The organism is Sphingopyxis sp. H053 (assembly GCF_001468225.1).
GTDB lineage: Bacteria > Pseudomonadota > Alphaproteobacteria > Sphingomonadales > Sphingomonadaceae > Sphingopyxis.
This window is the reverse complement of the sequence record NZ_LNRU01000002.1, coordinates 508,683-563,704: the sequence shown is the minus strand read 5'-3', so window position 1 is coordinate 563,704 and position 55,022 is coordinate 508,683. Positions and strand designations below refer to the sequence as shown.

Here is a 55,022-nt window from a genome sequence, read left to right as displayed (position 1 = left end):
CGAACTTCGTCCGCGATGTCGGGCCGTTCGAGCGCGACCGCCAGATTGGCTTGGATATATCCGGCTTTCGATCCGCAGTCGTAGCGCGCACCGTCGAAGGTGACGGCGTGGAAGGGCTGGTTGCCGATCATCGTCGCCATCGCGTCGGTGAGCTGGATTTCGCCGCCGGCGCCCTTTTCCTGTCCTTCGAGCACGCGCATCACTTCGGGTTGCAGGATATAGCGGCCCGAAATGATCAGATTCGACGGCGCGTCGGCGACCGGCGGTTTTTCGACCAGGCCCTTCACTTCGGTCAGCGCCCCGTCGCGCGCGCCGGGCGCGATAACGCCATAGGCGGACACCTGTTCGTGCGGCACCTCGAGCACCGAGATCAGATTGCCGCCGACCTTTTGATACGCATCGACCATCTGCTTCATGCAGCCGGGCGATCCGTGCATGAATTCGTCGGGGAGGAAGATCGCGAAGGGTTCGTCGCCGACGATATCGCGCGCGCACCAGATCGCATGGCCCAAGCCCAGCGGTTCCTGTTGCCGGACATAGGCGCAGGCGCCGGGGCCGAGCCGCGTCGGTTCGAGCACCGACAGATCCTTGCCGCGCTCGGACATCGTCTTTTCGAGTTCGAACGCGACGTCGAAATGATCCTCGATCGCGCTTTTGCCGCGGCCGGTGACGAAGATCATCTGCTCGATCCCCGCCTCGCGCGCTTCGTCGACCGCATATTGGATCAGCGGCCGGTCGACGACGGGCAGCATCTCCTTGGGGATCGCCTTGGTCGCTGGGAGGAAGCGGGTGCCGAGGCCGGCGACGGGGAAGACGGCTTTGCGGATCGGTTTCATGAGCGAGGGCTTAGCCGCGAACTTTGGTCAAGAAAAGAGTCCGGGACAGCGCCGACGGCCGCGTCACTGCGGCGTGACGATCACGACCACGCGCCGGTTGTCCTGCCGCCCCTCCGCTGTCGTGTTGCTCGACAACGGCAGGGTCTCGCCGCGGCCGACGATCTGGTCCGCGGTGAACCGCATGCCGCCCGCCTGCATCGGCGCCGCGACGGCCTCTGCGCGCGCCTGCGACAACGTCAGATTATAGGCCGGGGCGCCGGTCGAATCGGTATGACCTTCGACCCGCGCGGTCGCGATGCCCACCGAAACGAGCTTGGCGGCAATATCGCTGATCCGCTGTTGCTGGTCGGGCGACACGCTGCTTTCGTTCGACGCGAAAAGCAGCCGTTCGGGCATGCTCAGCATCCACCCGGGACCGTCCTCCACAAAGCCTTGGGACTGGAGAACGGCGATTTGTCCGGGGGTGAAGCCGGTGGTCGGCGGCACGCTTTGGCACGCCGCGAGCAAGGCCGCGAAGCCCATGAGGAAAAGGGTTCGGATCGATCGGGGGAAATCAAGTGTCACGGCATCACTCCGCTGGTCATCATCGGGAACGGTTGGTCAGTTTGTCGGCATACATGGCGGCGTCGGCCGCGGTGAGCAGCGCGGTGGCGTTGGTGCCATCGTCGGGGAAGACCGCGACGCCGACGCTGACCGCCGCGCGATAGGTTTCGCCGCCCGGCAGCGCGATGGGCTGCGACACGCAGGCGCGGATCCGGTTCGCCAGATCGCCGGGGGCGGCGTCGGTGTCGAGCGGGTCGACGATGACGATAAATTCGTCCCCGCCGATCCTTGCCGCGAAATCGCCCTTGCGAAGCGTTTCCTTGATGCATGCCGACAGCGCGACGAGCACGGTGTCGCCCGCGGCATGGCCGAAATTGTCATTCGCCGCCTTGAAGTTGTCGGCGTCGATGAAAAGCAGCGCGAAGCGGTCGCCACGCCCCTCTGCGGACCGGATATGCTCCGCCAGTTGCTCGTCGAACGCGGCGCGGTTCGGCATCGCGGTCAACGTGTCGTGCGACGCACGGTGCGCGAGCATCGCGCGCTCGGTTTCCATATGCCCCTGCCAGCCCTGCAGTTCGTCGAGCAGCGCATTGATATCGCCGCCCAGCCGGTCGAGCTCGGCAATGCCGAGCGGCTTCACTCGCTTGTCGAACCGCCGGTGCAGGCGCACGTCGTGCGCGACGGTCGCAATTTCGTTCAATGGCTTGACCAGCTCATATTCGAAACGCCGCGCGAGGAAGATGGTGCCGAACGCCGTGATGAGCAGACAGCCGAAGCCGGCAAGCAGGCCGAGGCGGACATAATCAACCAATGTCGAACTGTCGCCCCACACCTCGATCGTGCCGATCGCCGACCCGTTGCGCTGGACGGTGACGGCAAAGGGCCGGGGGAAGAAGATGCGGGTGAGGATGGGCGCCGGGTCGGCACTGGGCGAGGCCCATTCGGTGATGGGCCGGCCGACGTCGTTGAGCACGCGGAGCCGGGCGATGCCGGGAATGCGGGTCAAGGGCTCCAGCCCCTCGCGCACTGCCTGCGGATCGTTGAACACCAGCGCGGGTTCGACGCCATAGGCGCCGAGCTGCGCCGCGAGTTCCATATTGCGATCGGCATAGCCGCGCAGCGCGGTCACCCCGGCGAGCAGGATGGTCAGGCCCGAAAGCGCGACCGCGAACAGCGTGATCCCGAAATGAAAGCGCGACAGCAGCTTTTGCAGCGTCGTGCGCGCACCGATCCGTTCGACCGAGGGCGTGGGGGTCTGGCCGGTCATGCCGCCCCCCCCTTGCCGCCGCCAATGCGCAGGACACGCGGGTCGATGCGCAGCGGGCCGCGCCCGATCGCGTCGATATTGACCGAAAAGCTGATGCTCGCCGCCTTGTTGCTGAGGCAGAACATCGCGCCATAGATGCATGCTGCGTCATCGTCGGTGATGGTCAGGACCGGACGGCCGCGCACCCAGGCGATGAGCTGCCGGCGATCGGCGACGGGCATCCGGCCGAGGAACAAGATGTCGCACTCGGGGGTGACGGTGGCGGTGGTCGTCCGGCGGACCGTGACCGAGCCGGGGCCCGGGACATCGGGCGCCATGCGATCGGCCAGCCGCGGCGCGCCGACGACGCACATCGTCCGGGCGGTTGCCGCCGACCCATCGGGCCAGCGCGCATAGCTGACGATGCCGCCCACCATCCGGTTGACGGCGCGCGTCATCCCGCCCGACCCGTCTTCGACAGCGGTCTGGCTTGCGGCTTGAACCGACATCTGCGGCGTCGTCACCAACGCGCCGATCAGAAACAGTGATGCCAGCACCTGGCCGCGCCCCCAACTGCGTTTCAGGGGCATCCTGCCCCAGCGAAGGCGCGTCCGCTAGTCAAAACAATTGGAAAGTCAATGAAAAGTGACGTCATGCGACCATATAGAAACAGCGGCCGCATCGATTCATCCTCGTCTATTCGGCGCGCAAACGGTCACTGAATCCCTTGCGCAATTTAGCCAGCTTCGGCGGGATCACCGCCATGCAATAGGGATTGCGCTGGCCTTCGCCGTCCCAATAGGCCTGATGATAATCTTCGGCCGGATACCATTTCGACGCGCTCTCGATCGTCGTGACGATGGGTGCGGGCCAATCGGCAGCGGCGCGCGCGATCCCGGCGCGCGCGGCATCGGCCTGCGCCGCATCGAGCGGGAAGAGGGCGCTGCGATACTGGGTGCCGATGTCGTTACCCTGGCGGTTGAGCGTCGTCGGATCGTGCGTCGCAAAATGGACGTCGAGCAAATCGTCGTAAGAAATGACGGCGGGATCGAAAGTGATGCGGATCGCCTCGGCATGGCCGGTGTCGCCGCCGCAGACCTGCTTATAGGTCGGATTCTCGGCGCTGCCGCCGATATAGCCGCTCTCGACACCCTCGACGCCGCTCAGCGACTGGAACACGGCTTCGGTACACCAGAAGCAGCCTCCGGCGAAAATGGCGGTCTCTTGGGTCATGGGCGTCGATCCTTTTCGGGGGGAAGTGATTGTTCCCGAAATAGGATGTGTGCCGGGCTATTCCAAGGGCGGCGGAGCGTCGACCAGCGGCGGGTGCAGCGGCTGGCCCGCTTTGCGCAGCGAAGCGATCGCCGCCGCTTCGGCTTCGAGCGACGCGACGCGGTCGCGCCAGTTCGGGTGGGTGCTGGCCTGGAACATCGGCCGTCCCTTTCGCTGGCCGAAGCGCGACCAGAAGCGCGCCGCCGCGGCGGGATCATAGCCCGCGCCGGCGAGCAGCCACACCGACAGCCGGTCGGCCTCGACCTCGGTCTGCTTGAACAGGCGCGCATTGCGGCCGAATTGCTTGCCGAGCCCGCGATCGACCCCCGCCGCGTCGAGCCGCGCGCGGTGACGCAATATATTGTGCGCCAGCTCGTGCGCGATCGCGGCCGCGAGTTCCGCGTCATCGGCGGCGAAATCGGCAAGGCCCTGGTTGACGAGGACCATTCGTCCGTCGGCGACGGCGGCGGGCCTTTCATTGGCTTCGACCCGAAAATCGCTGACGCAGCCGGCGACCGGGGTGAGGCTGACGATGCGCCCGGCGCCGACATGCAATGCGATCGCGGTATCGACCGGCAGCGCCGCCATGCTGCCTTCGATCGCCGTGATGCGCGCGAAGGGATGGTCCCCGGCTCCATCGGGGACGGGCGCGTCCGCTATCGCTGTGACGGGTGTGCCGACCTTCATCCCCGCCGATGCGGCGGGCGAGTGCGGGGCCAGCGCCGCGATGAACGGGTGAAGCTGGTCGGCGACACCATAAGCCGCGAGCGCTTCGGTGCGCCGGTCTGCCGCATAAAGGCGCGGGTCGCCCCATATCCACCCGAACTGCGGCTGGCGTACCGGGCACCAGGCGGCGTTGGCGGTCGTCAACCGAAAGCCGATGGTAGCGACGCGCGCCTCGATCGACGCTAATGCGGCATAGGGCGATTGTGCGGCGGGCGGCGCAGCGAGGACGGGCGCTGCCATAGACGCCAGCAGAGCTGCAAGGATCATCGGGGCGCGGGGCGGCATCGCCGTCCCCTATCAAGTCGCAGCTGTCGGGGCCATGAATTTCCCGCGGGACGCCGGGTTCCGGGCCTCTTGCCTATCGCCCGGCAAGCGCCGATAGGGCGGGCCATGACGCACGCCTCTGTCTTGCCGGCGCCTGCCGCCCGCCAACCCCGCCCCGCGGCGCTCGCGCGCTGGCTGTGGGCGGTCGCATTACTCGTGATCATCGTGGTCGGGGTCGGCGGTATCACCCGCCTCACCGAATCGGGGCTTTCGATCACCGAATGGCGCCCCGTTTCGGGCGTGCTGCCGCCGCTCAGCGAGGCCGGATGGATCGCGGAATTCGAGAAGTATAAGCAGATCCCCGAATATAGGGAGATCAACCTCGGCATGACGCTGGCGGGGTTCAAGGCGATCTTTTTCTGGGAGTGGCTGCACCGCATCCTCGGGCGGCTCGTCGGCATGGCGCTGGTCGTGCCATTGATCTGGTACGCCTGGCGCCGCGCGATCCCCAGCGGTTACGGCTGGCGCTTGCTCGCACTTGCCGCGCTCGTGGGATTGCAGGGCGCGATCGGCTGGTGGATGGTCGCCTCGGGCCTCGAATATCGCGTCGACGTCAGCCATTTCCGCCTGGCCACCCATTTGCTGACTGCGCTGTTCCTGCTCGCAGGGCTGGTGTGGACGGCGCGCGATCTGGGCAGCCTGGCGCACGATCCCGCGGCGCGGCCGGCGCGCCTGACCGGACCCGCGATCGGCATCATCGCGATCCTGTTCGTCCAGCTGCTGCTCGGCGCGTGGGTCGCGGGGCTCAACGCGGGCTATGTCGCGAGCAGCTGGCCGCTGATGAACGATCATTTCGTGCCCGAGGGTATCGACTGGGCGGGCGGCGCCTGGCTGGCGCTGACCAACGATCCTTTCCTGATCCATTTCCTCCATCGCTGGTGGTCGTGGGTGGCGGCGCTCGCGTTGCTCCTCCTCGCGCGCACGCTGTCGCGGCGCGGCGCGCGTATCGAGGCGCGGCTGATCCTCGCGGTCGTCGCGGCGCAGATGCTGCTCGGCATCTGGACCGTCGTCTCGGGCGTTTCGATGTGGGTCGCCGTGTGGCATCAGGTGACCGGTGCGATCCTCGTCGCCATCGCCGCGGCGGGGCTTCACCGACTGGGCCGCTGCTCGGCATGATCCCGGCCGGCAGCCTCGGCGCGCTATTGCTGCTGGCGGCCCAGCCCCTTCCGTCCTCTGAGCCGGGCGACGTTCCGGCTGCGACGGCCGTGCATTTCCAGTTCGCTCCCCCGGTGGGCCGACCGATGACCTACCGCGTGACGACGCGCCGGATCGGCCGCGAAGGATCGCTGATCAACTTCTCGCTCGTCTATGCGCTGCAATGGCAGCGCGTCGGGCGGGGTTACCGGCTCGAGGCGGTGCTGCAACGGATCGATTCGGATGCACGACCCGAAGTGACCCGCGCGCTGTCGTTGATGCTCGATCCGCTGGTCGGCGAACCGATCGCCTATCTTGTCGCGCCCGACGGCAGCCGTATCGACATGGTGGATCCGGACGGATTGTGGGAGCGGGTGACCGCGCGGATCGAGGCAGTGGGCGCCAAGGCGGGGCGGCCTGAAGCCAGGCAATTGGCGCAGTTGATTGCGGCGCTCCCCGCTGCCGAACGCGACAAGCTGGCGACCGCCGATATCCGGGCGCTGGTTGCGCCTGCCAATGGCGCTATTCCGCTCTCGGCACAGGCGGACGGCGCGAGCATATCGATCACGCACGGCGGCGCGTTGCAGACGATCGCCAAGGTCGAGCGCGATTCTGCGCCCGTTGCCGGTGCCGCCAAGCCGCTGGAAATCGACAATCTGTGGACCGTCGACACCGCGACGGGGCTGGTGATGCGCGAGCAGCGGCAGAGCTGGATCGTCGATGCCGAGGGCGACGGACGGACCCTCGTCGAAGAGCGGGTTCGCGCGCTGGAGATCGTTCCGCAAAGCTAAAGGTATCATAATACCTGTCAGCAAAGCCGCGATCTGCTTGACTTTCCGCTCGGTTGGCGCCATTGGCCCGCTCCGAAGCGCCGCTGCGTCCCTTCAAGGATCAGGCGGCGCGGTTTGTTTTCGGGCGGCGGCATGGCTGCTCGTCCTAGTCCATATCTGTCAAGGAGGTCGCCATGATGAAGGCGCTGACCAAGACGACTGTATCGGCGAACGCCGCGACGGTCGAAAAGAAATGGGTGCTGATCGACGCCGAGGGTCTCGTTGTGGGCCGCGTTGCTTCGATTATCGCCAACATCCTGCGCGGCAAGCACAAGCCGTCGTTCACCCCCCACGTCGATTGCGGTGACAATGTCATCGTCATCAACGCGGAGAAGGTGGCGTTCACCGGCAAGAAGCTGCAGGACAAGCGTTACTACAAGCACACCGGCTACGCCGGCGGCATCAAGGAAACGAGCCCCGCGAAGATCCTCGAAGGCCGTTTTCCCGAGCGCGTGCTCGAAAAGGCCGTCGAACGCATGATCCCGCGTGGCCCGCTCGGCCGCCAGCAGATGCGCAACCTGCGCATCTTCGCCGGCGCTGAACATCCGCATGAAGGGCAGAGCCCCGAAGTGATCGACGTCGCGTCGATGAATCGCAAGAACAAGGTGGGTGCATAATGGCTGACGAACAGACCATGACCGATCTCAAGGATCTCGCCGGCGCCGTCGAAGGCACCGTTGCCGCTCCGGTCTCGACCACGCCGCTGCGCGAAAAGATCGTCGACAAGCAGGGCCGCGCCTATGCGACCGGCCGCCGCAAGGACGCCGTTGCCCGCGTGTGGGTCAAGCCCGGCACGGGCAAGATCACCGTCAACGGCCGCGACCAGGAAGTTTATTTCGCACGTCCGACGCTGCGTCTCGTCATCAACCAGCCCTTCGGCCTGACCGAGCGCGTTGGCCAGTATGACGTGATCGCAACCGTCAAGGGCGGTGGCCTCTCGGGCCAGGCGGGCGCCGTGCTGCACGGCATCGCGCAGGCGCTGACCCGCTTCGAACCCGCGCTGCGCGGCGTTGTGAAGTCGGCCGGCTTCCTGACCCGCGACAGCCGCGCCGTCGAGCGTAAGAAGTACGGCAAGGCCAAGGCCCGCCGCAGCTTCCAGTTCTCGAAGCGCTAATCAGTTTCTTTCGTCGACGGACGGAGAAAGGAAGGGCGGTCCGGCAACGGGCCGCCCTTTTCCTTTGGGCCAAAACCGGTCAGCTGTCGGCTTTGGGTGGTGAGCTGCCATTACAGCAGCGAGTTGGTCACCCCTCCCGCAAGCGGGAGGGGAGAAGAAGGTCCGCTAGCGGTCGGTTTCTGCCCCCCCTATAGAGAACTAAAGCAGATCGAGGCTCCCCAGCGCCAGCGCCTGCCGTGCGGGCCGTTCGGCCATCACCGCGAACATCTCGTCGCCGCGCGCGGTGCGTTCGACACTCATCGAGGCGAAGACCGCCATGAAATAGCCGCTCAAGGCCCCGACGCGGTAGTCGGTCCACAGCGCTGCGGCATCGGGCTTGACGCCCGCGGCGGTCAATGCCGCGATCCAATGGTCGAATGCCGGCCGGTCGGCCGCCGCGCGCTCGACCGGGTCGGCGATGCTGGTGCCGACCAGATAGGCGAGGTCGGCGGCGCCGCTGCCGCGCCCCAGCGTCTGCCAGTCGACGATCCAGCAGGCTTCGCCGTCGGGCGCGAAGAGGATATTGTCGACGCGCAGGTCGCCATGGACGATCGTCCGGACCGAAGGCTCGCGCGCCAGATAGGCGTCGAGTTTCGTAACGAGCCCGGCGCCGAGATCGAGCACCTCGGGCGCGAGCCTTTCCGCATAACGTTCGCGAAAGCCGGCATAGAGCTGGGGGAACAGCGTGCGGATCAGCCCCGCATTGTCGCGTGCAAGCGAGGGCATCTGCGCGAGCCGGGCGTCGTTCCACAAATAGGCGTGAAGTTTTGCCGCGGCTTCGATGCAGGGGATCAGCCCGGAGAGGGCGAGACCGGCAAGCTGGTCGCCCGCCTGCGCCGGCGCGAGGTCGGACAGGATCAGGACGAAGTCGACATCATCGTCGGCAATATCGCAATAATGGCATATCGGCGCGGGAACCCCGCTGGCGGCGGCAAGCTCGCGATACCAGCTGATTTCCTTGACATAGGTGCCGGTGAGCTTGGCGATATTGCGGCTCGCCTCGTCATGGCTGGGGCATTTGGCGATCACCGTTGCGGGGGCGTCGACGCCCGCGTCCCAGTCGAGCGTCAGGCGATAGCTGTCGCACATCTGCCCGGTGCCGACCTTGGCCGCGACGAAGCCCTTCAGCTTTTCCGGATGCCCGAGCACCGCGCTGAGCCACGTCGGCTGCATCGCCTCGGGCGAGGTCGGAAAACTCACGGCGCGGGGTCCATCAGACGGGTGAGGCCGGTCGGGGCGTGCGGGCCGACGAACAATTGTTCGAGCACGCCGACCCCGCTCTCGCTGCGGTCGCCGTCGGCGAGGTCGGCGCGGATGAGCGCCTGCACATGCATCGCGAGCGGATTGCCCCACATCCGTTCGGCCTCGGACAGGCTGTCGTGCGACACCTCGAGGTCGCCATGGTCGAAACCATGGCCCCAGACGGGGTGCGTGTAGCCGAGCCCGCTCATCGCGAACACCGGCCCGCTCGGGGTCAGCGTCAGGCGCGTCTTGCCATCGAAATCTGCGGTCAGCTTGCTCAGGCGCCGCGTGCCCGGCTGCCATTCGGCGACGAATGCGGGGTCGGCATAATGACGCTCGCCGCCGTTCGCGCCGACGAGCACCGCGCGGCGGTTCCATGGGCTCCCCTCGCCGTCGTCGTTACTGTGAAAGAAGAGCGAGCGATCCTCGAAATTGCACGGCGTCCAGAGCCAGAAGAATTGGTGGAAATTGCCCTGCGGCGGCGGTTGCGGCTCGGCCGCGCCGACGGGGCGGATACCCCAGCTGCGGTCTCGCGTTCCGGCCCAGTCGGCCCCGACATCGACGCGCGCACCATCGACCGAGAGCCATCCCGACCAATGGCCGTTTTGCGTCATGCGCGTATAGTCCATGAACAGGCGCGTGCCGTTGCGGCGGGTGAAGCGCGGTTCCTCGATCGGGAAATGCCGCGCGGTGAAACGCAGTTCGGCTGCGAGCGGGCCATCGTTCGCGGCGATGCGCAGCGTCAGCGTTTCGAGCGGTGCGTCGATGGCGATTGCGATCGGCCCCACCGACAGGTCGAGCCGCTCGCCGCCTGAGCGTCGGCTTGCGCGCAGATTATGCTGCACGCCACCCGCCAACACGCAAAAGGCCGCATCGACGATGCCCAACTGCGGATAGAAACCCATCGCCGCGGCGAAGAAGACCGAACCGTCGGGCGAATAGCCGTTGAAGAAATAGCGATCATAGAAATTGCGGTCGGTGCCCGCGAAGGCAATCGGCTCGGCGCTCTGGTGCAGCGGGAAATCGTCGCCCTTTGTCAGCATCGTCTCTCATCCCATTTTGCGTTTTTTCTTGCAACGTAACGGGATACGGCGGCGCGTCAATGCACCGGCGGATCGACCGGGGGCACGGCGTCGATCGGTGCTACGGGTTCGCCGGGTGCGCGCGGCGGCAATGCGTCGGGCGGCACGTCGTCGATCTGCATGTCGAAGGTCGGAACCGCCTCGACGTTGCGAACGCGGACCGCGATCTCGCCGTCCTTGATCCGCAGCTCGTTGAAGCTCGGCGGGGTCGAGCGGATGCGCTGCGACAGCGTTCCCGCGCCGATCATGCGGATCGGCCCGGATGCGGTTTGCGCGGCGAGATCGAAGGCGTCGTGGACATGGCCGGTGAGCACCGCCGCGACGCCGCGCTGCGCCAGTTCGCGCAGCGCCCGCTCGCCGCCGCGAGTCAGCGCGCGCCCCTTCGTGCCCGCTTCGACCAACGGGTGGTGCGCGGTGACAAGCACCGTCGAGCCGCGCGGCAGCGCATCGATTGCAGCGAGCGTCTTCTCCAGCGCCCGCGCCGTCACCCAGCCCTTCGACCAGTCGAGCCGCCATTGCGCGCGCGCGGTGGTCTTGAGCGGCACGACCGCGACGCCCGCCAGGTCGAGTTCGCGCTCGACGAGCCGTTCGATCCCGCGGATGCGGCGATAGGGGTCGAAGAAGCGTTCGAAGGGGTTGAAATAGGGCAGGTCATGATTGCCGACCTCGACCGTCGCCGGCACGTCGAGCGCGCCGATCCAGTCGCATGCGGCAGCGAATTCATGGCTGCGCGCGCGCATCGTGAGATCGCCGGTGATCAGCACCGCATCGGGCTGCTCGCGGCGCACGCAATCGGTAAACCAGGCGAGCGCGGCGCGGTCCTCCAGCCCGAAATGCAGGTCGCTGATGTGGAACAGCCGCGTCATGGGGCGGCGGGCGCCGTGGCGAGAAACGCGAGCGGGCTGGCCTCGAGGCGATAGGTTGCCCCCGACGGCAATTCGGCGGGTTCGCCATCGAGGAGCAGGCCGATCGATCCTTCGCTTTCGATGACCACCGCGCGGCGTTCGGACAGGTCGACGCTCGGCCCTTCGCGAAAATCGCCGCCGAGCCAGGCGATCCCGTGGCTCAGGATCGACCCCGCGCTGTCGGTGATCAACCCTTCGGCGAGGATGCGGTCGGACTTTGGCGTCAGGTTGATCGCCTGGAAAGACTCGTCCGATCCAAGAATGCGGACGCCGTCGCCGTAAAGCGTCGCATCGATTGCATCGGGGATGGTTTCGGCGAGGCCGCTGAGGCTCAGCGAGCGGAATTGCTCGCGAACCTCGGCCCATACCGTCGTCGGCCCGGCGATGACGCCGATATAAGCGCGCCCCGCGTCGCAGAGGATCGTCGGCGGATGGATGCTCCGTGCCTTGCCCGCGAGCGCGTCGTGCAAGATGTCCTCGGGGCTGCGATCGCCGTGCAGCGTCTTGTGGAACAGGTTGAGCGTCCCGCCGGGAAGCGGGAGCATCGCGCCGCGCCATGTTTCGAGCCGGCCCGCGGCGGCGTTGAGCGTGCCGTCGCCGCTGAGGACCAGCAGCAGGTCGATGCCGTCGCCCTCCAGCGCGGGTGCAGACGGCAGGTCGTCGTCGGGCAGGGTGACAGTCCGGACGAGCGGCGAGCCCGCCGCATGGCATATCTCGGTCAAACGGCCGACGAGTGCTTCGTCGGAGCTGCCGCTGCGCAGGTTGCAGATAAGGGCGGGGCGGTTAAAGCTGCTGGTCATCGCCCTGTCCTACGCGCGAACGCGGAAAAGGTGGCGACCAATCATTTCTCGTCACCCCGGACTTGATCCGGGGTCCATCCCCGCCGGCGTTGGCCTTTGGATCCCGGATCAAGTCCGGGATGACGAAGATGATGGACATCCCGACGAGCAGGGGAGTCACCTTGTCCCGATCCTCGCCGCCCTGTAGGGCGCGAAAGATGGCGGGGCCGGTTTCCAAAGGACGACGGTTGATCAAATTCCTATTCGTGCTGCTGCTGCTCGTGCTGTTGTTCGGCGGCGGCGCCAAGATGATCGTCGCGGGCGGCGCGAAGTCGCTCAACATGGCCGACCGGTTGCTCGGGCAGGGTGATGGCGCGCGGTTGCTGCTCGCCGACCAGCCCTATGGCCGCGCTCCGCGCCAGTCGCTCGACATCTGGGTTCCCGAAAATGCCAAGGCGGACGACCGTCTGCCCGTCGTCGTCTTCTTTTATGGCGGCGGCTGGGAAAGCGGTGAGCGGGGCAGCTATGGTTTCGCCGGGCGCGCGCTCGCGCGGCAGGGCTTTGTCGTGGTGATCCCCGACTATCGGCTCGTGCCCAAAGCCTATTGGCCCGACTTTATCGAGGACAGTGCGGCGGCGGTCGCATGGACGCACGAGCATATCGCAAAGCTTGGCGGCGATCCCGACCGGATCGCGCTGATGGGCCATTCGGCGGGCGCCTATAACGCCGCGATGCTCGCGCTCGACCCGCAATGGCTGCATGCGGTGAAGAGCGATCCGTCGATCATCCGCGGCGTCGCGGGGCTTGCCGGCCCCTATGACTTCTTGCCCATCGAAAAAGGGGGGCGCGGGGACAAGGCGATGGGCAAGGTCAAGCCGATCGAGAAAACCCAGCCGATCCATTTCGCGCGCGGCGACGCGCCGCCCTTGTGGCTCGCGACCGGCGACGAGGATGACACGGTGCGGCCGCGCAACAGCCAGAACCTCGCCGCCGCGATCGAGAAGGCGGGCGGCCCGGTGACGCTCCGCGTCTACCCCGGCATGGGGCATAGCGGCATCGTGATGGCGCTCGCCGCGCCGTTCCAGAACAAGGGGCCGGTGCTGGAGGAAGCGACCGATTTCCTGCGCGGCGTGACCGGCCGCCGCATTGCGCCCGCGTCGGAAGCGACGCAGTGAACGCCCCGATCCCGGCGATTGTCCTCGCGGGCAGCCGGCCCGGTCCCGATCCGCTGTTGACCGGCAGCGGGGTGTCGACCAAGGCGCTGCTGCCGATCGCGGGGCAGGCGATGCTCGTCCATGTGGTGAAGGCGCTGCGCGCTTCGCCTGAAGTCGGCGCAATCACGATCCTCGCACAGAAGAGTGCCGAGCTGGCGGCCGAGCCGGGGCTCGCTGGGCTTGCCGACCTGCATTTTGCCGATTCGGGGCAGGGCATCAGCAGTTCGCTCGCCGCGGCGCTGCCGCCGGGCGACGATCCGCTGCTCGTCACCACTGCCGACAATGTACTGCTGACCCCGACTATGATCGCTGAATTCCTGCGCGGCGCCGAGGACAGCGACGTCGCGGTCGCGATGGTCGAGCGCGACACGCTGCTCGCGCGCTATCCGCAGTCGAAGCGTACCTGGCTGAAGTTCCGCGGCGGCTGGTGGTCGGGGGCGAACATGTTCCGCCTGCGCGGGCGTCGCGTGCTGCCCTTGCTCGATTTCTGGGGCCGCATCGAACGCGACCGCAAGAAGGGGCTCAAGATCATCGCGGCGTTTGGCCCGTGGCTGCTGATCGGCGCGCTGCTTCGCCTCTTCACGATCCAGCAGGGCGTTGCGCGCGCGGGCCTCCGTTTCGGCCTCAACGCGAAGGTCGTGCCGATGTCCGAGCCCGAGGCGTGCATCGATGCCGACAAGCCCGCCGACATCGAACTGATCGAAGCGATATTTGCCGCGCGGCGCGAAGCGGCTATAGGCCAGCCCCTATGACCATCGACAAAGCCATCATCCTGTCGGCGGGGCAAGGCTCGCGCCTGCTGCCGCTGACCCGCGACATCCCCAAATGCCTGATCGAGTTCAACGGCCGCAGCCTCATCAGCTGGCAGGTCGCGGCGCTCGTCGCGAACGGCATCAAGGACATCGTCGTCGTCACGGGCTTTCGCACTGAACGCGTCGAGGATCATGCGCTCCAGCTCTATCGCGACACCGGCGCGCGCATCCGGACGCTGTTCAATCCCTTCTTTCAGGTCGCCGACAACCTTGGCACCTGCTGGATCGCGCGCGAGGAAATGGACCGCGATTTCATCATCCTCAATGGCGACACCATCATTTCGGACGAGATTGTCGCAAAGCTGATTGCGGGCGCGAACGAGCCGATCAACGTCACCGTCGACGTCAAGGCTGACTATGACGACGACGATATGAAGGTGAACCGCGACGCCGAAGGCCGCCTGCATCACATCGGCAAGCGGCTGCTGCCCCCCGACACCAATGCGGAGTCGATCGGCATGCTGGCGTTCGTCGGCGACGGCCCGTCGATCTTCCGCAACCAGGTCGACCAGATGATGCGCACCCCCGACGGGGTCGAGCGCTGGTATCTGCGCGCGATCGACATCATCGCCAAGGGCAACCGCGTCGGCACCGTGTCGATCGAAGGGCTCGAATGGCAGGAAGTCGACTTCCCGCAGGACGTCGAAGCCGCCGATGCGCTTACCGCGAAATGGGCCGAAGAAGGCCGCTACGCGAAATAGGGTTTGAGCCAGCCGGCGAGCGCGGCGACCTCTGCGTCGCCCAGCTTCACCGCTTGCCCAAGGTCGGGCTGCGCCGGCCAGCCCGCGTCGGCAATTGTCAGCCCCGCGCCCGAGCGTTCGCCCTCATAACGCGGCAGCACGTGGAAATGGACGTGCGGGTCGACCATCATCAGCATCAGATAGTTGATCTTCGCATAGCCGACCGCTTGCCCCAGCGCGGCCTCGATCGCGGCGGTCGCGGTCTTGAGTTCGGCATGCGCTTCGGCCGGCAAATCGCCGAACGCTGTCGCATCCGACTTTGCCGCGAGTATCAGCGCGCCGAGCGTCGGCTGCGCGGGGCGCAGCAACACGACCCAATGATCATATTCGGCAATCAGCGTCGCGGGATGGCCGAATTTGGCGATCGTGTCGTTCATGGCTGTGCTTCTTCCATCCAGCTGACGATCGGCCGGCCCGAACGCTTGACGGCATAGGCTTGCACCAGCCGCACCGCATGGACGACCAGCGATATGACGGTCCACCAGGCGAGCACGATCAGCCCGATGTCGGGGCGCCCCGCGAGCGTCGCGAAAAAGAGGATCGCGAAGTTCGGATTGCGGCGCGCGGTGATCAGGCGGAAATCGCTGTCGAACTTTTGCCAGACATGGATGTCCATGCCGAAGTCCTTGATGAACATCCCTTCGATCACGCGCTGGAGCACATAGCCCGCGACGACCGCGACCATGACCAGCAGGAAAGTCTGGTTCGACAGTGCAAGGCCCCATGTCCCAAGCCCGACGCCCCAGAAATACCACCAGAAGGGCGGGTGGATCAGGTCGACGCCATGGTCGGCGACATTGCCCCATTTTGACGATGTGATCGTGCAGCGTGCAAGCTTGCCGTCGACGGTGTCGAGCACCATGAAGATGAAACCCGCGAGCATGCCTTGCCAGTAGTGGCCGTAGGCGAACAAATAGGTCGCATAGACGCAGAGCGCGGCGCCGATCGCGGTGACCATGTTCGGGGTCATGCCGATGCTCGCGGCGCCGCGCGTCAGCCACAATGCGAGCTCGGGCCACAGATATTTGGTCAGCGCGTCGGTGACGCCCTTGTACGCGCCGAAATAGCTTTTGCGCTCGATCTCGCGGCGCGTGCCGGGGGTCAACTCCCTGACGAACGGCTGCTCGAGCTTGCGAAGCTGGCGATTATAGAGCTTGCGCCCGTCCGACAGGTCGATGACCGTGGCCGCCGTCGGGTCGCTGCCCACGGGAATCTGCCCGATCACGGGAGCGCCACCCCAGGCGAAAACCGTACCCGGTTGTTCGATCACCCAACGCAGCAGCATTGGGTCGAAGACATAGGCGAGGTTGAAGACCAGCTCGTGGCCCGGCGCCAGCGGCTTGCCGTCCTTTTCCGCCATCCGGCGGCAGCGCTCGGCGTTGGTCATGCCCCAGATCGGGGTGCTGTTTTCGCCGAGCAGGCGGATCGGCGCGCTCATCGCGGCGTCCTTGCGAAATCGAGGATGATGTCGGCCTGCCGTATCGAGGCGGGGGTCGGAAACTGGTCGATGGAATCGTGCATGGCGGCTTCCTGAGCATCAACAAAGGTTGGTTGCAAGTCCGCAGCCCGGTCCAGCGCGGCGGGGAGTTCGGCGATATCTTCGATGACCTGACCCAGATGCCAGTGCGCGAACGCCGGATCGTCGCGCCACGCCAACCGGTCGAGGTTGAGGAAAATGCACGGACGTGGGCGGAGGAGGAACTCGTAAACCTGGCTCGACACGTCGCCCAGATAGACGTCGGAGCTCATCGTATAGCTCATGTCGATCGAATGGTGGCTGCCCATATCGACCCGGATATGCGGCGCGGTGGTCGTGATCGGGGACACGCGCTGCGCCAGTTTCGTATGCGGCGCGATGATGACGTTCCACCCCTCGAGCGCCTCGAGCGCGGCGAGCACTTCGGGGCCGTGCGCCGGCCACGAGGACAGCTTCGCGTCGAAATGTGGATTGTAGAACAGGGTCGGCCGGTCATTATCGAAATAGCGTTGCCGCTCCGCGCATATTTCGAACTTGGCATAGCCGCCCACGACGACATTGCCGGGTTCGGACAGCTTGTGTTCGATCATGCGCCGCCGGTCCTTTTCGCCCGCGACGAGGGTCAGGTCGATCAGCGCATGCCGCCCCCGATAACCGCCCGCGCGGTCGCCCGCGCCATGCTTGATTACGACGATGCGTGATGAAAAGCCGGGAATGCGTTTTAGCCACGCGCTCGAAATCTCGGTCGTGACTAGCAGGGGAAAGCGCCGGATCGCTGGATAGTTGAGCAGCAAGGTCGCGAGCCGCGAGGGCTGGCGGAACAGCGTATCGGGACCAAAGGGCGGGCGGCGCAGTAGCACTGGTTCGAACAGGCCATCGGGATCGTAGCTGAGTATGAGATCGAGAATCTGGCGTGACGGCGACAAGATCGAAACCCTTACATCGTCGCGCTTCGCGAGTTCGAGCGCCGCCGGCAGCCAATGATAAAGCTGTTGTGCTTCGGCAAGGGCAAGGAAGGCGATAGGGGTCGGCAAGCTGTGCTCCGGTTGCGAGGAACTGGCGAAGGGGGCCGGGCGCATTCAACCGGGCCCGATCTCGAAATCCAGCGTCTGCCAGCCCTGCTGTGCGGCAAGACGGACCAGCTTGCGGCTGCGTCCGATCAGCCAGGATTCATGCGCCAGCGCAAAGGTCGGTGCGTCGCTCGGGTGGTCGGAATAAGCGCGGATATGCACCGCGCCGTCGGCTGCGTTCGCGTCAAGCCACTCGGTCACCCGGCGCGCTTTTTCGGCGCCATAGCAATTTCCGCCGTCGAGCAGCGGGAGCCAGCTGCCATCGGCGGCGCGCCGGTGTCGGGTCGCGACGATCGCGTCGAAACCCAGGGCTTCGGCGATCGCGCCGGCGTAGAATTCGGGCGCCGCTGTCGCCATCAGCAGGCGGTATCCCTCGGCGCGGTCGCGCGCGATGCACGCCTGCGCGCCGGGCGGCACGTCGCGCGATACGCGCCACGCCGCGAAATCGGCGGCGAGCTTATCGGCGCGGGCGGGGGCGATGCTGGCGCCGAGCATCAGGCGAATCGCGGCGGGCTTGAACCGGTCGCGGCCATAGAGGCGCAGCGCATAGCCGATCATCAGCGCTGCGAGCGCCGGAAGCAACAGCACACGCCACCGCGCCTCGCGCCACGCCGCCCACAGCAGGAACAGCGTGAAGGTCGGTCTGCGCAGCACGGTGCGGTCGAGGTCGTAGATCGCGACGCGGATGGGCAGCTCCTCGCTCATCGCTCGGTGGGTCCGATCAGGCGTAATTTACGCGCCGTCTTGCCGAGCGAGGCGCGGTCGGCGAGCGGCAGGGCGAAGCGCAGCGCAAGCCAGATAGCGGCGACGGCGATGAGCGCGAGCAGCGGCAGCGAGATCGGGTCGGGCAAAAGGTCGGCGAGCACCGCCGCCACGCCTGCCACCACTGTGATCGCGATCCCGCGCAACGCTACCGGCAGAAATTGGGCGTCGAAGGGATGAAGCTTTTCGACGATCGCGAGCTGGAGCGTCGGGATGGCGGCCATCGAGACAAGGCCGATCGCGGTCGCGAGCGTTACGCCGGTCAGCGGATCGAGGTGCCCCACGATCAGCCATCCGGCACCCACCGCGAGGGCAACCCCGAAGATGCTGGCGGTAAGCTGTTGGCGGAAAGCGGCGACGACTTGAAGCACCGGCGCCGAAATACCGAGCACCGCTTCGGCGGCGCGCGCGAACAGCAGGATGACAAGTGCGGCTTGTGCCGCCTGCGCCTGATGGCCGAACAGCCCGAGCAGTGACGCGCTGCCCGCGGCGAGCACCGCGGCGAGCGGCAGCGCAATCGCCGAGATCAGCCGCGTCGCATAGGCATAGATGTCGGCGACCTGCCGCCGGTCCTCGCGCTCGGCGCTCGCGGCGAGCGGCGCCATTACGTACGTAAACGCGATGCGCACAAGCTGGACGACGCTCGACAATTTTCGCGCGATCGTGAACAGGCCCGCCGCCGCCGCGCCCGCTGCGCCGGGGAGCAGCATGTTGAGGATGAGTGCGGGCGCATCGCCGAACAGCCGGGCGATGATGTTCGACGGCAGGATCGAAAGCCCCGCCCAGAAAGTGTTGCGCGTCGTTTCGGTAACCCACGGCCCACGCCAAAGGTCGGCGAAGCTATAGTGTCGCGCGAGCAGCCGCACGCTGAGCGCCGCGGTGATCGCGAGCGAACAGAGGTGCGCGATGAACAACCCTTTTAGGCCAAATCCGACCGCGAAAAACAGCCCCGCAAAGACCAGCCGCAGCATCTGTTCCCAGACGATCCGCAGCCGGATTTCGGCCCCGAACACCATCCGCGCGCGCAGCGCCGACGTCGCGATCTCGACAAAGGCCCACAGCGGCAGCGCCCAGACGAAGATGCGGATCGCGGGCGTAACGAGTTCGCGGTCCTTCGCGGCAACATTGAGCAACGGACCGAGATCGGCGGCAAAGACCGAAATGATGGCTGCGACGATGATGCACGGCCCGACGCCGAAAATCATCGCGGTGCGCAGCGCCGCCGCCGCCTCGGCATTGCCCGCCGATTGCGGGACGGTGCGCTGCATCGCGCTGGTCATGCCGAGGTCGAAGATATTTTCGAGCAGGTTCACCGCGGCCCAGAGCACGGCATAGAGACCATAGCCGGCGAGGCCGAACATCAGGACGTAAAGCGGCTGCGCGACGATCTCGACCACTGCGCCGAGGCGCGCCAGCACGGTCGTGCCAAGCCCGCGCGCGACGCTGCGGCTGGTTACGGCGGGTTTGGCGACGTCTTCGCTCATCCTTGCCGCACCTAGCGGCTCGTCCGCCGTGCCGCCAGCGGCTTTCGTGCGCGCATCCCGCTTCACCCCCTTGTCGACTCTTTCAATCGGGTCTAGGCAGCGCGCAATTGCATAGGGAACCCCGCGATATGGCCCAATTTGTCCTGCCCAAGAACAGCCGCCCGCAAAAGACGGGCAAGGTCCACAAGGCCGAAGGCGCCGCGGCGGTGAAGAAATTCAAAGTCTATCGCTACGACCCCGATAGCGGCCAGAACCCGCGTTTCGACACGTTCGAGATCGACACCGAAAAATGCGGTCCGATGGTGCTCGACGCGCTCATCAAGATGAAGAGCGAGCAGGATTCGTCGCTGACCTTCCGCCGTTCGTGCCGTGAGGGCATTTGCGGCAGCTGTTCGATGAACATGAACGGCAAGAACGGCCTCGCCTGCACGACCGCGATCGAGGATCTGAAGGGCGACATCACGATCACCCCGCTGCCGGCGATGGACGTGATCAAGGATCTCGTTCCCGACTTCACCCATTTTTATGCGCAATATGCGTCGATCGAGCCGTGGCTCAAGACCAAGACGACGACGCCGAGCGGCAAGGAACGGCTGCAGTCGCCCGCCGAACGCGAAAAGCTCGACGGGCTTTACGAGTGCATCCTGTGCGCCTGCTGCTCGACGAGCTGCCCGAGCTATTGGTGGAACAGCGACAAGTTCCTTGGCCCCGCGATCTTGCTCCAGGCGTATCGCTGGCTCGCCGACAGCCGTGACGAGATGACCGGCGAACGGCTCGACGAGCTCGAAGATCCGTTCCGCCTTTATCGCTGCCACACGATCATGAACTGCGCCAATGCCTGCCCCAAGGGGCTGAGCCCCGCGCGTGCGATCGCCGAGATCAAGAAGCTCGAGGCCGAGCGGCAGGTGTGAACGACGGGATCGAGGAACCGAAGCGCGGCGACCATTTCAGCGCCGAGGAACTGGACGGCGGCTGGCTGAGCTGGGACCTCAAGGACCCGACGCGCTTCAACAGCTTCATCGAACCGCTGACGGTGCGCGTCGAACCGCCGACGTCCGATGGCCGTCCGTGCGCACGGGTGCGCATGATCCCCGAACGCAAGCACAGCAACCTTGGCGATAACGTCCATGGCGCGGTGACGCTCGCGCTCGTCGACATTGCGCTGTTCGCGGCGTCGCACCAGTTCGGTTCGCTCAACGCGGGCCATTCGGTGACGCTCGACCTGTCGACGCAATTTGTCGGCGCGGGGCGGGTGGGCGAACCGCTCGACGCCGTGGTCGAGCTGGTCCGCGAAACCGGCCGGCTGATCTTCCTGCGCGGCCTTGTCGTGCAGGGCGAGGGCGACAGCCATATCGTACTGACCTTCGCCGGGACGATCCGCAAGGCGAGCGCCAAGTGACCACCGTTCTTGCGGCCTATGACGCGCTTGTCGCGGCGGGGGAGCTGCGCCCCGACCCCGAACAGCGCGCCGCCGCCGAGCGGCTGAACCGATTGCAAGCCGAGCTCGAAGCCGTTCCCAAGCGCGGCAGCCTGCTCTGGCGCCTCGCGGGCCGCAAGCCCGAGGCGCTGCGGGGTGTCTATCTGTGGGGCGCGGTCGGGCGCGGCAAGTCGATGTTGATGGATCTTTTCTACGACCATCTCGCCATCCAGCGGAAGCGGCGCGTGCATTTTCATGCCTTCATGCTCGACGTCCATGCGCGGATGCGCGAGGTGCGCAAGAGCGAGAGCGGCGATCCGATCCCGCTCGTCGCCGATGCACTCGCCGAAAATACGCGCTGCCTCGCGTTCGACGAGATGGTCGTGAACAACAGTGCCGACGCGATGATCCTCTCGCGCCTGTTCACCGCGCTGATCGACCGCGGAGTGACGATGGTCGCGACATCGAACCGGCCGCCGAAGGACCTCTACAAGGACGGACTCAACCGCGAGCATTTCCTGCCCTTCATCGCGCTCGTCGAGGAACGGCTCGACGTGATGAGCCTCAACGGCCCGACCGATTATCGCCGCGACCGGCTGGGCGACGGTGCGCGCTGGTTCGTTCCCGCCGACGATGCCGCGAGTGCGGCGCTGTCGGCGGCTTTCTTCCGCCTCACCGACTATCCGCCCGAGGACCGCGCGCATGTCCCGACGCTCGAGCTCGATGTCGGCGGCGGGCGGATGCTGCACGTGCCGAAGGCGCTGAAGGGCGTCGCGGTCTTTTCGTTCAAGCGCTTGTGCGGCGAGGCGCGCGGGGCCGCCGATTACCTCGCGGTCGCGCGGCATTTCCACAGCGTCATCATCGTCGGCATCCCGCGCATGGGGCCGGAGAACCGCAACGAGGCGGCGCGCTTCGTGACGCTGATCGACGCGCTCTACGAATATAAGGTCAAGCTGCTGGCGAGCGCGGCGGCGATGCCCGATCAGCTTTACATCGCAGGCGACGGCGCGTTCGAATTCGAGCGCACGGCGAGCCGCCTCGCCGAAATGCAGTCGGATGACTATCTCGCGCTAGGCCACGGGTCTGCCGAAGGCGCGATCGCCTAGGCGATCGCGAGGACCAGGCCGCTGGCAATCTTTCCCCATCGTGACGAATTGACCGTCACGGAAATGAGGTCGCGCACATAACGCACCTCATGCGCCAGATGGCCGTACGCCTGCTCGATCGTGCGGCGCAGCGTCCGCAGCGGCTTGGGCGCGGCGACTGCGATCCGCGCCGGGCGCTCGGGCGGTCCGGGCAGCGTCGCGAAGCCGCCGCTGGTCACGCGGGTGTCGTCCGCGACCGCGCGGCATAGCGCCTCCATCCGCGAAATCGCCAAGCCGTTCGGGACTTCGCGGTCGCGGCTCAGCAGTTCGAAGCTGTGGCTGAACGCCGAAAACTGGATCGCGCCGCTCGCCGCGCTGTGATCGAGCGCGTCGCGCATTTCCTCGTCGGACATCGCGCAAAGCTGCGCGGGGCGGAAACGGCTGGCGCGGTCCATCAGCCCGCTGACCGGCACTTCGCACACGCCATGATGGATGCGCATGCCGAGATTGCCGGGGTCGAGCGAGATGTCGCAGCCATGACCCTGGTACGCGCCGTTGAAACTGCTGTCGAAGCGGAAGCCCAGGGCAGCGAGCGCGCGCAGCGTGTCGTCGTTGGCGCCGAAATTTCCGGCACGGAACGCGGTCGGTTTCGGCGCGCCTGCCCCGACGAGGATGTCGCGCGCGAGCGCGATCAGCTTCTTCTGCGCCGAGAGCGGAAAATCGCCGATGTTGCGTCCGGTCAGGCGGCCGACCGGGTTGAAGCGCGCGAAGGCCAGCCATTCGGTGTGGATATGGACCTGCACCTCGTGCCCGCGTGCGACCACCGGCTGGACGATCGCGTCGACCACTTCGGGGCCGTAAACGAGCGCGGGCATCGGATCGATGAAGAACACGCCGGTCAGCCCGTGGCGCTCGAGCATGTCCATCTGGAAGTGGATGCCGAAATCGCCATCGCGGCAGCGGCCGAGGATCGAGCTTTCGAAATTGGCGCGCGCATCGGCGCCGCGCTGGTAAAGGCCGGCCGACAATTCGGTGTCGAAGCTGATGATTGCCCGGGTCATTGTTCCCGCGCGTAGCATGGCAGCGATAAGGGAGGGTTAACCGATTCCTACGCGATCGCCGCGACGACGGGGCGTGCGGCCGCTTCGCGCTTGTCACATCCCGCGCCTATTCCCATCTGGAGAGCGTCGCGCAAGGCGACTTATAGTTATTGCGAACTATTAGCAAAGAAAGCCTGTTTTTCGTCCTTTTCGCGGTTGTTTCGTTAAGGGAATCGGCGTAGGGGCGTCGCCAGTCTTGGGACCGGAGCGGAGCTTTAGCCCGTGCTCCCGCCGGTCTGTGAACCAATTGCCGGGCTTGCCAGGAAGGGAGTGCCGCGCGCCATGGGACGCAAGAAGATCGCTTTGATCGGAGCCGGGAATATCGGCGGAACGTTGGCGCTGCTCGCCGCGCAAAAGGAACTCGGCGACGTCGTCCTGTTCGACGTCGTCGAAGGCGTGCCGCAGGGCAAGGCACTCGACCTGTCGCAGGTCGGCCCGATTGCGGGCTTTGACGCGAAGATCACCGGCACGAACGACTATGCCGACATCGCCGGCGCCGACGTCATCATCGTCACCGCCGGTGTCGCCCGCAAACCGGGCATGAGCCGCGACGATCTGCTCGGCATCAATCTGAAAGTGATGAAGGCCGTCGGCGAAGGCATCAAGGCCAACGCGCCCGACGCGTTCGTCATCTGCATCACCAACCCGCTCGACGCGATGGTCTGGGCGCTGCGTGAATTCTCAGGGCTCCCGCACAACAAGGTCGTCGGCATGGCCGGCGTGCTCGACTCGGCGCGCTTCAGCCACTTCATCGCCGACGAATTCGACGTGTCGGTGAAGGATGTGAACACCTTCGTGCTCGGCGGTCATGGCGACACGATGGTTCCCGTCGTGCGTTATTCGACCATCAACGGCATCCCCGTTCCCGATCTCGTCAAGATGGGCCTGTCGAGCCAGGACAAGATCGACGCGATCGTCAAGCGCACCCGCGGCGGCGGCGGCGAAATCGTTGCGCTGCTCGGCACCGGTTCGGCTTTCTATGCCCCCGCAGCCTCGGGCATCGCGATGGCCGAAGCCTATCTGGGCGACCAGAAGCGCATCCTGCCCTGTGCCGCTTATGTCGACGGCCAATATGGCCTCGACGGCCTGTACGTCGGCGTGCCGGTGCTGATCGGCGCGGGCGGCGTCGAGAAGATCGTCGAGATCGAACTCGACGACGCCGACAAGGCGGGCCTGCAGGTCTCGGTCGACGCGGTCAAGGAACTGCTCGACGCGTGCAAGGCGCTGGATCCCAGCCTCGCTTAATATCCGTGCCCCTGCGAAGGCAGGGGCCCATCACCTGCGCTCGAAAGATCGGGCGGTGGGTGGCCGATACAATTGGAGATGGGCCCCTGCCTTCGCAGGGGCACGAGAAACGGAACGAAATTCATGAGCATTCTCATCGACAAGAATACCAAGGTCATCACGCAAGGGATGACCGGTGCTACCGGCACCTTCCACACCGAACAGGCGCTCGCCTATGGCACGCAGATGGTCGGCGGCGTGACGCCGGGCAAGGGCGGCACGACGCACATCGGCCTGCCGAACTTCAACACCGTTGAAGAAGCCAAGGCCGCAACCGGCGCGACCGCGAGCTGCATCTACGTGCCGCCGCCGTTCGCCGCCGACTCGATCCTCGAGGCGATCGATGCCGAGATGGAGCTGATCGTCTGCATCACTGAAGGCATTCCGGTGCTCGACATGGTGAAGGTGAAGCGCGCGCTGTCGGGCTCGAAGTCGCGCCTGATCGGCCCGAACTGCCCCGGCGTGCTGACCCCCGGCGAGTGCAAGATCGGCATCATGCCCGGCAGCATCTTTTCGAAGGGCAGCGTCGGCGTCGTCTCGCGCTCGGGCACCCTGACCTATGAAGCGGTGTTCCAGACCACCAACGTCGGGCTGGGTCAGACGACCGCGGTCGGCATCGGCGGCGATCCCGTCAACGGCACCAACTTCATCGACGTGCTCGAACTCTTCCTCGCTGACGAAGCGACCAAGTCGATCATCATGATCGGCGAAATCGGCGGCGACGCCGAGGAACAGGCTGCCCAGTTCCTGATCGACGAAGCCAAGCGCGGCCGCAAAAAGCCGATGGCCGGCTTCATCGCGGGCCGCACCGCGCCTCCGGGCCGCCGCATGGGCCATGCCGGTGCAATCGTGTCGGGCGGCAAGGGCGACGCCGAAAGCAAAATCGCGGCGATGGAAGCCGCGGGCATCAAGGTGTCGGCGAGCCCGTCGGAACTCGGCTCGACCCTCGCCGAAGTGCTGAAAGAACGCGTGTAATTCAGATCGCGCCGCTCTTTCATCGTGCCCCTGCGAAGGCAGGGGCCCATCTCCTGCCCGGGCGATGAATGAAGAGCGGCGCAGTCTATATCATGGCGAACCGCAAGAACGGCGCCATCTATACCGGATCGACATCGAAACTGGTGCAGCGGGTTTATCAGCACCGCACGATGTTGATCGAGGGTTTTACGAAGACCCATGGCTGTGTGCTTCTGGTGTGGTTTGAAGCGCATGAGGATTTGCAGGAAGCGCGAAGACGCGAACTGCAGATCAAGCGATGGAAACGAAGTTGGAAGGTGCGGATGATCGAGGAAACAAATCCCGATTGGCGGGATTTGTGGTTCGAGATTCGGGGCTGATGAAAATCTGCTCCGTCGGCACCATGTTTAGGCCCCAGGAGATGGGCCCCTGCCTTCGCAGGGGCACTGCGAGTTTAAGACTATGAACCTCGAACGACAAAGCTTCGACATCGACGAGCCGCAGGCCGGCCCGAGCTGGGCGCCGAAGAACTGGCCCCAGATCGACAGCGACGACCTGACCGCCGCGCTTGACCCGCAGCAGATGCAGGTCGCGGTGAAGGCCGCCGCCGCCAAGGCGGGCGCCGCACTGTCGAATGCCGAAGTCGAGCGCGCCGCCGACGATTCGATCCGTGCGATGATGCTGATCCGCACCTATCGCGTGCGCGGCCACCTTGCCGCCAATCTCGATCCGCTCGGCCTCAGCCAGCGCGAGTTGCCCGCCGATTTGACGCCCGAATATCACGGCTTCGTCGGCGCCGACCTCGACCGCCCGGTTTACATCGGCGGAACGCTCGGCCTTGAAAAGGCGACGATTCGAGAGATCGTCGCGATCCTGCGCGCCAATTATTGCGGCAATGTCGGCCTCGAATATATGCACATCGCCGACATCGAGGAGCGCCAGTTCCTGCAGGAACGGATGGAAGGCGCCGACAAGATCATCGAATTTTCGGTCGAGGGCAAACGCGCCATCCTGAGCAAGGTGATCCAGGCCGAGGAGTGGGAGAAATTCCTCGCGCGCAAATATGTCGGCACCAAGCGCTTCGGCCTCGACGGCGGCGAGAGCATGATCCCCGCGATGGAAGCCATCATCAAATATGGCGCCCAATATGGCGTGCGCGAGATCGTCTATGGCATGGCGCACCGCGGGCGGCTCAACATGCTCGCGAACGTCATGGCGAAGCCGTATCAGGTGATCTTCCACGAATTCGCCGGCGGATCGGCGAACCCCGACGACATCGGCGGTTCGGGCGACGTCAAATATCACCTCGGGACCTCGACCGACCGCGAGTTCGGCGGCGCGTCGGTGCATATGTCGCTCGTCCCCAACCCCTCGCACCTCGAAGCCGCCGACCCGGTGGTGCTCGGCAAGGTGCGCGCGCAGCAGGTCGTGCGCGACGACCTTGCCAAACATGAGCAGGTGCTGCCCGTGCTGATCCACGGCGACGCGGCGTTCGCGGGGCAGGGGATCGTCTGGGAATGCCTCGGCTTCTCGGGCATCCGCGGCTACAACACCGGCGGCTGTATCCACTTCATCGTCAACAACCAGATCGGCTTCACGACCAGCCCGCAATTCGCGCGTTCGTCGCCCTATCCGTCGGACGTCGCGAAGGGCGTGATGGCGCCGATCCTGCACGTCAACGGCGACGATCCCGAGGCGGTGACCTTTGCGTGCAAGCTCGCGATCGATTTCCGCCAGCAGTTCAAGCGCGACGTCGTGATCGACATGTGGTGCTATCGCCGCTTCGGCCACAACGAGGGCGACGAGCCGTCGTTCACGCAGCCGCTGATGTACGCCGTCATTCGCCAGCATCCGCCCGTGTCGCAGCTTTGCGCCGCGAAACTGGAGGCCGAAGGCGTGGTCGATGCGGGTTGGGCCGATGCCCGGCGCGCCGAATTCGTCGCGCGGCTCGAAGAGGATTTCGAAGCGGCGAAGAGCTACAAGCCCAACAAGGCCGACTGGTTCGCGGGCCGCTGGTCGGGGCTGCACGCCCCCGCCGATCCCGAAAACGCGCGCCGCAACATCGCGACGGGCGTGTCGGACAAATTGTTCGATTCGATCGGCCGCACGCTGACGACGATCCCCGATGACGTCGAGGTCCACAAGACGCTGCGCCGCGTGATCGATGCGCGCGGCGCGATGTTCGCGGACAAGAGCGACGGCGAAGTGTTCGACTGGGCGACCGCCGAGAGCCTCGCTTTCGGGACGCTGCTCAGTGAAGGCTATCAGGTGCGCCTGTCGGGCCAGGATTCGGGGCGCGGCACGTTCAGCCAGCGCCACGCCGTCTGGATCGATCAGAAGACCGAAGCCCGATATGTGCCGCTGACGACCGTGCCGCACGGCCGGTTCGAGGTGCTCGACAGCCCGCTCTCCGAATATGGCGTGCTCGGCTTCGAATATGGCTATGCGATGGCCGATCCGAAGAGCCTCGTGCTCTGGGAAGCGCAGTTCGGCGATTTCGCCAATGGCGCGCAGATCATGATCGACCAGTTCATCGCGTCGGGCGAAGCCAAGTGGCTGCGCGCCAACGGGCTCGTGATGCTGCTGCCGCACGGTTACGAAGGGCAGGGGCCCGAGCATAGCTCGGCGCGCCTCGAGCGCTTCCTGCAACTGTGCGCGGGCGACAATATCCAGGTGTGCAATATTTCGACCCCGTCGAACTATTTCCACGTCCTGCGCCGCCAGATGCTGCGCCCGTTCCGCAAGCCGATGATCATCATGACGCCGAAGTCGCTGCTTCGCCACAAGCTCGCGGTGTCGCAGCGTTCGGACTTCATCGGCGACGCGCATTTCCGCCGCCTGATGTCGGATCGCACGCCGCCGGCGGACAAGGACGTCAAGCGCGTCGTGCTCTGTTCGGGCAAGGTCGGTTACGACCTGATGGAAGCGCGCGATGCCGCGGGCCTCACCGACACGACGGTCGTTCGCGTCGAGCAGATCTATCCCTTCCCGGGTGAGCCGCTCGCGGTTCGCCTGAAGCGGATGCCGAACCTCGAAGAGGTGGTCTGGGCGCAGGAAGAGCCGCGCAACAACGGCGCCTGGTTCTTCGTCAACGAACTGATCGAAGAGGCGCTGACCGATGCCGGCAAGAAGGGCATGCGGCCGCGTTACGCGGGCCGCGCCGCCGCGGCGTCGCCCGCGACGGGCCTGATGAGCCGCCACCAGACCGAACAGTCGGCGCTCGTCGCCGACGCGCTCGGCCTGTCGGTTCGCGCCGAAATCCGCCGTACGAAGAATAAAGCTTAAGCCCCCCAAGGAACTGCACCTATGAGCACCGAAGTCAAAGTCCCCACGCTGGGCGAAAGCGTTACCGAAGCGACGATCGGCGAATGGCTGAAGAAGCCCGGCGAAGCCGTTGCGCTCGACGAGCCCATCGCGAGCCTCGAGACCGACAAGGTCGCGGTCGAAGTGCCGTCACCCGTCGCGGGCGTGATGGGCCAGCAACTCGCCGCGGTCGGCGACACGGTCAATGTCGGCGCAGCGATCGCGACGATCGAGGCTGGTGGTGCTGTTGCCGCTCCGGCACCCGCCGCTGCCCCGGCACCCGCGCCTGCCAAAGCTGAAGCCGCCGCGCCGGCTCCCGCGGCATCGGCAGCCCCGGCTGCCGATGGCGTCGACACCGTCACCACCATGTCGCCCGCGGTGCGCCGCCTCGTGCTCGAACATGGCGTCGACCCGACGAAGATTCAGGGCAGCGGCAAGGATGGCCGTCTGACCAAGGAAGATGTGCTCGCCGCCGCCAACAACGCGCCGGCTGCCGCTCCGGCTCCGGCAGCTGCTCCCGCCGCACCCGCCGCGAGCGGTGCGCCCGGCCGTCACGAAGAGCGCGTCAAGATGACGCGTATGCGCCAGACGATCGCGAAGCGCCTCAAGGCGGCGCAGGATACCGCCGCGATGCTGACGACGTTCAACGACGTCGACATGTCGGCGGTGATGGCGACGCGCGACAAATATCGCGAAAGCTTCGAAAAGAAGCATGGCGTGCGCTTGGGCTTTATGAGCTTCTTCACCAAGGCGGTGGCGCTCGCCGCGCATGACATTCCGGCGGTCAACGCGCGCATCGACGGCGACGAGATCGTTTATCACGACTATCTCGACGTCTCGGTCGCGGTCAGCGCGCCGAACGGCCTTGTCGTTCCCGTCGTGCGCAACGCCGACAGCCTGTCGTTCGCCGACATCGAGAAAGCGATCGCCGACCTCGGCAAGCGCGCCAAGGAAGGCACGCTGACGATCGACGACATGACCGGCGGCACCTTCACCATCTCGAACGGCGGCGTGTTCGGCGGCCTGATGTCGACCCCGATCATCAACCCGCCGCAGTCGGCGGTGCTCGGCCTCCACCGCATCGAGGATCGCCCGGTCGTGCGCAACGGCGAGATCGTGATCCGCCCGATGATGTACCTCGCGATGAGCTATGACCACCGCCTGATCGACGGCCGCGAGGCGGTGACCTTCCTGAAGACGATCAAGGAAGCGATCGAAGATCCGACGCGCCTGCTGATCGATCTTTGATCCGATGATGGCGCTCCCCCTCCGCGCGATTCTGTTCTTCGCTGCCGCTGCCGCCCTGGCGGGCTGCAGCGAGGGCGAAAGCCGCATGGCGAAGGGACTCGAGGAGGGACTGAGGACCAGTTTCGTCGAGAGCTTCGGCGAAACGTGCCGCGCCACGGCCGAGGGTGGCGGCGCGGCGGCGGGCCTCGCTGCCGAGGTCTGCAAATGTGCGGCCGGCGAATTGATCAAGAAATATCGCGCATCGGAACTGATCGGCCTGTCGCCCGAAATGGCGGCACCGGTTATGAAGTCATGCGCTGCGAAATCCGGGCTGCCCGTTTGAGCGGATTCGCTCGTTGACGGCGCCAGGCAGAAATTGAGGTAGATTGAACATGGCTGATTACGACTACGACGTCCTTGTCATCGGTTCGGGCCCCGGCGGTTATGTCGCGGCGATCCGCGCGGCGCAGCTGGGCCTGAAGACCGCGTGCGCCGAAGGGCGCGAGACGCTGGGCGGCACCTGCCTCAACGTCGGCTGCATCCCGTCGAAGGCGATGCTCCACGCGTCGGAATATTTCGAAGCGGCGGCCGGCGGCGCGATGGCGGCGATGGGCATCAAGGTGAAGCCCGAGCTCGACCTCCCCGTGATGCACGGTCAACGCAAGGATGCGGTCAAGGGCCTGACCGGCGGCATCGAATTCCTGTTCAAGAAGAACAAGATCGACTGGCTGAAGGGCTATGCCCAGTTCACGTCCAAGGACACGGTCGAAGTCGCGGGCAAGGCCTATCGCGCGAAGAACATCATCATCGCCACCGGCTCGTCGGTGACCCCGCTTCCCGGCGTCGACGTCGATAACGACAAGCAGGTCATCGTCGATTCGACCGGCGCGCTCGAACTCGCCAAGGTTCCGGGTCACATGGTCGTGATCGGCGGCGGCGTGATCGGGCTCGAACTTGGCAGCGTGTGGCGCCGCCTCGGCGCGAAGGTCACCGTCGTCGAGTTCCTCGACCAGATCCTGCCCGGCATGGACGGCGACGTCCGCAAGGAAGCGAACAAGATCCTCAAGAAGCAGGGCATGGAATTCAAGCTCAAGACCAAGGTCACCAAGGCCGACGTCAAGGGCAAGAAGGCCGTGCTGACGCTCGAGCCCGCGGCCGGCGGCGACGCTGAAACGCTCGAAGCCGATGTCGTGCTCGTGTCGATCGGTCGCCGTCCGAATACCGACGGCCTCGGTCTCGACAAGGCGGGCCTCGCGGTCAACCAGCGCGGCCAGATCGAAACCGACCATGATTTTTCGACGCTGGTCCCCGGCATCTGGGCGATCGGCGACGTCATCCCCGGCCCGATGCTCGCGCACAAGGCCGAGGACGAAGGCATCGCCTGCGCCGAGAATATCGCCGGACTGACCGGCATCGTGAACCACGACGTCATCCCGTCGGTCGTCTACACCTGGCCCGAAATCGCCGGCGTCGGCCTGACCGAAGAGCAGGCGAAGGAAAAGGGTGAGGTCAAGGTCGGCAAGTTCCCGATGATGGCGAACAGCCGTGCCAAGACCAACCACGAGCCCGACGGCTTCGTGAAGGTGATCGCTGACGCGAAGAGCGACCGCGTGCTCGGCGTGTGGTGCATCGCGAGCGTCGCGGGCACGATGATCGCACAGGCCGCGCAGGCGATGGAATTCGGCGCGACGTCCGAAGATATCGCCTACACGTGCCACGCGCATCCGACGCATAGCGAGGCGATCAAGGAAGCCGCGATGGCGGTGACGGGCAAGCCGATCCACATCTGACAAAATATAATGGGGGAGAGAATTATGGCGAAGCATTGGCTCTGGGCAGGGGCTTCGCTGACTCTCTCCCTCACCGCGACCGGAGCCGAGGCGGCGCCCGACCTCAATGCTGCCAATGCGCGGCTGACCGCGCTGCTCGACAAAAATTACCCGGCGCTCGATGCGCTCTACAAGGATCTGCACCAGAATCCCGAACTCGGGCTGCAAGAGGTCCGCACCGCGGGCATCCTCGCGCAGCATCTGCGCAAGGCGGGTTTCACCGTGACCGAGAAGGTGGGCGGCACCGGCGTCGTCGGCGTGCTGAAGAATGGCGAAGGCCCCACCATCCTCATCCGCGCCGACATGGACGCGCTGCCGATGGAGGAAAAGACGGGGCTCGCCTGGTCGAGCAAGGCGCGCGCGACCTATGAGGGCAAGGATGTGCCCGTCATGCACGCGTGCGGGCACGACACGCATGTCGCCTATCTGGTCGGCGTCGCGCAGGCGCTCGCCGCAATGCGCGATAGCTGGTCGGGCACGGTGGTGCTGATCGGCCAGCCCGCCGAAGAGATTTTGAAGGGCGCGAAGGCGATGCTCGACGACGGGCTGCTGACGCGCTTTCCCAAGCCCGACTATGGCTTTGCCGCACATGTTCTGAACGGCCCCACCGGCACGGTCGCGATCAAGGCGGGCACCGCCTTCTCCGCCTCCGACAGCTATTCGATCACCTTCCACGGCCGCGGCGGGCATGGTTCGATGCCATCGATGGCGCTCGACCCGATCCCGATCGCGGCGCGCTTCGTGACCGACGTGCAGACGGTGATCAGCCGCGAGAAAGACCCGGCGGCGTTCGGCGTGCTGACGATCGGCGCGATCAACGCGGGCAGCGCGCCCAACATCATTCCCGACAGCGCCGAGGTGAAGGTCAACATCCGCTCGCTGACCCCCGAGGTGCGCCAGCTGCTGCGTTCGGGCGCCGAGCGCTCGGCGAAGGCGGCGGCGATGATGGGCAACGCGCCCGAACCGACGATCACCTATCTGACGGGCACCGCGAGCCTGGTGAACAATGAATCGATGGCGGCGAACGGATTTGCAACGCTGAAGCCGGTGTTCGGCGAACGTCTGCTCTTCGCGCCCGCAAGCGCCGCGCCCGTCTCGGCGAGCGAGGATTATTCGGAGTTCGTCGATGCGGGCATCCCGTCGCTCTATTTCGCGATCGGCGGCTATGATCCCGCGGTGCTTGCCGACCTGAAGGTGAAGGGGCAGCCGGTGCCGACGAACCACTCGCCCTTCTTCGCGCCGAAAGCCGAACCGGTGATCCGGAACGCGGTGGCGGCGATCGTGCTGTCGGTCATCGGTGGTGTGCGCCCCGACGCGAAATAGGGCTTTCAGCGAGCCATCATCGCCTGCCACCGGCGCTGTGCGTCGGCGCTCCACACGTGCTCGGGTGACGGATAGAAATCCGGAACGACCTTTGCGTCGTCGGGAAGAACGACCCACGGCTGTTTGCTTCGCGTGAAAATATGCACATCGGGTGGACATTGGTCGGGGTCGTCGAGCGTGCCGACACGGACGAAGGAGGAGCGGCGGCCCGAACTGGGATAATGGCTCCAGAGTGCGATCCGGCAGGTCGGACAGCGGATGATTTCCTGTCCGCGGCCGCTTTCCGATGGGGTCATGACATAATCCAGCGCGCCTTCGGTCTCGACGCGGTCGCTCTCGATCACGGCGTTGATAACAAAGGCGCTGCCGGTCTCGCGCTGGCACCAGCGGCAATGACAGCAATGGACGATCATCGGTGCCGCGGTCAGCCGGTAACGAACCGCGCCGCAAGTGCATCTGCCTTCCATGACTGCCTCCTCTCCATTGTGCCGTATCGCGCGCGATGATAGCCCGGCGCGCGATGGATACACAAACGCTCGTCCGCCTGCTCGACCTCGTCGGCATCGGCGTCTTCGCGCTGTCGGGCGCGCTCATGGCGGTGCGGCTGCGCCAGACGCTGGTGACCGCCGCCTTCTTCGCACTGGTGACCGGCGTCGGCGGCGGCAGCGTGCGCGACCTGCTGATCGGTGCGCCGGTGTTCTGGGTGCAGGATGGCGCGATCGCGGCGGTGTGCATTGCGATTGCGATGGTCGTCTGGCTCACCCCCGAACGCTGGTGGCAAGGGCAATTGCTCGAATGGGCCGACGCCGTGGGGCTGGCCGCCTATGCGGTGTTCGGCACCGCGAAGGCGCTGGCGTGGGGCGTCCCGCCTGTTCCGGCGCTGATGATGGGGGTGATCACCGGCTGCGTCGGCGGCACGATCCGCGATATCCTGGCCGGGGTGCCGTCGATTATCATGCGGCCCGAAGTCTATGTGACCGCGGCCGCGCTCGCATCGGGCCTGTTCCTCCTGCTGCAATGGCTGGGGACGGGGACGGCGGTCGCGGCAGTCGCGGGCGCGGTCGCGGGCTTCATCCTGCGCGGCGCGGCGATCCGCTGGTCGCTCGCGCTTCCGGCCTATCGCGATCCCAAAGGCGGATAGGCCAAAATCAGTTAGGCTTGCCAAATCGCGAAACTCTGTCAGTTTCGGCTTATGAACAGTGATGTCAGCACCATCGCCCGCCGGGTGCGGGGCCAGGCGGACGCCTTGCCCGAGCTGTTCGGCCGCTTCGATTTCGACAAGGCGCCCGAGCGCTGGGCGCCCGAAGCCGACGCCGTCAGCGAGCTCAGCCGCGTCCGCAGCATTGACCGCGCGGCCTATCTGGACGATCCCGAGCTGCTCGGCCGCATCCGCGAATATACGATGCTCGGCGACCGCACCGGCGATGCCTATGCCGCGCTGATGCCAAGCCTCGGGTTCCAGCAGACCGTCGCGATGCTGGTCGAGGCGTGCGACAAGGGCATCGACGCGGTTCCCGATGCGCCGCCCGAACTCGCCGCGCTGATCCGCGAGATGGAGCAGAAGCCCGACTGGCTCGACATGACACTGGTCGAAGAAGGCGCCGCCTATGAACGCAATGCGACCGCGAACCTCTCGCCCTTTCTGATCCGCGGCGCGTTCATCGCGACCTTCCTCAACAAATATTCGGCGCTGCCGATGGCGCTGACCGGCACGCTCGGTCAGGCGACCGCGGCGCGGCGCGTCAAGGAGACCGCGACCTTCTTTGCCACGACTGCGCTCCCCGGCGCGCTCGACCGCTTCGGGCCCGGCTTCAAGGCGGCGGCGATGGTGCGGCTGATGCACTCGATGGTGCGCGTCAACGTGCTGTCGCGGCCGGGCATGTGGGACACCGAAACCTATGGCATGCCGATCCCGCAGCTCGACCAGATGCCCGCGGGGCTGATCCCGGTCTATTTTCTGTCGCAGGAGGTGCTCGCAAAGGGCCGCACGACCTTCACCCGGCTCGAACGCGGCCGCGTCGAGCTCGCGCGTTATCGCTGCTATCTGCTCGGGCTGCCCGAGGATCTGCTCGCCGACACGCCGCAGGAGATCGTCCGCATCTGGCGCACGCGCAGCGCGACCTTGCGCTACGAATATGACGATCAGGTCTGCGGCGGGCTGCTGCGCGCGACGATGGATGCCGAGCTGTCGAAGGACAGGTCGCCGAAGGGGCTGGTGAAGCGCCGCCTCGAATATTCGGTCAGCCGCGTCTTTTTCGTGAAAGCCTTCCTCGCCGGTGACGAGGCGCGCGCGGCGAATGTCGGCGTGCCGGTGAAGCGCCGCGATCACCTGATCTATGGCGCGACGATGCTCGGCATTGCGGGGCGCATGGCGGCGTATCGCGTCGCCTCGCGCCTGCCGGTGCTCCGCCACCTCGCCGACCGCCGCCTCGTGCGCCGGATCGAGCGTCAACTCGACGGCTATGGCCGCGCCGAATTCACGTCGAACGCGGCAAATTACAAACCCGCCACGGCGGGTTGATCCGACTTCCAGCCAAGGGATTTTCATGCAGACCGAGCAAGCGACCGTCAACGGCATCAGCATCACCTATGAGGACAAGGGACCGAAGGACGCGCCCGTGATCCTGCTGGTGATGGGGCTGGGCGGGCAATTGACGCTGTGGCCCGACGAGTTTGTCGATGCGCTGAACGACCGCGGCTTTCGCACGATCCGTTATGACAATCGCGACGTCGGGCTGTCGACGCGCTTCGAGGCGGCCGGCGTGCCGAACGTCAAATGGATGATCGTCAAATCGGTGATCGGACTGCCGATCCGGCCCGCCTACACGCTGGCCGACATGGCCGCGGACGGCATTGGGCTGCTCGACCATCTGGGGATTAAGCGCGCCCATGTCGTCGGCGTGTCGATGGGCGGCATGATTTCGCAGCATATCGCGGCGCGCTATCCGGATCGCGTGCTGTCGCTGACCTCGGTGATGTCGACCACGGGCAACCGCCGCCTGCCGCGCGCGCAGAAGGAAGCGATGCAGGTGCTCGCGAACCGCCCGATGAACGGCGACAAGGAGGCGCTGATCGCCTATTCGGTCAACGCCGCGCGCGTGATCGGCAGCCCCGGCTATCCCGCGACCGAGGAACGGCTCCAGCGCCGCGTCCGTGCCGATTTCGAACGCGGCTGGTACCCGCAGGGCGTCGCGCGGCAAATGGCGGCGATTGTCGCCGATGGCGACCGGCGTCCGATTCTGAAAGACATCAAGGCGCCGACGCTCGTCATCCACGGCGAGGACGATCCGCTCGTGCCGCTCCCCGGCGGGCGCGACACCGCGGAGAATATCGCCGGCGCGCGGCTGCTGACGATCCCCGGCATGGGCCACGACCTGCCGCTCGGGCTGGTCGAAACGATGGCCGATGCGATTTCGGAACACGCAAAACAAGTCGCCGTCGCGGCGTAGTTCTCCCCTCCCGCTTGCGGGAGGGGGGTTATTATTTCAGCAACAGCGCCAGCGCCCCTAAGAAGCCCTTCGCCTCGGCCTGACCCGGCCGCGGGACGGCGGGCAGGTAGGCACGGCAATCGAGGCACGACGCCTGCACCGAACCCGCCTGCGTCAGCATCGTCAGATCCTGCACCAGCCGCCGTTCGGTGAGCTGGCGATTCATCGCGGCGATCCCGAACCAGCCGCGCGGCACTGCCGCGGTTTCTTCTTCGGCACCCGACCAACTGGCGAGCATCTTCGAAAACTCGCTCGGCTCGTCCTCGAAATATTTGGCGTGGAAATCGCCGTCGACCTTCGCAAGCTTCGCCGCGGCTTTCAGCGCGTCGGGCAGGCCGCCGAACTGGTCGATCAGGCCGATCTGGCGCGCGGTGCCGCCCGCCCACACGCGCCCTTCGGCGATCGTGCGGATTTTCTCGATCGGCTGCTTGCGGCTCTTGGCGACAAGGCCGGTGAAGCGGCCATAGATGTCCTCGACGCTCGCTTGCGCCAGCGCGTTGAACTCGTCGTTCACCCCGCCGAACACGTCGGGCTGGCCCGACAGCGGGGTGGTCGCGATGCCGTCGGCATTGACCCCGATCTTGGCGAGCGCCTGGTCGAAGCTCGGCAGGATACCGAACACGCCGATCGATCCGGTGATCGTTTCGGGCTCGGCAAAGATGCGGTCGGCGGGGGTCGCAACCCAATAGCCGCCCGACGCCGCGACATTCGCCATCGACACGACGATCGGCAGCTTCTTCGCCTTCGCGGCGAGCAGCGCCTGGCGGATTTCTTCCGACGCCAGCACCGATCCGCCGGGCGAATCGACGCGGAGGACGATCGCCTTGACGCTGCTGTCGGTCGCGGCGTCGAGGATATGCTTTGCAACGGTTTCGCCCCCCGCGACCCCGCTCGGCGCCTCGCCATCGACGATTTCGCCGACGACGGGGACAACCGCAATCGTGCTGCCGCTTGTCGAGGGCGGATTGGCGGCGACCCAGTTTTCGAGCGGGATCGCGTTATATTCCCACGGCTTGCCGTCGTCGGCGGCGCCGCTGATCTCGGCGACGCGGCGGTTGAACGCCATGCGGCTGCCGACCTTGTCGACAAGGCCGGCGTCGATCGACGCTTTCGACAGATCATTGCCCGCAGCCTTCACGGCGCCCGCCGTGTCGGCGATGAAGGCGTCGAGCTTCGCCGCCGGACGCGCCTTTTTGACGTCGGTCAGCCAGTTGTCCCACAGCACGCTGGCATAGGCGAGGTCGGCTTCCTTTGCTTCGGGCGACTGATCGGTGCGCAGGAAGGGCTCGACCGCGCTCTTGAAGGTGCCGACGCGGTAGATATGCGCGGTGACACCGAGGCGATCCATCAACCCCTTGTAATAGAGGCGCGATCCGCCCGGTCCGGCGATCGCGACGCCGCCGATGCCGTCGGCCCAGATTTCGCTCGCGTGCGCCGCGACCTGATAGCTGTCGGTCGTGTAGGCGGTGGCGAAGGCGAGCACCGGCTTTTTCTTCGCGCGCACCTTGTCGACCGCGGCGCCGATTTCGGCGAGCGACACCTGTCCGCCACCGAGGAAGCGGTCGAGGTCGAGCACGACCGAAGTCACGCGCTTGTCGTCGGCGGCAACCTCCAGCGCGTGGACGACGTCGCGGACGCGGATTTCCTTGAGCTGCGCGCCGCCCGACAAGGCCGCGAGCGGATCGACTTCCGAGGGCTGTTCGCTGACGATGCCGTCGAGTTCGATCAGCAGCGCGCCCTGGCTGACGGGCAGGCCGGCGTTGGGGCGGCCCGAAAGCAGGCCGAACAAAGCAACAAAGAACAGCAGCAGGAAGATGAGCGCGAGCGCGTCCTTGATCCCGACGAGCAGGTGCCAGACCTTGCGCGGAAAGCTGGTCGTCGACTTCGGCTTGTCGTCGCCGGGCAGCGGGCGGCGGACGGGGATGGCCCAGGGGCCGGCGGGATCGTTGGGCGCGTTCGCAGTGGTGTCGGTCATGTCCGCAAACCTAGGGATGCGGCTCGCCCTTGGCAATGCACGCTTCGACGGGCGAACACCGACGCCGCACCGGTGACGTCAGAGCCAGCCTTCGCGGCGATACCAGCGCACAGTCTCGGCCAGAGCATCGTCGGTGTCGCGCTCGGGGCGCCACAGCGCTGCGGGCGGACACGCGCCTTCGGTCGCGACCCAGTCGGGATGCGCGATATAGCGCGCGCGGTCGGGGGTCAGCTTGGCGCGGCTGCGGCGCACCAGCTTGTCGAGCCGTCCGCCGGCCCTGAGCAACAAGGCGGGGGTCGCGACCGTCGACAGCCGCTGCCGCCCGACGGCACGCGCGACCGCGCGGGCAAAGCCGCGATGCGACCAGCCGGTGGGCTTGCCGTCGTCGGGCTCGTAAATCTGCCCGATGCTGGCGCCCCGGTCGGCGGCGAGCGTGACGAGCAGCCGCGCAAGCTCATCGACATAAATTGCCGACATGCGCCCGCTCGGCACCAGCGCGATCCCGCGCCGCGCCATGCGGAACAGGTCGAGCATTTCGGTGTCACCGGGGCCGAACACCGCGGGCGGACGCACGATCGTCCAGTCGAGACCGCTTGCCATCACCACCGCCTCGGCGCGCTCTTTCGACCAGCCATAGTTGGAGATGCCGGGTTCGCGCGCCGCGAGCGAGGACACATGGATGAAGCGCGTCACCCCGGCACCGCGTGCGGCATCGACGACATTCGCCGTCGCGGTCGCGTTACCCGCCTCGAACGCCGCGCGGGTAGGCACGTTGACGACCCCCGCGATATGCATGACGACGTCGCTGCCTTTCGCCATCTCGGCAAGGCTGTCCTTGTCATCGAGCGCGCCCGCGACCCACGTCACGCCGTCGCGCGCGGGCTGCGGGCGGCGGGTGAGGGCGCGGACGTGCCAGCCCGCCGCGACCGCATCGCGCATCGTTGCGCCGCCCACGAAGCCGGTCGCGCCGGTCATAGCGAGCACGCGCCTGTCCTGATTCTCCCCGGAACGGGGAGGGGCGCTCACAGCAGCACCATATGGTCGCGGTGGACCATCGCGCTGCGCGGTGCATAACCGAGCGCGGCCTCTTGCGCGTCGCGGCCGAGGCCGACGATGTTCGCGGCGTCGGCACCCGGATATTCGGACAGGCCGCGCGCGATGACGCGCCCGTCGGGGCCGGCGATGTCGAGGATGTCGCCGCGCGCGAAACTGCCGCTGACCGCGGTCACGCCCGCGGCAAGCAGGCTAGCGCCGCCGTGCAGCGCCTTCGCGGCGCCCGCGTCGATCTCGATCCGGCCCTTGGCGGTGAGCCCGCCCGCGAGCCAGGCCTTGCGCGCGCTCGCGCCCTTGTCGGCGACGAACAGGCTGTGGCGTGCTTCGGTCGACAGCGGCCGGTCGATGCGCCCCGACGCGATCGCAAGGTGCGCGCCCGCAGCGTTGGCGATGCGCGCCGCGGCGATCTTAGACACCATGCCGCCCGATCCCATGCCCGATGCCGAACCCGTGTCGGCCATCGCCTCGATGCTCGCGTCGATGCGTTCGATGCGCGCGATATGGACGGCACCGTCCTGCGCGGGGTTGCGGTCGTACAGCCCGTCGATGTCGGACAACAGGATCACCCCGCCCGCCGCTGCAGCTTGGGCCACGCGCGCGGCGAGGCGGTCGTTGTCGCCGAAGCGGATTTCCTCGGTGGCGACGCTGTCATTCTCGTTGATGATCGGCACGACGCCAAGGCTGAGCAGCCGGTCGAGCGTCGCCGCGGCGTTGAGGTAGCGGCGGCGATGTTCGAGATCGTCGAGTGTCACCAGCATCTGCGCCGCGGTCAGCCCTTCGGCGCCCAGCACTTCGGCCCACACCTGCGAGAGTGCGATCTGCCCCGTCGCAGCGGCGGCCTGCGCATCCTCGAGCGTCCCGCGCCCGCCCTTGGCGAGCCCGAGCCGCCGCGCGCCAAGCGCGATCGCGCCCGATGAGACGACGGCAACCTGCTGGCCCGCGCGCGTCCGTTCGGCAATGTCCGCCGCAATCCCGACAAGCCAGTCGCGCCGCACCGCGCCCGACGGATCGACGAGCAAGGCCGATCCGATCTTGACGATCAGCCGGGGGCAGGAGGCGGGCGGAAACAGGCTCATGGCGCCGCCGATAGCGCGCGGTGGGCGTAACGCCAATGCCTAGCTTGGTATCAGCCCGCGATAGGGAGGTTGCTGCGCCGCTCAGCCTTCGGCGGAGTGGCAGACGAATTCGACCAGTCGCCCATCGGGATCGCGAGCGTAGCCCGCATAATAGTGGGGGTGGATATGCGGCGCGAGCGCCGGGGCGCGATCCTGTTGGCCGGCGCTCCCGCTGGCCCGCAAATAGGCATCCTGCACCAGCGCGCGCGTTGGCGCGCCAAATGCATAATGAACATCGATCGAGGGATCGCCGTCTACGATCCAGAAATCGAGCCGGCCTTCGTGACCAAATCCCTTGGCCGGGCCGTCGACGGCAAGTTCATATCCAAGCGGGCCGAGGACGGTGCGATAGAAGGCGACACAATCGTCCATGCGGCGTGTACGGATTTCGAGATGGTCGAGCATGGATTCTTTCCAGATGAGGGTTGGGAAAGCGCAGTCTAGTGCGCGCGTTCGACGATTTTCCGCGTTGATGGACGTCAATTGGCGGGCAATCGGCGAAAATTGCGCCTATCATGCTGAATATGGCCACTACCGACCTTGATCGTTTTGACCGCCAATTGCTGGCCGCGATGCAATCGGACGCGACCGCGACGTCCGAAAAGCTCGCGGAGACGATTGCCCTGTCGCCGTCGGCGATCCAGCGCCGGTTGCGGCGGCTTCGCGATCTTGGCGCTATTGTCCGCGAAACCGCCATCCTCGACCCCCGCTTTGTCGGCAACCCGACCCTTTTTGTGGTCGCGCTTCAAGTCGAGCGCGAACGCCCCGAGCTGCTCGCGCAACTCCGCCGCTGGCTCACGGCGGAAGACCATGTTCAACAGGCCTTTTATGTGACGGGCGAGGCCGATTTCATCCTGATCGTCACCGCGCCGAGCACGGAGGAATATGATGCCCTGATGACGCGACTGGTAAGCGAAAATGCCAATGTCCGACGCTTCACCACCAACGTCGCGCTCGGCGTGGTCAAAAGAGGGTTGATGATACCGATCGCCGAAGATTGAATCGATTGCGGAAAATCCGCTTGGCGCGCGGCAGCATTGCCAAAATCCCGCGCGGGACAGTCGCGAAACACGGCCGGCCGTTCCAGAGCGATGATAAAATCGCGACATGGAACAGATATCCCGGCATCCCGACGATCTGATGTCCGATCGGCCCACGTCGCTTGTCGATCTGCCGTTGCTCGCGGAGCGATGCGGCGTCGCAAAAATATGGGCGAAACTGGAAAGCGAAAGGCCACTCGGCAATTTCAAATCACTGGGCAGTGCGCATGCCGCGCTATGGGCGCTCGCAACGGTGACGGGGCACGATGACGTGCCGACCTTTCTGGCCCGCCTGCCCATGCCGCTTCCCACGCTGGTGTGTGCGAGCGACGGCAATCACGGTCTGGCGGTCGCCGCCGTCGCGCGCCGCGTCGGCGCGCCGGCTCGCATCTATCTTCCCGCCGCGGTGGGCGGAGCCCGTGCGGCACGGATCGAGACGATGGGGGCCACCATCATTCGTGTCGAAGGAACCTATGACCAGGCGGTCGCCGCTGCTGCCGCAGCAAGCGACGGGGTGCGAACCCTGCTCATCGCCGACACGACCGACGATATGGACGACCCGGTCGTTGCCAAGGTCATGGAGGGATATGGACGGATCGCACTGGAAATTCGCGCCCAACTTCGTGCCGATGGATCCGCTTATCCCACCCACGCCTTTATTCAGGCGGGCGTCGGCGGGCTCGCAGCCGCGATGGCGGAAGGACTCTGCCCGTATGAAGAGGGGCTCTGCCAATTGGTCACGGTCGAGCCGCAATCGGCGCCGTGTGTCGAACGGGCCCTGCGAAATGGTTCACCGATCCTCGTGCCCGGGTCGCTCGAAACCTCGGCCGAAATGCTGTCCTGCGGACTCGCATCGGCCCCCGCGGTGGCCTCGCTGCTTCGATACGGCGCCGAGCCGCTGCTGGTCGACGAAGGCGTGATCGAGGAAGCGGTAGAATTGCTCGATCTTGCGGGCGGTCCCCGGACCACCCCGTCGGGGGCAACGGGTCTGGCCGGCCTTCTCCATGTTTCGCGCGATACGGAGGCAGGGGTGCGGTTAAAGCTCGATCGCGAGTCCCGCATCTTGCTTGTCGTAACCGAGGGTGTCTGACGCAGCCCAATCAGGATGGGCGCCTGTGTTGCGTCACTGGTCCCCGCCGAAAGTGTAGCTGAGCGCGACACCCGCCGACGGCTGGCTCCGCGATCCAAGCTCGCGCGTCACCGGCGAATCGGCCGCATCGCCGACGAGACGGTCGTAACGGCCGTAAACCGCGATGCCCCAGCGCTTGCCGAGCATGCGGTGATAGCCCGCGGCGACGCCGACCGACTGGACGCCGCCGCCCGGATCATAGGCGGGCAGGCCCGACGTTACGGCGGCCGCGGGCGTCACGCCGAAATAGGCGCGCGTATATTTGGCGTCGCCCAGCGTCACGCGCGGGCCGATTGAGAAGAGCCAGTCGTCGCCCTGCCGAGCGACATAATCGGCGCTGACTTCGCCGGTCCAGCCCTTGTGACCGCTCAGCCCCTTGCGCCCCTCAAGGCGAAGGCGGAGTTCGGGGGTGAGATGAACCTGCCCGAACGCGCCGGCCTCGATCGACAAACCGACCTTGGGCAGGTCGGCGCCGATATCGGACGCCGTGCGCTTCCCGATGAAGCCGAAAGCCGGACCAAAGGCGAAATTGCCCGAACGGATCAGCGGCGAGCCGAAGCTCTCGTCAGGCGCCTCGAATGTGAACTCGCTATCGCGGGTGCGCGAGACATCGACGTAGGGACCGACGCTGAACTTGTCCGCGCCCGGCCATGACGGCGACAACTGCGGCCCGAGGATGATGCGCGTGCGCTTTTCTCCGCCCTCATTGCCTTCCTGCGCATTTGCCGGGACAGACGCCAGCGTGAGCGCGGTAAGGAACAGGGCGGGAAACTTGTTGCGATCGGTCATGCGAAATCCTTGTTGTTCCGCATGAAATTCCCAGCGGTAGTGTTTCGTTCCTAGACCGGCGACCAGCCCGGGGCTTCGTCGCTTTCGTCCTCGCCGGGTTCGGGGTGGCCGATCGCCTCGAGCAGCTTGTCGAGCACCTCGGGCACGCCGGCGCCGCTCGCACCCGAGAGCGCCATCACCGGATGCCCGCTTTCCGCGGCGAGTTCGGCTGACAGCGCGGCGATCAACTCGTCGTCGAGCGTGTCGATCTTGTTCAGTGCGACGATCACCGGCTTGTCATTGAGGTCGGCGCCATAGGCTTCGAGTTCGTCGCGCACGATGCGGTAGCTGGTGGCGACATCCTCGTCGTTCGCGTCGACGAGATGCAGCAGCACGCGGCAGCGTTCGATATGGCCGAGGAAGCGGTCGCCGACCCCGGCGCCTTCGGCGGCGCCCTCGATCAGCCCGGGGATGTCGGCGACGACGAATTCATTGCCCTTGTGACTGACGACGCCGAGCTGCGGGCGCAGCGTCGTGAAGGCATAGGCGCCGACCTTCGCCTGCGCATTGGTGACGCCGTTGATGAAGGTCGACTTGCCCGCATTTGGTAGGCCGACAAGGCCGGCGTCGGCGAGCAGTTTCAGCCGCAGCCACACCCACATTTCCTCGCCCGGCCACCCCGGACCGTGCTGGCGCGGGGCGCGGTTGGTCGATGTCTTGTACGACGCGTTACCGCGCCCGCCATCGCCGCCGCGCAGGAAGACGAGCTGTTCGCCTTCCTTGGTCAGGTCGGCGAGCAGGCTGCGATCCTCGTCATCGTCGAGAATCTGCGTGCCGATCGGAACCTGGATGACGAGGTCGGGGCCGCCCGCGCCGGTGCGGTCGCGCCCCGCGCCGGGGGTGCCGCGCTTCGCCTTGAAATGCTGGGTATAGCGAAAATCGATCAGCGTGTTGAGGCCCGCGACCGCTTCGAAAATCACGTCGCCGCCCTTGCCGCCATTGCCGCCGTCGGGGCCGCCATATTCGACATATTTTTCGCGCCGGAAACTGACGGCGCCGGGGCCGCCGTCGCCGGACTTGATGAAAATCTTGGCTTGGTCGAGGAAATGCATGGCGGGGCCTTCAGGGCGGAAACGAGAGACTAAACATTCAATCCCGTTCGTGTCGAGCGAAGTCGAGACACCCGGCAGCATGGCGCCAAGCCGAGGGGCATCTCGACTTCGCTCGATGCGAACGGGGATCGGGGATGCGGCCCCTTAGCGCGCGCGCAACAAAATTGCCAGCGGCTTAGCCCTGCGGCTTCCCGCCATGCTCGACCCAGAATTTGGCGATGCGTCCGGTGATGAGTTCGGTCGCGAGCACGCGCGAGGTATCGCGCGGCAGGTCGAGCGCCTCGGCCATCGGTCCGCCGAGCTGCGCGTCGCCCAGCGCCATCAGTACCAGCGCGAGTGTATCTTCGTGCATCAGGCGCTTTTCGTGCGCGTCGGGCGACATGCCATCGATCAGCTTGTGGATCGCATCGACGATCGGATCGAGCGCATCGTCATTGCCCGTCGCCGCCATCCATGTCGCGAGCGCGCCCGCGCCGCCCTCGTTAAAGGCATCGAAGGCGAGATCGACGATTTCGCGCACGTTACGTTCGCCGGGCGGCGATTCGGCCATCTTCCTGCCGATCGTCGCGCACACCGTTTCGGCCTGATAGGCGGCGAGCGCCTTTTGTAGCCCCGCCGCGCTGCCGAAATGGTGGAGCAGGTTCGCGTGCGTGCGGTCGATGCGCGCCGCCACGGCCTTCAGCGTCACCGCCGCCGGTCCCGTTTCGACCAGAATCTGACGCGCAGCCTCGAGCGCCGCCGAACGGCTTTCCTCGGGACTCAAACGCTTCTTCACTATTGACATATGTGTAAGTAAACCCTATTGCTGGCCCGTCTCCCCTTTTCGACGGTATGAGCCATATGTCCAGCCTTTCCCAGTCGCCGACGCCCGCCGATCTTTCGATCACCCCGCGCGATATGCGCTTTGGCCGCGACGACAAACAGGGCCGCTGGTGGCTGAACGGCGACCCGATCGCCTCGGCGTTCCACACCGCATTGTCGGTGACCTTTCCGCGCGGCGAGGCGATGTTCATCGAGGCGGTGAAGGCGCACCGCGACGGCGTTCCCGACAAGCTGGCGCGCGAAATCCGCGCCTTCACACAGCAGGAAGTGATCCACAGCCGCGAACATGTCGTCTTTAACAAAAAGGCGGCGGAAGCGGGATACGATCTTTCGGAGCTTGAGGATGACGTGAACCAGGTTCTCGACCTCATCAAGACGCGCCCGCAGATCGTCAACCTGATGGCGACGATAGCGCTCGAACATTATACCGCGATGATGGCGGCGGTGATGCTGCGCGAGGACAAGATGTACGCCGGCGCCGAGCCCGAATGGGCCGCGCTGTGGAAATGGCACGCGATCGAGGAAATCGAGCATAAGGGCGTCGCCTACGATACATGGCTCCACGCGACGAAGGACTGGAGCCGCTTCCGGCGCTGGCGCGCCAAGTCGCTGATGATGATCCTCGTCACCACGCGTTTCTGGCCGAAGCGCGTGAAGGGGATGAAGGCGCTGCTGCGTCAGGACGGCCTGACCGGCTGGCGCGTCACCGCGCGCATCTGGTGGTATCTGCTCGGGACGCCCGGGGTGCTGCGCAAGAGCTTCTTCCCCTGGCTTTCCTATTTCATGCCCGGCTTCCATCCGTGGAACCACGACGACCGCGCGCTGATCGGGAAATATGAAAGCGACTATGCCGATGCGATCATGCCGGCGCATTCGTCGAAACCCGAATTGGCCGCCGCCGCCTGATCGCCCTTCTCCGCGGTTGCGGCGGTCCAGAGCGGTTCTCTCTCCCTGCTTCTGGGCCGCCTCATCCGCGGAGAGGTGACGTCAAAGCCGCTGGACGCCGCCGATGCGGTCTCATATCCCTTCATGCGTGGAGGGACCAATGCAGCCACATATGACCGCGGCCGAAGTCACGCAGTTCGAGCTGCAACTTGCGGGGCGTTCATCCTTGCTCGAATTCGGTTGCGGCGGCAGCACGGTGGTGGCGGCGCGGCAAGTGCGGCGGATCGTCAGCGTCGACAGCGATCCCGCCTGGCTGGCCAAGGTCCAGGCCGACGTCAGGCGCGAAGTCGTCGAATTCACACCCTTTCACGTCGACATCGGCCCCGTCGGCGAATGGGGCTATCCGGCGGATGAAAGCCGGATCCGCGACTGGCCGCATTATCACACCGATATATGGCGCAATGTGCAGGGCAGCCCCGATGCGGTGTTGATCGACGGGCGCTTTCGGGTCGCGTGCCTGTTGCAGGCGATCATCCACTGCAAACCCGACTGCGTCTTTCTGTTCCACGATTTTCAGGACCGGCCGCAATATCATGGCGTGCTCCGCCATGTCGACGTGCTGGCGCGCGTCGACACGCTCGCGGTGATGCGCGCGAAGCAGCAGGTCGACGGCACCGCGGTGCTGCACGACCTGTTCGACCATTATCTGATCCCCGATTGACCGCCCGCGCCCGCTTCGGCACACCCGCGCGCATGTCCGTCAAAGCTTTTACTGCGCCCCCCGTCATCGAGACCGAACGCCTTCGCCTGCGCCCGGGGCGCCTGTCCGACAAGGATGTCCATATTGCGATGTGGGCCGACGAACGCGTTACGCGCTTTATCGGCGGCGAGCCGCGTGCGCCCGACGTCAGCTGGGGCAAGTTCCTGAGCTCGGCCGGGCTGTGGCCCGTCATGGGGTTCGGCTATTGGGTGTTTGCCGACCGGTCGAGCGATGCGCTCGTCGGCATGGGCGGGCTAAGCTATTTCTGCCGTGGTATGCCCGAGCTCGAAGGAATGCCCGAGGCGGGCTGGGCGTTCGACGCCGATCATTGGGGCGCGGGCTATGCGACCGAAGCGATGACCGCCGCGCTCGGCTGGGCCGACGCGAACCTCGACGCCAAGGAAGTGCGCTGCATCATCGACCTCGGTAACGACGCGTCGGAACGCGTGTCGGCGAAGCTCGGCTTTCGCCGCATCGGCGAAAGCGACGCATTGGGGCATGTCGTCGCGATCTATTCGCGGCCCAAAGGCGGTTAAAGAATATGCGTCGCCCCCGCGAAGGCGGGGGCCGCTATCGGCCTTGTCCGGCGCCACAGCGTAAAACGACAGCGGCCCCCGCCTTCGCGGGGGCGACGTCTGTTTTCAAACGGCCTCAACCACCAGCACGTTTCCGTCGGCGCCGACGACCCGGACCTTGCTGCCCTCGGCCACATCGGGACCGCGCACCGGCCATTCGCCGTCGCCGACCTTCGCGCGGCCGCGCCCGTCCTCGATCGCCTGGGTCACCGTCAGCACTTCACCGATCAGGCGGCCGCCGCGCTGGTTGAGATGCGGGTCGGCCGACGTGATCGGGTTCGCTTTCAGCCAGCGGCGCGCGCCATAGAGTGCGATGAACGACAGGACGGCAAAAACGCCGAGCTGTACGGGAATGGTCAGCGGGACGATCCACGCGATCGCGCCGGTGACGATCGCGGCGGCACCCAACCAGATCAGGAAGAACCCCGGCGCGACGATCTCGGCGGCGGCGAGCAGCACGCCGAGCGACAGCCACGCCCAATGCGGTTCCATGTTCGTCAGCCAGTCGGGCATGTCAGGCTTCCTTGCGTTCGAGCGCGTCGCGCGCGAGCTCGCCGATCCCGCCCAATGTGCCGATCAGCTGCGTCGCCTCGACCGGGAAGAGGATCGTCTTCGCGTTCGGGCTCGTTGCGAACTGGCTCACCGCCTCGACATATTTCTGCGCGATGAAATAATTGATCGCCTGCGCGTTGCCGCCCGCGATCGCGTCGGACACCATCTGCGTCGCCTTGGCTTCGGCCTCGGCCTCGCGTTCGCGCGCCTCCGCGTCGCGGAACGCGGCTTCGCGGCGGCCCTCGGCCTGCAGGATCTGGCCCTGCTTCTCGCCCTCGGCGCGCAGGATTTCCGACGCCCGCATGCCTTCGGCTTCGAGGATGTTGGCGCGCTTTTCGCGCTCCGCCTTCATCTGCCGCGCCATCGCGTTCGAAATGTCGGCGGGCGGCCGGATGTCCTTGATCTCGACGCGGGTGATCTTGACCCCCCACGGCGACGTCGCCTCGTCGACCACGACCAGCAGTCGCGCATTGATATGGTCACGCTTCGACAGCGTTTCGTCGAGGTCCATCGACCCCATCACGGTACGCAGGTTCGTCGTCGTCAGGTTCATGATCGCCAGATACAGGTCGCTGACCTCATAAGCGGCCCGCGCCGCATCGAGCACCTGGAAAAAGACGACGCCGTCGACCGCGACCATCGCATTGTCCTTGGTGATGATTTCCTGGCCGGGAATGTCGAGCACCTGCTCCATCATATTCACCTTGCGACCGACGCGGTCGAAGATCGGCATGATGAAGTTCAGTCCCGGCTGCGCGGTGTGCGTGTAGCGGCCGAAGCGTTCGATCGTATAGGCAAAGCCCTGCCGGACCGGGGTCAGCGCCCAGATCAGGAACACCAGTGCCAGAACTACCAGTGCAAGTGCGAAATACATCGAATACCCCCTCAGCAATTTCCGTCTGCAACCGCCTTCCTTATTGCGGCAATGGTCCGGCTGCGCCACAGAAAAGCATATGACGCCAAGTGACTATCCGCCGCGCTCGCTGCTCTATGTCCCCGGATCGAACGCGCGCGCGCTCGAAAAGGCGGGCGGGCTTGCCGCTGACCTGCTGATCATCGACCTTGAGGATGCGGTGCCCGCGGACCGCAAGCACGAAGCGCGCGCTGCGATGCGCGTTGCGGTGGCGGCAGGCTTCCCGGGCAAGCGCGTGGCGGTGCGCGTGAATGCGACGGGAGCGGCCGAACAGGCGGCCGACATCGCCGCGATTGCCGGGCTGAAGCTCGACGCGCTGGTGCTTCCGAAAGTCGATGCGCCGTCCGATCTCGACCCGCTGCGCGGCCTCGGTCTGCCGGTCTTCGCGATGATCGAGACGCCGGCGGCGATCTATGCCGCGCGCGACATCGCCGCCGATCCGGCAGTCAGCGGCTTGATCGCCGGGCTCAACGACCTCGCGCACGAACTCAAACTGCCCGACGGGATGGACCGCGGCGCGATGAGCCATGCGATCCAGGCGATCGTCCTCGCTGCGCGGGCGGGCGGCGTCTGGGGTTTCGACGGCGTCTATAATGCGATCGACGATGCTGCTGGTTTTGCGGCCGAGGCCGCCGAAGGGCGGCGGCTCGGCTTCGACGGCAAGACGCTGATCCACCCGTCGCAGGTCGATCCGTGCAACGTCGCCTTTGCCCCGTCCGAACGCGAGGTCGCGGCCGCCGAGGCGCTCGTCGCCGCGGCGACGGGCGGGGCGCAGCGCCACGACGGGCGGATGATCGAGGACATGCATGTCGCGGCGGCGCGGGCGCTGCTCGAACGCGCCGGGCTAGCCTGACGCCGCCGTTCGTCTTTCGACGAACGCGCCTTGCCGGAGCGCGGCGGAAATGCCATGCGGCGGCGCCATGAAAACCACCCGTTTCCACGCCGCCGTCGCGGCCATCGCCCTTCTTGCCATTGCTCCCGCCGCGTCGGCGGCGCCTGCCAAGGGCGACGCGCCGATCACCGAGGCCCAGCTCGCCGATCATATCAAGGTGCTGGCGAGCGATGCGTTCGAAGGCCGCGCCCCGGGAACCGAGGGTGAGGACCGCACGATCGCCTATATCGTCGGCGAATGGGCGAAGGCGGGGCTCGAAGCCGTTCCGGGCAGCGCCACGCCCTGGCTCCAGCCGGTGCCTTTCGTCGAAACGCAGGCACTCGGCGGCAGTGCGAAGTTCAAGGTCAATGGCCGCGACTTCGCGCTGGAGGATGACGGCATCATCCTGAGCAGCCGCGACGCGTCGGCCTCGTTCGCCGATCTTCCCGCCGTCTTCGTCGGCTATGGCGTCGACGGCGCGGGCAAGGTCAATGCCGACGTCAAGGGCAAGCTCGCGATCATGTTGTTCGACAATGTCCCCTTCGGTGACAAGCTGCCGCGCTATCGCGAACGGCGCCAGATGCTCGCCGATGCCGGCGCGAGCGCCGTGCTGGTGATCGCCACCGACGCGGTGCCGTGGGCGCAGCTCCGCGAAAGCGCCGGCGCCAAGTCGATGCGCCTTGCGGGCGCCAAGCCGGGCGCGCCGGTCAGCGGCTTCCTGTCGCTCGAGGCGGCCGATGCGCTGCTCAAAAAGGCGGGGCAGGATGGCGGCGCGCTCCGCGAAGCCGCGAAATCGCCCGATTACAAGGGCGCGGTCCTGCCCGTGACCGCCGACATCACGGCGAAATCGACCGCGCGTTCCTTCGCCAGCAACAATATCATCGCCAAGCTTCCCGGCGCCAAGCCCGACGGCAAGGCGATCCTGTTCCTCGGCCACTGGGATCATCTCGGCATTTGCGAGCCCGAAGGCGCTGCCGATCGCATCTGCAACGGCGCGGTCGACAATGCGAGCGGCATTGCGGTGCTGATCGAGGTCGCCAAGCGGCTGGGCTCGGGCACGCGTTCCGACCGCGACATCTATTTCATGGCGACGACGGCCGAAGAAAAGGGCCTGCTCGGCGCGCATTATTTCGCCGATCATCCGGTCGTGCCGCTGTCGGATATCACCGTCGCGCTCAACATCGACACGATCGCGATTTCGCCGCGCGGCACCCCGGTCGCAACGATCGGACGCGGCAAGCCCGCCTATGACGCCGTGGTGCGCGAGGCGGCGACGAAGCTCGGCCGCAAGCTCGACGAGGATGGCGAGGCCGACGCCTTCATCCAGCGGCAGGACGGCTGGGCCTTGGGCGCCAAGGGCGTGACGACGCTGATGGTCGGCGGCAGCTTCTCGGACATGAAGCTGCTCGAAGCCTTCCTCGGCAGCGATTATCACAGCGCCGCCGACAATTTCTCCGACAAGATCCCGCTCGGCGGCGCGGCTGAGGATGCCGACCTGCATGTGGCGATCGGCCGGGCGTTCGCCGATACGAAGCGATGGCCGGGCAAATAATAGAAAGAATAGACGTCGCCCCCGCGAAGGAGTGAAGGGTCGGATTGTCCCCCGGACAATCCTTGGACATGCGGGGCATGTCCAACCCTTAACTGGCGCTATCGGCGTAGCGCAAGGCTGCCAGCGGCCCCCGCTTTCGCGGGGGCGACGCTAATGATCAGGCCGCCTGCTTGGCGCGGTCGGCCATTTCCTGATTGAGCATTTCGGCGAGCAGGAACGCGAGTTCGAGGCTCTGCCCCGCGTTGAGCCGCGGATCACAATGCGTGTGGTAGCGGTCGGCGAGATCCATCTGGGTCACGTCCATCGCGCCGCCGGTGCATTCGGTGACATTCTGGCCGGTCATTTCGATGTGGATGCCGCCGCCATGCGTGCCCTCGGCGCGGTGCACGGCGAAGAAGCCGCGCACTTCGGCGAGGATGCGTTCGAACGGGCGCGTCTTGTAGCCATTGGGCGTCTTGATGACATTGCCGTGCATCGGGTCGCACGACCAGACGACGGGGTGTCCCGATTCCTTCACCGCGCGCACCAGCTTCGGCAGGTGCGCTTCGATCTTGTCGTGGCCGTAACGCGTGATCAGCGTCATGCGGCCCGCGACATGGTTCGGGTTGAGCGTGTCGAGCAGGCGCAGCAGCACATCGGGCTCGAGGCTGGGGCCGCACTTCATGCCGACCGGATTGCCGATCCCGCGCAGATATTCGATGTGCGCCGAGCCCTCGAAGCGGGTGCGGTCGCCGACCCACAGGAAGTGGCCCGAGGTGTCGTACCAGCCGCCGGTCAGGCTGTCCTGCCGCGTCAGCGCCTGCTCATAGGGGAGCAGCAGCGCCTCGTGGCTGGTGTAGAAGCTGGTGCCCTTGATCTGCGGCACCGTTTCGGGGGTCACGCCGCATGCTTCCATGAAGGCGAGCGCTTCGGAAATCCGCGCCGCGGTTTCCTGATATTTCTTCGCCCACGGGCTGCGGTCCATGAAATCATGCGTCCACGCGTTGACCTGGTGCAGGTTCGCATAACCGCCGTTCGCGAAGGCGCGCAGCAGGTTCAGCGTCGCCGCCGACTGGTTATACGCCTTGACCATGCGCTGCGGATCGGGCTCGCGGCCCGCTTCCTCGAACGCGATGTCGTTGATGATGTCGCCGCGATAGCTTGGCAGTTCGACGCCATCGATGTCTTCCATGTCGGCCGAACGCGGCTTGGCGAACTGGCCCGCCATCCGGCCGAGCTTTACGACGGGCATCTTCGACGCGAAGGTCAGCACGACCGCCATCTGGAGCAGCACGCGGAAAGTGTCGCGGATGTTGTTCGGATGGAATTCGGCAAAGCTTTCGGCGCAGTCGCCGCCCTGCAGCAGGAACGCCTTGCCCTCCGCGACGCGGCCGAGATCGGCGGTCAGGTCGCGCGCTTCGCCGGCAAACACCAGCGGCGGATAATTGCTGAGCTCGCGCTCGGCGGCCGCCAGCGCATCGGCGTCGCGATAGGTGGGAAGCTGGCGGGCTTCGTGCGAGCGCCAGCTATGCGGTTGCCAGTTTTTTGTCATCTGCCTAATCTTTTCGCGTTCGAATCGAGCGCCACATGGCGCCTATGCCGCGCGGAAGCAATGTTTCCGGCACGATCAAACCCGAAAATTAGCATTATCGTGACATCTGCGCACCTATGCTTTTCTTGAGAGACCAAAACTGGTAGTTTATTACACGCTGCGGAAATGCGATTAGCCTCGCGCGACCAAGGCTTTTGGCTATCGACAACGTTATACACCCGTGACCCGGGCCTGGGTCTCGATGCGAAGCGATTGGCTATGAGTTTCGATTCCGCATGGTTCCTCTATGGGGCGCTGCTGCTCCTGTTGGCGACAAGTTTTGTCGTGCGGATCGACTATGTCCGCATCGGCCTTGCCGCGGCGGCGTTGGTGGCTTTGCCCTTGGCCTTGTTTCGCGGGCCCGACGTCGGTTCCAGCCTGCTCGTGCTCGCAATCCTCGTCGTCAACATCGGCATTTTGGCGCGGCTGTGGCTGCGCGGCACGAAGGTGTTGTTTTCGCCTGAAGAAGAGGAATTGCGGCGCCAGCATTTTTCCGGCCTGGGCACCGCGGCCGCGCGCGATCTGATCGATCAGGGGCACTGGATTTCGGCAAAGCGCGGCGAGGTGCTGATCCGCGAGAATCAGGCGGCACCCAGCCTCTTCTATCTGGCCGAGGGACAAGTTGCGATCCTGCGCGACGGCGCCGAGATCGGGAGGCTCTCGGACGGCGCGCTGATCGGTGAGGCGACGGTGCTCGATGGCGCGCATGCGACCGGGACGGTGACGCTCGGCAGCAACGCCCGGCTGTGGTTTGTCCCGGCCGCGGCGCTGCGCGCCTATCTGGCGGCCAATCCCGGGATCGCGGGCGCGCTCCACGAGGGTTTTGCGCGCGCCCTTCGCGGCAAGCTGGCGAGCGCGAACACGCGCATCGCCGAGCGGTCGACAATTTCTTGAGCACGGCGCTTCCCGGCCTCGAAACTGCAACCGGCGCCTGCTAAGTCCTCGGTCCATGACGATGATTCTCTATGGCATTTCGAACTGCGACACGGTGAAGAAGGCGCGGCGCTGGCTCGACGAGCAGGGCGTTGCCTATCGCTTTCACGACGTGCGCAAGGATGGGCTCGACGCCGCGCGGCTGCAGGACTGGATCGACGCGCTCGGTTGGGAAAAATTGCTCAACAAGGCCGGGACGACCTTTCGCAAGCTGCCCGACGCGCAAAAGGAAGGGCTCGATGCCGCCGCTGCAAAGGCTTTGATGCTCGACCAGCCGGCGATGATCCGCCGCCCGGTGGTCGAGGCCGCGGGCGATATCAGCGTCGGCTTTTCGGCCGATGACTGGCAGGCGCGTTTTGCGGCATGATCCGGTCGCTCGCGGCGCTGCTGGCCTTCATGCTGCTCGCCGGTTGCGGGGCTGATGCCGTGACCGCGCAGCCGACGCTCGATGGCCAGCCGCCGATCGTGATCGCCCATCGCGGCGCGTCGGGCGAACGCCCCGAACATACGCTGGCGGGTTACAAGCTCGCGATCGACCTTGGTGCCGATTATATCGAGCCCGATCTCGTGCTCACCAAGGACGGCGTGCTTATCGCGCGGCATGAGAATGAGATTTCGGAAACGACCGACGTCGCCGCACATCCCGAATTTGCTGCTCGCAAGGCGACGAAGACAATCGACGGGCAGGATGTCACCGGCTGGTTCACCGAAGATTTCACACTGGCCGAACTCAAGACGCTGCGCGCGCGCGAGCGG

General features: G+C 66.1%; 58 protein-coding genes (2 of these 58 cut by a window edge). 31 read left to right on the top strand and 27 right to left on the bottom strand.

Annotation, left to right across the window (positions count from 1 at the left end):
• The 6 genes from galU to ATE70_RS05755 all read right to left on the bottom strand — a co-directional run.
• Window positions 1-836, bottom strand: partial view of a UTP--glucose-1-phosphate uridylyltransferase GalU gene (gene galU / locus ATE70_RS05780; RefSeq protein WP_058536945.1) — the 5' portion only. Its footprint begins 28 nt before the window's first position; only the first 836 of its 864 coding nucleotides appear in the window; it begins with the start codon at window positions 834-836; its stop codon lies off the left edge, out of view.
• A gap of 63 nt (window positions 837-899) precedes the next feature.
• Window positions 900-1,358 (bottom strand): OmpA family protein, encoded by a 459-nt coding sequence (locus ATE70_RS05775; RefSeq protein WP_231732905.1) that lies wholly within the window; start codon window positions 1,356-1,358, stop codon window positions 900-902.
• Between the two features lie 61 nt (window positions 1,359-1,419).
• Window positions 1,420-2,646, bottom strand: coding sequence for a diguanylate cyclase (locus tag ATE70_RS05770; protein ID WP_058536943.1), 1,227 nt, complete (start codon window positions 2,644-2,646; stop codon window positions 1,420-1,422).
• Entirely contained in the window at window positions 2,643-3,182 is a 540-nt protein-coding gene (locus ATE70_RS05765) for a YfiR family protein (protein ID WP_058537037.1), read from the bottom strand. Before ATE70_RS05765 ends, ATE70_RS05770 begins: the two co-directional genes overlap by 4 nt.
• A gap of 139 nt (window positions 3,183-3,321) precedes the next feature.
• Window positions 3,322-3,858 (bottom strand): peptide-methionine (S)-S-oxide reductase MsrA, encoded by a 537-nt coding sequence (gene msrA, locus ATE70_RS05760; protein ID WP_058536942.1) that lies wholly within the window; start codon window positions 3,856-3,858, stop codon window positions 3,322-3,324.
• 57 nt (window positions 3,859-3,915) lie between these two features.
• Window positions 3,916-4,863 carry a M48 family metallopeptidase gene (locus tag ATE70_RS05755; protein WP_231733430.1) on the bottom strand — a complete coding sequence of 316 codons (948 nt, stop codon included), beginning with the start codon at window positions 4,861-4,863 and terminating at the stop codon, window positions 3,916-3,918.
• Between the two features lie 150 nt (window positions 4,864-5,013).
• Here ATE70_RS05755 and ATE70_RS05750 point away from each other — a divergent pair, with 150 nt between their 5' ends.
• From ATE70_RS05750 to rpsI, 4 genes are all read left to right on the top strand, one after another.
• Window positions 5,014-6,063, top strand: a complete 1,050-nt coding sequence (locus ATE70_RS05750) for a COX15/CtaA family protein (protein WP_058536940.1) — start codon at window positions 5,014-5,016, stop codon at window positions 6,061-6,063.
• Window positions 6,060-6,872, top strand: a complete 813-nt coding sequence (locus tag ATE70_RS05745) for a hypothetical protein (RefSeq protein WP_058536939.1) — start codon at window positions 6,060-6,062, stop codon at window positions 6,870-6,872. Before ATE70_RS05750 ends, ATE70_RS05745 begins: the two co-directional genes overlap by 4 nt.
• Window positions 6,873-7,048: 176 nt before the next feature.
• Entirely contained in the window at window positions 7,049-7,528 is a 480-nt protein-coding gene (gene rplM, locus ATE70_RS05740; protein WP_058537036.1) for a 50S ribosomal protein L13, read from the top strand.
• On the top strand, window positions 7,528-8,025 hold the full coding sequence (rpsI, locus tag ATE70_RS05735) for a 30S ribosomal protein S9 (RefSeq protein ID WP_058536938.1): 498 nt from the start codon (window positions 7,528-7,530) through the stop codon (window positions 8,023-8,025). The genes rplM and rpsI overlap by 1 nt, the downstream gene beginning before the upstream one ends.
• A gap of 198 nt (window positions 8,026-8,223) precedes the next feature.
• Here the strand turns inward: rpsI and ATE70_RS05730 are convergent, their stop codons facing one another.
• Genes ATE70_RS05730 through ATE70_RS05715 form a run of 4 tightly spaced genes read right to left on the bottom strand, consistent with a single transcriptional unit; the run spans window position 8,224 to window position 12,093 of the window.
• On the bottom strand, window positions 8,224-9,264 hold the full coding sequence (locus ATE70_RS05730; RefSeq protein ID WP_058536937.1) for an aminoglycoside phosphotransferase family protein: 1,041 nt from the start codon (window positions 9,262-9,264) through the stop codon (window positions 8,224-8,226).
• Window positions 9,261-10,349: a hypothetical protein gene (locus ATE70_RS05725; protein WP_058536936.1), complete on the bottom strand. Its 1,089-nt coding sequence runs from the start codon at window positions 10,347-10,349 to the stop codon at window positions 9,261-9,263. The genes ATE70_RS05730 and ATE70_RS05725 overlap by 4 nt, the downstream gene beginning before the upstream one ends.
• Window positions 10,350-10,405: 56 nt before the next feature.
• Complete coding sequence (locus ATE70_RS05720) at window positions 10,406-11,254, bottom strand: metallophosphoesterase family protein (RefSeq protein ID WP_058536935.1); 849 nt, start codon at window positions 11,252-11,254, stop codon at window positions 10,406-10,408.
• A complete protein-coding gene (locus tag ATE70_RS05715; protein WP_058536934.1) occupies window positions 11,251-12,093 on the bottom strand; it encodes a diacylglycerol/lipid kinase family protein in 843 nt (280 codons plus the stop codon). The genes ATE70_RS05720 and ATE70_RS05715 overlap by 4 nt, the downstream gene beginning before the upstream one ends.
• A 227-nt stretch (window positions 12,094-12,320) precedes the next feature.
• Between ATE70_RS05715 and ATE70_RS05705 the strand changes: the two genes are divergently transcribed.
• The 3 genes from ATE70_RS05705 to ATE70_RS05695 are packed head-to-tail and all read left to right on the top strand — an operon-like array spanning window position 12,321 to window position 14,799.
• Window positions 12,321-13,247, top strand: a complete 927-nt coding sequence (locus ATE70_RS05705) for an alpha/beta hydrolase (RefSeq protein ID WP_058536932.1) — start codon at window positions 12,321-12,323, stop codon at window positions 13,245-13,247.
• Window positions 13,244-14,038 (top strand): nucleotidyltransferase family protein, encoded by a 795-nt coding sequence (locus ATE70_RS05700; RefSeq protein ID WP_058536931.1) that lies wholly within the window; start codon window positions 13,244-13,246, stop codon window positions 14,036-14,038. Before ATE70_RS05705 ends, ATE70_RS05700 begins: the two co-directional genes overlap by 4 nt.
• Window positions 14,035-14,799: a phosphocholine cytidylyltransferase family protein gene (locus ATE70_RS05695; RefSeq protein ID WP_037517822.1), complete on the top strand. Its 765-nt coding sequence runs from the start codon at window positions 14,035-14,037 to the stop codon at window positions 14,797-14,799. The genes ATE70_RS05700 and ATE70_RS05695 overlap by 4 nt, the downstream gene beginning before the upstream one ends.
• On the opposite strand, the gene ATE70_RS05690 is transcribed toward ATE70_RS05695, so the two are convergent.
• Genes ATE70_RS05690 through ATE70_RS05670 form a run of 5 tightly spaced genes read right to left on the bottom strand, consistent with a single transcriptional unit; the run spans window position 14,787 to window position 19,631 of the window.
• On the bottom strand, window positions 14,787-15,215 hold the full coding sequence (locus tag ATE70_RS05690; protein ID WP_058536930.1) for an HIT family protein: 429 nt from the start codon (window positions 15,213-15,215) through the stop codon (window positions 14,787-14,789). The two genes, ATE70_RS05695 and ATE70_RS05690, sit on opposite strands and share 13 nt — an antisense overlap.
• Entirely contained in the window at window positions 15,212-16,276 is a 1,065-nt protein-coding gene (locus ATE70_RS05685) for a CDP-alcohol phosphatidyltransferase family protein (protein ID WP_058536929.1), read from the bottom strand. The genes ATE70_RS05690 and ATE70_RS05685 overlap by 4 nt, the downstream gene beginning before the upstream one ends.
• A complete protein-coding gene (locus tag ATE70_RS05680) occupies window positions 16,273-17,349 on the bottom strand; it encodes a hypothetical protein (RefSeq protein ID WP_058537035.1) in 1,077 nt (358 codons plus the stop codon). Before ATE70_RS05680 ends, ATE70_RS05685 begins: the two co-directional genes overlap by 4 nt.
• A 45-nt stretch (window positions 17,350-17,394) precedes the next feature.
• Window positions 17,395-18,090, bottom strand: coding sequence for an HAD-IB family phosphatase (locus ATE70_RS05675; protein WP_058536928.1), 696 nt, complete (start codon window positions 18,088-18,090; stop codon window positions 17,395-17,397).
• Entirely contained in the window at window positions 18,087-19,631 is a 1,545-nt protein-coding gene (locus tag ATE70_RS05670; protein ID WP_058536927.1) for a lipopolysaccharide biosynthesis protein, read from the bottom strand. Before ATE70_RS05670 ends, ATE70_RS05675 begins: the two co-directional genes overlap by 4 nt.
• Before the next feature lie 128 nt (window positions 19,632-19,759).
• On the opposite strand from ATE70_RS05670, the gene ATE70_RS05665 reads away from it, so the two are divergent.
• The 3 genes from ATE70_RS05665 to zapE are packed head-to-tail and all read left to right on the top strand — an operon-like array spanning window position 19,760 to window position 22,154.
• Window positions 19,760-20,542: a succinate dehydrogenase iron-sulfur subunit gene (locus ATE70_RS05665; RefSeq protein WP_058536926.1), complete on the top strand. Its 783-nt coding sequence runs from the start codon at window positions 19,760-19,762 to the stop codon at window positions 20,540-20,542.
• A complete protein-coding gene (locus ATE70_RS05660) occupies window positions 20,539-21,030 on the top strand; it encodes a PaaI family thioesterase (protein ID WP_197411391.1) in 492 nt (163 codons plus the stop codon). The genes ATE70_RS05665 and ATE70_RS05660 overlap by 4 nt, the downstream gene beginning before the upstream one ends.
• On the top strand, window positions 21,027-22,154 hold the full coding sequence (gene zapE / locus ATE70_RS05655; protein WP_058536925.1) for a cell division protein ZapE: 1,128 nt from the start codon (window positions 21,027-21,029) through the stop codon (window positions 22,152-22,154). Before ATE70_RS05660 ends, zapE begins: the two co-directional genes overlap by 4 nt.
• Here the strand turns inward: zapE and ATE70_RS05650 are convergent.
• Entirely contained in the window at window positions 22,151-23,194 is a 1,044-nt protein-coding gene (locus tag ATE70_RS05650; RefSeq protein WP_058536924.1) for a polysaccharide deacetylase family protein, read from the bottom strand. The genes zapE and ATE70_RS05650 overlap by 4 nt on opposite strands.
• Before the next feature lie 321 nt (window positions 23,195-23,515).
• Between ATE70_RS05650 and mdh the strand changes: the two genes are divergently transcribed.
• The 8 genes from mdh (at window position 23,516) to ATE70_RS05610 (ending at window position 33,153) form a co-directional block, all read left to right on the top strand.
• On the top strand, window positions 23,516-24,478 hold the full coding sequence (mdh, locus tag ATE70_RS05645; protein ID WP_058536923.1) for a malate dehydrogenase: 963 nt from the start codon (window positions 23,516-23,518) through the stop codon (window positions 24,476-24,478).
• A 123-nt stretch (window positions 24,479-24,601) separates the two neighbouring features.
• Complete coding sequence (gene sucD, locus ATE70_RS05640; RefSeq protein WP_037517798.1) at window positions 24,602-25,492, top strand: succinate--CoA ligase subunit alpha; 891 nt, start codon at window positions 24,602-24,604, stop codon at window positions 25,490-25,492.
• A 68-nt stretch (window positions 25,493-25,560) separates the two neighbouring features.
• On the top strand, window positions 25,561-25,851 hold the full coding sequence (locus tag ATE70_RS05635) for a GIY-YIG nuclease family protein (RefSeq protein ID WP_058536922.1): 291 nt from the start codon (window positions 25,561-25,563) through the stop codon (window positions 25,849-25,851).
• Window positions 25,852-25,933: 82 nt separating this feature from the next.
• On the top strand, window positions 25,934-28,756 hold the full coding sequence (locus tag ATE70_RS05630) for a 2-oxoglutarate dehydrogenase E1 component (protein ID WP_058536921.1): 2,823 nt from the start codon (window positions 25,934-25,936) through the stop codon (window positions 28,754-28,756).
• A 21-nt stretch (window positions 28,757-28,777) separates the two neighbouring features.
• Complete coding sequence (gene odhB, locus ATE70_RS05625; protein WP_058536920.1) at window positions 28,778-30,022, top strand: 2-oxoglutarate dehydrogenase complex dihydrolipoyllysine-residue succinyltransferase; 1,245 nt, start codon at window positions 28,778-28,780, stop codon at window positions 30,020-30,022.
• A gap of 4 nt (window positions 30,023-30,026) precedes the next feature.
• Window positions 30,027-30,344 carry a hypothetical protein gene (locus ATE70_RS05620; RefSeq protein ID WP_058536919.1) on the top strand — a complete coding sequence of 106 codons (318 nt, stop codon included), beginning with the start codon at window positions 30,027-30,029 and terminating at the stop codon, window positions 30,342-30,344.
• Window positions 30,345-30,393: 49 nt separating this feature from the next.
• Window positions 30,394-31,791 carry a dihydrolipoyl dehydrogenase gene (lpdA, locus tag ATE70_RS05615; RefSeq protein WP_058536918.1) on the top strand — a complete coding sequence of 466 codons (1,398 nt, stop codon included), beginning with the start codon at window positions 30,394-30,396 and terminating at the stop codon, window positions 31,789-31,791.
• A 24-nt stretch (window positions 31,792-31,815) separates the two neighbouring features.
• Window positions 31,816-33,153, top strand: coding sequence for an amidohydrolase (locus ATE70_RS05610; RefSeq protein ID WP_082639991.1), 1,338 nt, complete (start codon window positions 31,816-31,818; stop codon window positions 33,151-33,153).
• A gap of 5 nt (window positions 33,154-33,158) precedes the next feature.
• Here ATE70_RS05610 and ATE70_RS05605 read toward each other — a convergent pair whose 3' ends face one another.
• The gene (locus ATE70_RS05605) at window positions 33,159-33,620 is read right to left on the bottom strand and encodes a GFA family protein (RefSeq protein ID WP_058536916.1); all 462 of its coding nucleotides are present in this window, start codon (window positions 33,618-33,620) and stop codon (window positions 33,159-33,161) included.
• 53 nt (window positions 33,621-33,673) lie between these two features.
• Here ATE70_RS05605 and ATE70_RS05600 point away from each other — a divergent pair, with 53 nt between their 5' ends.
• The 3 genes from ATE70_RS05600 to ATE70_RS05590 are packed head-to-tail and all read left to right on the top strand — an operon-like array spanning window position 33,674 to window position 36,602.
• Entirely contained in the window at window positions 33,674-34,294 is a 621-nt protein-coding gene (locus tag ATE70_RS05600; RefSeq protein ID WP_058536915.1) for a trimeric intracellular cation channel family protein, read from the top strand.
• Between the two features lie 51 nt (window positions 34,295-34,345).
• The gene (locus tag ATE70_RS05595) at window positions 34,346-35,674 is read left to right on the top strand and encodes an oxygenase MpaB family protein (RefSeq protein ID WP_058536914.1); all 1,329 of its coding nucleotides are present in this window, start codon (window positions 34,346-34,348) and stop codon (window positions 35,672-35,674) included.
• Window positions 35,675-35,699: 25 nt separating this feature from the next.
• Window positions 35,700-36,602 (top strand): alpha/beta fold hydrolase, encoded by a 903-nt coding sequence (locus tag ATE70_RS05590; protein WP_058536913.1) that lies wholly within the window; start codon window positions 35,700-35,702, stop codon window positions 36,600-36,602.
• Window positions 36,603-36,633: 31 nt separating this feature from the next.
• On the opposite strand, the gene sppA is transcribed toward ATE70_RS05590, so the two are convergent.
• From sppA to ATE70_RS05570, 4 genes are all read right to left on the bottom strand, one after another.
• On the bottom strand, window positions 36,634-38,616 hold the full coding sequence (gene sppA, locus ATE70_RS05585; RefSeq protein ID WP_082639989.1) for a signal peptide peptidase SppA: 1,983 nt from the start codon (window positions 38,614-38,616) through the stop codon (window positions 36,634-36,636).
• Between the two features lie 78 nt (window positions 38,617-38,694).
• Window positions 38,695-39,591, bottom strand: a complete 897-nt coding sequence (locus ATE70_RS05580; protein ID WP_058536912.1) for an NAD-dependent epimerase/dehydratase family protein — start codon at window positions 39,589-39,591, stop codon at window positions 38,695-38,697.
• 47 nt (window positions 39,592-39,638) lie between these two features.
• Window positions 39,639-40,745, bottom strand: a complete 1,107-nt coding sequence (gene proB, locus ATE70_RS05575) for a glutamate 5-kinase (RefSeq protein WP_058536911.1) — start codon at window positions 40,743-40,745, stop codon at window positions 39,639-39,641.
• 81 nt (window positions 40,746-40,826) lie between these two features.
• A complete protein-coding gene (locus tag ATE70_RS05570) occupies window positions 40,827-41,189 on the bottom strand; it encodes a hypothetical protein (protein WP_058536910.1) in 363 nt (120 codons plus the stop codon).
• A gap of 119 nt (window positions 41,190-41,308) precedes the next feature.
• On the opposite strand from ATE70_RS05570, the gene ATE70_RS05565 reads away from it, so the two are divergent.
• Together ATE70_RS05565 and ATE70_RS05560 are read left to right on the top strand one after the other, a co-directional pair.
• A complete protein-coding gene (locus tag ATE70_RS05565; RefSeq protein ID WP_058537032.1) occupies window positions 41,309-41,785 on the top strand; it encodes an Lrp/AsnC family transcriptional regulator in 477 nt (158 codons plus the stop codon).
• Between the two features lie 106 nt (window positions 41,786-41,891).
• Window positions 41,892-42,914 (top strand): pyridoxal-phosphate dependent enzyme, encoded by a 1,023-nt coding sequence (locus tag ATE70_RS05560; RefSeq protein WP_082639988.1) that lies wholly within the window; start codon window positions 41,892-41,894, stop codon window positions 42,912-42,914.
• Window positions 42,915-42,947: 33 nt separating this feature from the next.
• Here ATE70_RS05560 and ATE70_RS05555 read toward each other — a convergent pair whose 3' ends face one another.
• The 3 genes from ATE70_RS05555 to ATE70_RS05545 all read right to left on the bottom strand — a co-directional run bounded on the left by ATE70_RS05555 (window position 42,948) and on the right by ATE70_RS05545 (window position 45,617).
• Window positions 42,948-43,742 (bottom strand): MipA/OmpV family protein, encoded by a 795-nt coding sequence (locus ATE70_RS05555; protein WP_058536908.1) that lies wholly within the window; start codon window positions 43,740-43,742, stop codon window positions 42,948-42,950.
• Between the two features lie 50 nt (window positions 43,743-43,792).
• Entirely contained in the window at window positions 43,793-44,833 is a 1,041-nt protein-coding gene (gene obgE, locus ATE70_RS05550) for a GTPase ObgE (protein ID WP_058536907.1), read from the bottom strand.
• Window positions 44,834-45,008: 175 nt separating this feature from the next.
• Window positions 45,009-45,617 carry a TetR/AcrR family transcriptional regulator gene (locus ATE70_RS05545; RefSeq protein ID WP_058536906.1) on the bottom strand — a complete coding sequence of 203 codons (609 nt, stop codon included), beginning with the start codon at window positions 45,615-45,617 and terminating at the stop codon, window positions 45,009-45,011.
• 56 nt (window positions 45,618-45,673) lie between these two features.
• Here ATE70_RS05545 and ATE70_RS05540 point away from each other — a divergent pair, with 56 nt between their 5' ends.
• The 3 genes from ATE70_RS05540 to ATE70_RS05530 all read left to right on the top strand — a co-directional run bounded on the left by ATE70_RS05540 (window position 45,674) and on the right by ATE70_RS05530 (window position 47,836).
• Window positions 45,674-46,561 (top strand): metal-dependent hydrolase, encoded by an 888-nt coding sequence (locus ATE70_RS05540; RefSeq protein WP_058537031.1) that lies wholly within the window; start codon window positions 45,674-45,676, stop codon window positions 46,559-46,561.
• 151 nt (window positions 46,562-46,712) lie between these two features.
• Window positions 46,713-47,261, top strand: a complete 549-nt coding sequence (locus tag ATE70_RS05535; protein ID WP_231733433.1) for a hypothetical protein — start codon at window positions 46,713-46,715, stop codon at window positions 47,259-47,261.
• A gap of 32 nt (window positions 47,262-47,293) precedes the next feature.
• On the top strand, window positions 47,294-47,836 hold the full coding sequence (locus tag ATE70_RS05530) for a GNAT family N-acetyltransferase (RefSeq protein ID WP_058536904.1): 543 nt from the start codon (window positions 47,294-47,296) through the stop codon (window positions 47,834-47,836).
• Between the two features lie 105 nt (window positions 47,837-47,941).
• Here the strand turns inward: ATE70_RS05530 and ATE70_RS05525 are convergent, their stop codons facing one another.
• Complete coding sequence (locus ATE70_RS05525; protein WP_058536903.1) at window positions 47,942-48,388, bottom strand: NfeD family protein; 447 nt, start codon at window positions 48,386-48,388, stop codon at window positions 47,942-47,944.
• Window position 48,389: 1 nt separating this feature from the next.
• Window positions 48,390-49,301 carry an SPFH domain-containing protein gene (locus ATE70_RS05520; RefSeq protein ID WP_058536902.1) on the bottom strand — a complete coding sequence of 304 codons (912 nt, stop codon included), beginning with the start codon at window positions 49,299-49,301 and terminating at the stop codon, window positions 48,390-48,392.
• 79 nt (window positions 49,302-49,380) lie between these two features.
• On the opposite strand from ATE70_RS05520, the gene ATE70_RS05515 reads away from it, so the two are divergent.
• Both ATE70_RS05515 and ATE70_RS05510 read left to right on the top strand, forming a co-directional pair.
• Window positions 49,381-50,193 (top strand): HpcH/HpaI aldolase/citrate lyase family protein, encoded by an 813-nt coding sequence (locus ATE70_RS05515; protein WP_058536901.1) that lies wholly within the window; start codon window positions 49,381-49,383, stop codon window positions 50,191-50,193.
• 67 nt (window positions 50,194-50,260) lie between these two features.
• On the top strand, window positions 50,261-51,763 hold the full coding sequence (locus ATE70_RS05510) for a M28 family peptidase (protein WP_231732789.1): 1,503 nt from the start codon (window positions 50,261-50,263) through the stop codon (window positions 51,761-51,763).
• Between the two features lie 157 nt (window positions 51,764-51,920).
• Here the strand turns inward: ATE70_RS05510 and ATE70_RS05505 are convergent, their stop codons facing one another.
• Window positions 51,921-53,294 carry a class II 3-deoxy-7-phosphoheptulonate synthase gene (locus ATE70_RS05505; RefSeq protein ID WP_058536899.1) on the bottom strand — a complete coding sequence of 458 codons (1,374 nt, stop codon included), beginning with the start codon at window positions 53,292-53,294 and terminating at the stop codon, window positions 51,921-51,923.
• Window positions 53,295-53,552: 258 nt separating this feature from the next.
• Between ATE70_RS05505 and ATE70_RS05500 the strand changes: the two genes are divergently transcribed.
• The 3 genes in view from ATE70_RS05500 to ATE70_RS05490 are tightly spaced (at most 55 nt apart) and all read left to right on the top strand, a layout consistent with a single transcriptional unit that may run on beyond the window.
• Window positions 53,553-54,227 carry a Crp/Fnr family transcriptional regulator gene (locus tag ATE70_RS05500; RefSeq protein WP_231732788.1) on the top strand — a complete coding sequence of 225 codons (675 nt, stop codon included), beginning with the start codon at window positions 53,553-53,555 and terminating at the stop codon, window positions 54,225-54,227.
• A 55-nt stretch (window positions 54,228-54,282) separates the two neighbouring features.
• On the top strand, window positions 54,283-54,633 hold the full coding sequence (locus ATE70_RS05495; RefSeq protein ID WP_058536897.1) for an ArsC family reductase: 351 nt from the start codon (window positions 54,283-54,285) through the stop codon (window positions 54,631-54,633).
• Window positions 54,630-55,022, top strand: the 5' portion of a protein-coding gene (locus tag ATE70_RS05490) for a glycerophosphodiester phosphodiesterase (RefSeq protein ID WP_082639983.1). The gene runs 684 nt beyond the window's last position; 393 of the gene's 1,077 nt are visible here — the first part of the coding sequence; it begins with the start codon at window positions 54,630-54,632; its stop codon lies beyond the right edge, outside the window. The genes ATE70_RS05495 and ATE70_RS05490 overlap by 4 nt, the downstream gene beginning before the upstream one ends.

Coding starts and splice junctions, on each gene's coding strand:
- ATE70_RS05775 (WP_231732905.1), bottom strand. CDS start 1,358: ATGGGCTTCGCGGCCTTGCTCGCGGCGTGCCAAAGCGTGCCGCCGACC.
- ATE70_RS05770 (WP_058536943.1), bottom strand. CDS start 2,646: ATGACCGGCCAGACCCCCACGCCCTCGGTCGAACGGATCGGTGCGCGC.
- msrA (WP_058536942.1), bottom strand. CDS start 3,858: ATGACCCAAGAGACCGCCATTTTCGCCGGAGGCTGCTTCTGGTGTACC.
- ATE70_RS05755 (WP_231733430.1), bottom strand. CDS start 4,863: ATGGCAGCGCCCGTCCTCGCTGCGCCGCCCGCCGCACAATCGCCCTAT.
- ATE70_RS05750 (WP_058536940.1), top strand. CDS start 5,014: ATGACGCACGCCTCTGTCTTGCCGGCGCCTGCCGCCCGCCAACCCCGC.
- ATE70_RS05745 (WP_058536939.1), top strand. CDS start 6,060: ATGATCCCGGCCGGCAGCCTCGGCGCGCTATTGCTGCTGGCGGCCCAG.
- rplM (WP_058537036.1), top strand. CDS start 7,049: ATGAAGGCGCTGACCAAGACGACTGTATCGGCGAACGCCGCGACGGTC.
- rpsI (WP_058536938.1), top strand. CDS start 7,528: ATGGCTGACGAACAGACCATGACCGATCTCAAGGATCTCGCCGGCGCC.
- ATE70_RS05725 (WP_058536936.1), bottom strand. CDS start 10,349: ATGCTGACAAAGGGCGACGATTTCCCGCTGCACCAGAGCGCCGAGCCG.
- ATE70_RS05720 (WP_058536935.1), bottom strand. CDS start 11,254: ATGACGCGGCTGTTCCACATCAGCGACCTGCATTTCGGGCTGGAGGAC.
- ATE70_RS05715 (WP_058536934.1), bottom strand. CDS start 12,093: ATGACCAGCAGCTTTAACCGCCCCGCCCTTATCTGCAACCTGCGCAGC.
- ATE70_RS05695 (WP_037517822.1), top strand. CDS start 14,035: ATGACCATCGACAAAGCCATCATCCTGTCGGCGGGGCAAGGCTCGCGC.
- ATE70_RS05690 (WP_058536930.1), bottom strand. CDS start 15,215: ATGAACGACACGATCGCCAAATTCGGCCATCCCGCGACGCTGATTGCC.
- ATE70_RS05685 (WP_058536929.1), bottom strand. CDS start 16,276: ATGAGCGCGCCGATCCGCCTGCTCGGCGAAAACAGCACCCCGATCTGG.
- ATE70_RS05675 (WP_058536928.1), bottom strand. CDS start 18,090: ATGAGCGAGGAGCTGCCCATCCGCGTCGCGATCTACGACCTCGACCGC.
- ATE70_RS05670 (WP_058536927.1), bottom strand. CDS start 19,631: ATGAGCGAAGACGTCGCCAAACCCGCCGTAACCAGCCGCAGCGTCGCG.
- ATE70_RS05665 (WP_058536926.1), top strand. CDS start 19,760: ATGGCCCAATTTGTCCTGCCCAAGAACAGCCGCCCGCAAAAGACGGGC.
- ATE70_RS05650 (WP_058536924.1), bottom strand. CDS start 23,194: ATGACCCGGGCAATCATCAGCTTCGACACCGAATTGTCGGCCGGCCTT.
- mdh (WP_058536923.1), top strand. CDS start 23,516: ATGGGACGCAAGAAGATCGCTTTGATCGGAGCCGGGAATATCGGCGGA.
- sucD (WP_037517798.1), top strand. CDS start 24,602: ATGAGCATTCTCATCGACAAGAATACCAAGGTCATCACGCAAGGGATG.
- ATE70_RS05635 (WP_058536922.1), top strand. CDS start 25,561: ATGAAGAGCGGCGCAGTCTATATCATGGCGAACCGCAAGAACGGCGCC.
- ATE70_RS05630 (WP_058536921.1), top strand. CDS start 25,934: ATGAACCTCGAACGACAAAGCTTCGACATCGACGAGCCGCAGGCCGGC.
- odhB (WP_058536920.1), top strand. CDS start 28,778: ATGAGCACCGAAGTCAAAGTCCCCACGCTGGGCGAAAGCGTTACCGAA.
- ATE70_RS05620 (WP_058536919.1), top strand. CDS start 30,027: ATGATGGCGCTCCCCCTCCGCGCGATTCTGTTCTTCGCTGCCGCTGCC.
- lpdA (WP_058536918.1), top strand. CDS start 30,394: ATGGCTGATTACGACTACGACGTCCTTGTCATCGGTTCGGGCCCCGGC.
- ATE70_RS05610 (WP_082639991.1), top strand. CDS start 31,816: ATGGCGAAGCATTGGCTCTGGGCAGGGGCTTCGCTGACTCTCTCCCTC.
- ATE70_RS05605 (WP_058536916.1), bottom strand. CDS start 33,620: ATGGAAGGCAGATGCACTTGCGGCGCGGTTCGTTACCGGCTGACCGCG.
- ATE70_RS05600 (WP_058536915.1), top strand. CDS start 33,674: ATGGATACACAAACGCTCGTCCGCCTGCTCGACCTCGTCGGCATCGGC.
- ATE70_RS05595 (WP_058536914.1), top strand. CDS start 34,346: ATGAACAGTGATGTCAGCACCATCGCCCGCCGGGTGCGGGGCCAGGCG.
- ATE70_RS05590 (WP_058536913.1), top strand. CDS start 35,700: ATGCAGACCGAGCAAGCGACCGTCAACGGCATCAGCATCACCTATGAG.
- sppA (WP_082639989.1), bottom strand. CDS start 38,616: ATGACCGACACCACTGCGAACGCGCCCAACGATCCCGCCGGCCCCTGG.
- ATE70_RS05580 (WP_058536912.1), bottom strand. CDS start 39,591: ATGACCGGCGCGACCGGCTTCGTGGGCGGCGCAACGATGCGCGATGCG.
- proB (WP_058536911.1), bottom strand. CDS start 40,745: ATGAGCCTGTTTCCGCCCGCCTCCTGCCCCCGGCTGATCGTCAAGATC.
- ATE70_RS05570 (WP_058536910.1), bottom strand. CDS start 41,189: ATGCTCGACCATCTCGAAATCCGTACACGCCGCATGGACGATTGTGTC.
- ATE70_RS05565 (WP_058537032.1), top strand. CDS start 41,309: ATGGCCACTACCGACCTTGATCGTTTTGACCGCCAATTGCTGGCCGCG.
- ATE70_RS05560 (WP_082639988.1), top strand. CDS start 41,892: ATGGAACAGATATCCCGGCATCCCGACGATCTGATGTCCGATCGGCCC.
- ATE70_RS05555 (WP_058536908.1), bottom strand. CDS start 43,742: ATGACCGATCGCAACAAGTTTCCCGCCCTGTTCCTTACCGCGCTCACG.
- obgE (WP_058536907.1), bottom strand. CDS start 44,833: ATGCATTTCCTCGACCAAGCCAAGATTTTCATCAAGTCCGGCGACGGC.
- ATE70_RS05545 (WP_058536906.1), bottom strand. CDS start 45,617: ATGTCAATAGTGAAGAAGCGTTTGAGTCCCGAGGAAAGCCGTTCGGCG.
- ATE70_RS05540 (WP_058537031.1), top strand. CDS start 45,674: ATGTCCAGCCTTTCCCAGTCGCCGACGCCCGCCGATCTTTCGATCACC.
- ATE70_RS05535 (WP_231733433.1), top strand. CDS start 46,713: ATGACCGCGGCCGAAGTCACGCAGTTCGAGCTGCAACTTGCGGGGCGT.
- ATE70_RS05530 (WP_058536904.1), top strand. CDS start 47,294: ATGTCCGTCAAAGCTTTTACTGCGCCCCCCGTCATCGAGACCGAACGC.
- ATE70_RS05525 (WP_058536903.1), bottom strand. CDS start 48,388: ATGCCCGACTGGCTGACGAACATGGAACCGCATTGGGCGTGGCTGTCG.
- ATE70_RS05520 (WP_058536902.1), bottom strand. CDS start 49,301: ATGTATTTCGCACTTGCACTGGTAGTTCTGGCACTGGTGTTCCTGATC.
- ATE70_RS05515 (WP_058536901.1), top strand. CDS start 49,381: ATGACGCCAAGTGACTATCCGCCGCGCTCGCTGCTCTATGTCCCCGGA.
- ATE70_RS05510 (WP_231732789.1), top strand. CDS start 50,261: ATGAAAACCACCCGTTTCCACGCCGCCGTCGCGGCCATCGCCCTTCTT.
- ATE70_RS05505 (WP_058536899.1), bottom strand. CDS start 53,294: ATGACAAAAAACTGGCAACCGCATAGCTGGCGCTCGCACGAAGCCCGC.
- ATE70_RS05500 (WP_231732788.1), top strand. CDS start 53,553: ATGAGTTTCGATTCCGCATGGTTCCTCTATGGGGCGCTGCTGCTCCTG.
- ATE70_RS05495 (WP_058536897.1), top strand. CDS start 54,283: ATGACGATGATTCTCTATGGCATTTCGAACTGCGACACGGTGAAGAAG.